The following is a 57,671-nucleotide window of genomic DNA, read 5'->3' on the forward strand; positions in this document are numbered from 1 at the left end:
GATTTATGAAAGAGGTCTATTTTTGATATATATGTAATTCAAATGGCTTAATTGTAATACTTTCGTTTGTTTTGTCACGCTTTTTTTAATTTGGGTTTCATTTTTATGAGATAATATTTGTCTATATAAAATCTCAAGTGACATACGATTTAAGGCTGATTAGAATCTTAAAAATTTTTTATTTAGTTAGAGTTTATAGTTAAAATGATCAAAAAAGCAATTCTTCCCGTCGCCGGTCTGGGAACACGCTTCCTTCCAGCAAGTAAGGCTATTCCAAAGGAAATGGTGACTGTCGTTGACCGCCCAGCGATTGAGTATGTGGTGAAAGAAGCGGTCGCTGCGGGAATTGAGCAGATTATTCTGGTCACCCATAGCTCCAAGGCCTCGATTGAAAACTATTTTGACCGTAATTTTGAGCTGGAAACCACCTTGGAGCAAAAAAAGAAATTTGATCTGCTTAAGGAAATCACTGAAATCCTGCCATCCCATGTCAGTGTAATCAGTGTACGTCAACCACAGCCGCTTGGTTTAGGTCATGCCGTGCTCTGTGCCAAAGCAGTAGTGGGTCAAGAAGACTTTGCTGTGCTACTTCCAGATGTATTGGTTAAACACTCAGACACAGAAAATGATTTAAGCCTGATGATTCAGCGCTTTAATGAATCACAAGCTTCGCAGATTATGGTCGAAGCTGTACCGGATCATCTGGTGGATCAGTATGGCATTGTAGATGTTGCAGAATCACCTGCTGAAGGACAAAGCATCGTGATGCAAGGCATTGTAGAAAAGCCGGCAGTGGGAACGGCGCCTTCAAATTTATCGGTAGTGGGCCGTTATATCCTGCCGGCAAAAATCATGCAGTTACTGGAACAGACCCCACGTGGTGCAGGCAATGAAATCCAGCTGACCGATGCGATTGCCATGTTACAGCAGACTGATACGGTAGAGGCCTATCGCATGAAAGGCCAAACCTTTGACTGTGGCAGCAAACTGGGCTATCTGAAAGCTGTATTGCACTATGGTGTGGATCATCCAGTACTGGGTGAGTCCTTTAACGCCCTGATTCAAGAACTGAAGCTCTAAATACAGACTTTAACAATAACAAGGATCCTTATGAACATTGCAGTATTTGGTCAGACCCTATATGCCGGTGTCATGGCAGCCTTACTGGCAGAATGTGGTCATCAGGTCTACTGGTGTGATTTGCTGAAAAAACCGTCTTCCGAGCAAGTCTATGCACAGGATGAAGCGGTACAGCAGTTACTGAACAAGCAGCATGCCAAGGGCTTTTTACAATACTGCAAGTTCGAGGCGATTCCTTTAGATATTGATGTCTATCTGTTTAGCTTAAGTCCGACTGAAGAAATTCAAGGCCTGGAAATCCTGCGTGAGCTCAAGCAGCGTCCAATTATTCATCCAAAACTGATGATCAATGCTTCCACCTTGGGTCTGCACGGTACCGAAAAATTCCAGCAAATTCTTTCAGAAGATTACTGGATCTATTTGCCAGATGTGATTCAGGAAGGTAATGCCTTACGCAGCCTGACCGAAGCCAGCCAGCTCATTGTCGGCTATAGCAATGAAACGGCGAAAACGCTTTTGAAGGAACTGCTCAGGCCGTTATTCCCGCGTGAACAGCAATACCTGTTTATGCCGGTTCTGGATGCCGAATTTACCAAACTGAGTGTGTCCGGTATGCTGGCCACGCGTATCAGCTATATTAATGATCTGGCTCTGGTGGCTGAAAAACTTGGTATTGATATTGAGCATGTACGCCAGGGACTGGCAGCAGATAGCCGGATTGGTTCATCTTATCTGTATCCGGGGGCCGGGTTTGGTGGCGAAAACTTCTCGCATGATATTCAGATCCTGGCCAGTACTGTGTCAGGCACCGGCGCGAAAAGCCAGCTAATGGCTCAGGTCTGGGAAATTAATGAGCAGCAAAAAGAACTGCTATTTCGCAAACTGTGGAATTATTACCATGGTGATCTGGCTGGCAAAACTGTAGCGATCTGGGGAGCATCCTTTAAGGAAAATACCTCGCGTATCCAGCAATCCCCGATTCATGCCATGTTGACCGCACTCTGGGCGCAAGGGGTGACCGTCAAGCTGCATGATCCTCAAGCGCTGGCGGAAATTGAAAAAGTCTACGGGCAACGCGATGATCTGGTGTATTGCACAGATCAGTACGAGGCCGTAAATGGAGCACATGCCCTATGCGTGCTCACAGCTTGGAAACAATACTGGAGTCCCAATTACCGCAGCCTGTTGAATCAAATGCAGCATCCACTGATCCTGGATGGACGGAATATTTATAATCCGGATTATATGAAAGCACAAGGCTTTGCCTATAAGGGAGTAGGACGTTAATGAGTGTAATTCAGCAACCTTATCCCCTCGAAGAGAAAGAGACTGTTTTAAGCCGATTGAATACTTTAAAACAGCAGTTTGAACATAAGCATCTGCAAGAGCTGTTTCAGCAAGACCCTCAGCGTTTTCAGCACTTCTCGGTGAACCTGGAGCCGGTAACCTTTGATTTCAGTAAACATCGAATAGATCAGGACGTGCTGCAGGCTTTGGTGCAATTGGCACAGGTACAAGATCTGAAACAATGGATCAAACGGCTGTTTTCCCAAGAACAGGTCAACTATACCGAGCAGCGTGCTGCAATGCATTGGGCCTTACGTTTGCCTGAGCAGAATGAACAGCATCCTGAACTGGCTGCCGAGGTGCATACCCAGTTACAGCGCATGTTCACTTTGGTAGAAAAAATCCATGCCGGACAGTACCGCGGTGCCACCGGTGAAGTGATTCAGGATGTGGTCAATATCGGGGTCGGTGGTTCGGATTTGGGACCACTGATGGTCAGTCAAGCCCTGTCTGATTTTAAACAGCCGACTCAGCGTCCCCTGAATGTACATTTTGTGTCGACCATGGATGGCAGTCAGCTATCCGATCTGCTGCATAAGCTGCGACCTGAAACGACACTGTTTATTATCTCCTCCAAATCTTTCGGTACCATTGATACCCTCTCTAATGCGCAAACGGTACGCCTGTGGCTGGAAAAAGCCTTGGGACAAGACCTGCGTACAATCCAGCATCATTTTATTGGGGTTTCGACCAAGCCGGAGAAAATGACCGCTTGGGGAATTGCACCGGAAAACCAGTTCCTGCTTTGGGATTGGGTTGGCGGCCGTTATTCGCTTTGGTCCTGTATTGGCTTGCCTATTGCATTGACGATCGGGGTACAGGGTTTTCAGCACTTTTTAGCGGGTGCCCATGCGGTAGATGAGCATTTCCAGACTGCACCATTTGAACAGAATATTCCGGTGCTGATGGGACTGTTAGGAGTCTGGAACAACAACTTCCTGGATATACAAACCCATGCCGTATTGCCTTATGATGGCCGGTTAAAATATTTTGCTTCTTATTTGCAACAGCTGGAAATGGAATCCAATGGTAAATCCATTCAGCGTAATAGCGAAAAAGTAGAATGGGATACCTGTCCGATTATCTGGGGAGAAGTCGGACCGAATGCCCAGCATGCCTTCTATCAGTTATTGCATCAGGGCACCCAATCGGTCAGCAGTGATTTTATTGCACCGGTCCAGCGTTATAATGCGAACCAGTTTACCTATGCCGATAATGCCGATGCGCTGATTGAACAGCATCATTTGGCCCTGTCCAACTGTCTGGCACAGTCGCGGCTACTGGCCTTTGGTAATCAGGCGCTCGATGCCAGTGAACTGGCCGACCTACCGACCTATAAGCAGTATGCAGGGAACCAGCCGAGTTCAACTATTTTAATGCAAGAGCTCAATCCTTATAGTCTGGGGATGCTGATCGCCATGTATGAACATAAGGTGTTTGTGCAGTCAGTACTGTGGAATATCAATCCTTTTGACCAGTGGGGCGTAGAAAAAGGCAAGGAAATTGCCAACCAGCTCTTGCCGATTTTAAATGGAGAAAAGGCGGATCTGGCTGGTTTAGATGCGTCAACACAAGGCTTAATTCGAATCCTGATGGGGAAACAGCGTGGCTAAAGTACTGGTAACAGGTGGTGCAGGTTATATCGGCTCACATACCTGTCTGGAATTATTAAATGCCGGACATGAAGTCGTGGTATTAGATAATCTTTCTAATAGTTCTAAAGAATCTCTGAATCGTGTGCAGGCTTTGGCTTCAAAATCTTTGGATTTTATTCAAGGTGATATTCTAGATCAGAATATTTTGAATCAGATTTTTAGTACTTATCAAATTGATGCCGTGATCCATTTTGCAGGTTTAAAAGCCGTAGGGGAAAGCCAGCAAGTTCCACTAAAATACTTTGAAAATAATATTTCTGGTTCAATCAGTTTAGTTCAAGCAATGGAGCGAGCAGGGGTATTCTGTCTAGTATTTAGCTCTTCAGCAACAGTGTATGGTGAGTCTAACCCCTCACCTTATCATGAGGAGATGCCACTCGGTATGCCAACAAATAACTATGGTTATACCAAAATGGTAGTTGAACAGTTACTAGAAAAAACAGCACAGGCTAACCTTACATGGTCGATTGCTTTACTCCGTTACTTTAACCCGGTAGGGGCGCATAAAAGTGGTCAAATAGGGGAAGATCCGCAAGGGATTCCAAATAACCTGATGCCGTATGTGACCCAAGTGGCGGTAGGACGTCGTGAAAAACTCTCAATTTTTGGTGATGATTACCCAACTGAAGATGGGACATGTGAACGTGACTTTATTCACGTTGTTGATCTGGCTAAAGCCCATGTACTCGCGATTCAGAACCGTTTGAAACAAACTGGTTGTCGTGCCTGGAATATTGGTACAGGAAAGCCGATTTCAGTCCTTGCGATCAAAAATACTTTTGAACGGGTGAATGGAATAAAAATTCCATTTGAGTTTGCACCACGTCGTGCAGGTGATCTGGCTAGCTTCTACGCAGATAGCTGTCGTGCGAAAGAAGAGTTGGGATGGAAGGCAGCCTATAGTCTTGAGGATATGTTGATAGATAGCTGGAACTGGCAGAAGCAGAATCCACAAGGCTATCGCCATTAATTTTTTCAGATAAGTATCAAGCATAAAAAAGAGCCATTTTGATCTGGCTCTTTTTTTCTGACTTCAGCTGCCTTGAATCAGCTGGGTCAGCTCATCCACATAGTCTTGCATCGGTTTTGGATTTTGGTCTGTACGTGTTTCAATGTTCAGGCGCAATAGTGGCTCTGTATTGGATGCACGTACATTCATACGCCATGCGCCGAAGTCCAAGCTGACTCCATCTGTTTTATCAATAGCAGGATTTTGGTCTGCAAAGTAGTCAAAGATTTTCTGGATAGTAGTTTGAGTATCGGCTACCTTGAAGTTGATTTCACCTGAACATGGGAACTTGGTAATCATTTCTTCTACGAGAGAAGATAAGGATTTTCCTGTTTCAGATAGTACAGCCATAGCCAGCAACCATGGAATCATACCGCTATCACAGTAAGCAAAATCACGGAAATAGTGATGGGCACTCATTTCACCGCCATATACAGCATTGTGCTCACGCATTTTTTCTTTAATGAAGGAGTGACCAGACTTGGACTGGATCGCTTCACCTTTAAACTGCTCAACAATATCAAAAGTGTTCCAGACCAAACGCGGGTCATGCACAATTTTTTCACCCGCCTGTTTCAGCAGGAAAGCTTGTGCCAGCAAACCGACAATATAATAGCCCTCAATGAACTGGCCTTTTTCATCGAACAGGAAACAGCGGTCAAAGTCGCCATCCCAGGCAATCCCCATATCCGCACCATGCTCAATCACGGCGTCACGAGTACTGTCGCGATTTTCGATTAAAATTGGGTTGGGAATTCCATTCGGGAAGTTGCCATCGGCTTCATGGTGAATTTTGATGAATTCGACGGGAACATTGAGTTCTTTAAATTTTACTTCGATCGCATCAATGACATGACCTGCTGCGCCATTACCGGCATTCACTACCAGTTTCATAGGATGGATTTTTGCAGGGTCAATATAGGTCATTAGATGATCGACAAATTCAGGTAGGATATTATATTTTTTGCTTGTGCCTTTTTCTGCAACCTTATTAAAAGTACCTGTTTCAGCCAGCGCTTGAATTTCTTTTAAACCTGTATCGGCACTGATCGGGCGAGCATTTTCACGCACCAGTTTCATGCCGTTATAATCCATCGGGTTATGGCTGGCAGTGACTTCAATACCACCTTGCACATCTAAATGGAAGGCACCAAAATAAACTTCTTCAGTCCCGGTCATGCCTAAATCGAGAACATTCACACCCGCATCATTTAAACCGCGGATAGCGGCCTGTTTTAAATCTTCACTGCTAAGGCGAACATCACAACCGACCACAATGGTTTTCGGCTGGTAAATTTGTCCATAGGCGCGACCAATTTTATAGGCAATCTCTTCATTAAGTTCGCTGCCTAATTTGCCACGAATATCATAAGCTTTAAAGCAAGTGAGTTTTGTCATAGGTATATCCATTCATATCAAGCAATGAAAAGGCTGGTCGAGCCAGCCTTTTTAGTTTTTATTCAACGGTAACTGATTTTGCAAGATTACGGGGTTGATCCACGTCGGTACCACGAAGTACAGCCACATGATAAGACAATAACTGTACCGGAATGCTATACACAATTGGTGCCAAGATTGGATCAACGCTTGGTACAAAGACCACATGCTGACGGTCTTTGGCTTTAATACCACTGTTTTCATCAGCAAAGACGAACAGCTCACCACCACGCGCCTGCACTTCTTCCATATTGGATTTGAGTTTATCCAGCATGTCATCCTGTGGCGCCAGAATCACCACGGGCATGTCGTTGTCGACCAAGGCTAATGGACCATGCTTCAGTTCACCTGCCGCATAACCTTCAGCATGAATATAGGAAATTTCCTTCAGCTTCAAGGCACCTTCTAGCGCAATCGGAAAATGTGTACCGCGGCCCAGGAACAGACAGTGCTGCTTTTCTACAAACAGTTCAGAAAGGCGTAAAATTTCATCGTTATGATGCAAGGTATCCAGAATCACTTTTGGCATATGCCATAAGTCGGTGCTAATAGCTGTGACCTGTTCTGCTGAAATTGTATTTTTGACTGTACCCAGTTTCAGTACCAACAGCATCAGTGCAGCTAGCTGTGTGGTAAAGGCTTTAGTCGATGCAACACCAATCTCAGGGCCTGCCAAAGTCAGCAGGTTGTGATTGGTTTCACGTACCATCGAGGAGGTCGCCACATTACAGATCGTCATGGTGGTGATGTCTAGTCCTTTGGCAGCCGCACGTTTCTGTGTATCACGTAATGCAGCCAAGGTATCGGCAGTTTCACCAGATTGGGAAATACACACATACAGCGTGTGATTTACAATCACTGGCGTACGGTAACGGAATTCGCTGGCAATCTCGATCTGGCAAGGCAGATCAATCAGCTGTTCAAACCAGTATTTGGCAATCATGCCGGCATGATAGCTGGTACCGCAGGCAATTATTTGAATTTGCTGAATCTTGGCAAAATCCTCAACGGCATTCGCAAGAAAATCTTCGCGCAGATCATTACCATTCAAGGCTTGGGAAATCGTCTGTTTGATCGCTTCAGGCTGCTCATAAATTTCTTTGAGCATGTAATGCTTGTATTCACCTTTAGAAGCATTGCTGACCGCAGCATCCAGTTCTTTGACCGGACGATCGACCAGTTGACCATCGACAAAGACTTCAATGGTGGTGCGGGTCAAACGGGCAATATCACCTTCTTCCAGGTAGATAAAACGGTTGGTAATCGGTAGTAGCGCCAGTTGGTCAGAACTGATAAAGTTTTCACCAATGCCGACACCAATCACCAGTGGAGAGCCTTCACGTACGGTAATCAGTTCATCAGGGTGGTCAGTATGTACGATACCCAGTGCATAAGCACCTTTTAGTTGCGGAACCACTTGGCGTACAGCTTCTAACAGGCTCGGGGTGGATTTCAGCGCATCATTGATCAGATGGGCAACGACTTCAGTATCGGTCTGTGAGGTAAACACATAGCCCAAAGCTTCAAGATCATCTTTAAGCTCTTGATAGTTTTCGATAATTCCGTTATGAACTACTGCCACATTGTCAGAAATATGCGGATGGGCATTTTCTTCAGTTGGTTTGCCATGGGTTGCCCAGCGTGTATGTGCAATACCGAGGGAACCACTAATCTGTGATTCATTCACCGCCTGTTCAAGGTTAGAAACCTTGCCGACACGGCGTTCACGCAGAACCTGATGATTGTTAATCAGGGCTAAACCTGCTGAATCATAGCCACGGTATTCCAGGCGTTTTAAGCCTTCAATCAAAATATTGGTAATGCTGCGTTCCGCAATGCCACCGACGATACCACACATATTTGTTCCCCTTATTTCTTGATTTTTTGCGGACGTGGATAGTTTTCTTTGGCAAATTGCTTAGAGCGCTCTACTGCCAAACTGTTGTCTTCCACATCACGGGTAATCGTCGAGCCTGCACCGACTGTAGCACCGTTACCAATTCTCACAGGTGCCACCAATGAACTGTTCGAGCCAATAAAGGCTTGATCACCAATAATTGTTTTAAATTTGTTGGCACCATCATAATTACAGGTAATGGTCCCTGCACCGATGTTTGAGCCTGCACCCACTTCAGCATCACCCAGGTAGGTAAAGTGGTTGGCTTTAGAGCCTAGACCAATCGTGGTATTTTTAACTTCAACAAAGTTACCAATGTGAACTTCATTGGCAAGTTTTGCCCCTGGACGTAAACGTGCAAATGGGCCAATTTGGGTATCTTCACCAACGATGGCGCTATCGAAAATGCTATATGGCTGAATCTTGGTGCCAGCTGCAATCTTTGTATTCTTGATAATACAGCCGGCGCCAATTTCAACGTTGTCGCCCAGCTCGCAATCACCTTCGATAATCACATTGATATCAATGCGGACATCCTGGCCGACAGTTAAATTGCCACGCAGGTCAAAGCGGCTTGGATCAATCAGATGTAGACCTTGCTGCATGAGCTGTTGGGCTTGATAAGACTGGAACTGACGCTCTAAAGCAGCGAGCTGCACACGGTTATTTACCCCTTCAACTTCAAAAGCCTGCTCAGGTTCTACCGATGCAACTTGTATACCATCTGCGAGGGCCATAGCCACAATATCGGTCAGGTAATATTCACCTTGCGCATTGTCATTGCTTAAACGTGGTAGCCATTGATGCAGTTTGGCATTGCTGACGGCATAAATACCGGTATTGATTTCCTTGATTTGACGTTGTTCGTCAGAGGCATCCTTGTGCTCAACAATGGCCTGAATCTGACCCTGTTCACGTACGATACGGCCATAACCGTTGGCATCTGGCAGGGTTAATGTCACCAGACCAATGCCGGTTTCTGCGGTGGCATCGAGTAATTTTTGCAAGGTCACAGGATTAATGCACGGCACATCACCAGAAAGAATCAGGGATACGCCGTCTTGAGGCAGGACAGGCAAGGTCATTTGCACTGCATGGCCGGTACCCAGCTGTTCGGCCTGTTCTACCCATTTAATCTCTTGCTCTGCAAAAGCAGCCTGAACCCGGTCACCACCGTGACCATAAATCGTAATAATATTATCTGCGTTTAATTTTTTTGCCGTTTCAATGACATGACCCAGTAAAGGACGTCCTGCAAGGGGTTGTAATACTTTCGGTAAGCTGGAACGCATACGAGTTCCTTTACCTGCAGCAAGAATAATAACAGTCGTTGACATGTTCTAATCCTAAATATGGCTTATGCCACAGTGAAGTAAAAATAAAGCAAAATACAAAGGGCCGCCCACAGGCCAGCAATAATGTCATCCAGCATGATGCCGAAACCGCCGTCAATTTGACGGTCAATGACACGAATCGGCCATGGTTTCCAGACATCGAATAAACGGAACAGAGCAAAACCGACCAATGCCCACGTCCAGCTCATTTCATTCAGATAGAGCAAAGGCAAAAAGGTAATGGATTGACCTGCAAATTCATCCCACACAATGCGACCATCATCGTGAACGCCCATAAGGTCTGCTGTTCTACCGCAGATCCAAATGCCAACCAATGACATAATAATGATGGCTAATATGGTGTTTGAAAATCCAATTGCAAGCCAAATTGGCACAAACAAAAGCGCAAATGCAGAGCCAAAAGTTCCGGGAGCTTTAGGGGCTAGACCAGAACCAAACCCAACACCACAAAATACGATGCAACGCTCAGGCCATGACATCGCTGAAAAATTAATTTTAGGTTTATGCAAAGTGCTGATATCCCTTTAAGTCCAGCGAAATGGACTGGTCATTTTGATGGAACGATAAGCCTTTTGATTGTGTGATCGTACCAATTTTAGTTATAGCGACATCCAGATTTTGCTGTCGCAGTTGCTCATAATGTTCAGGACTGATTGTAAAACATAATTCATAATCGTCGCCACCCGCCAATGCATACTGCCATTTTTGTTCATCATTTAAGGCGTGCAGGGCAGTACTTAGTGGTAAGTTTTCAAGTTGCAGCTTTGCGCCGACATTTGATGCTTTAAGGATGTGTCCCAAATCTTGTGCAAGACCATCTGAGACATCAATCATGCTATTGGCCAGGCCTTTAAGCGCAGCACCTAAAGCACAACGTGGCGTTGGATAATCCAGACGTTTTTGTAGATCATGACCTAAATGCTTTAAGCCAAATGCCGCATCGCCAACCGTACCTGAAACACAAATCAGATCACCGATTTGGGCACCTGAACGTGGTACAGCAAGGCCTGTATCGACCCAGCCCAGTGCTGTGACAGATAGAGTCAGATGTGGACTTTGCGTGGTATCACCACCAATTAAACGTACACCAAATTGATCGCAGCAGTCGTATAGCCCTTGGCTAAAGCCTTTGAGCCAAGCATGATCAATTTGGGGTAAGCTCAATGCCAATAAAATACTATGCGGTGTGGCGCCCATCGCGGCAATATCAGATAAATTGACTGCAACAGATTTCCAGCCAATGGCATGTGGGTTTGTATCTAAAGGAAAATGTCGACCCGCAACTAAGGTGTCGGCACAAATCACCAATTGCTGGTGAGGAGGGGGGGTGAGCAAGGCTGAGTCGTCACCGACCCCTAAATCGACAGAATCTTGATTCTTACGATTGAAATAGGTGTCGATAATCGAAAACTCAGCCATACAACAAATCTACTTAAAACTTAGTTTGCTTGTTGTTTTTCTGCTGCACGTAAAGTTGTCGCTAAACGATCTAATACACCATTGATGTATTTATGGCTGTCTGCACCGCCAAAATGTTTAGCTAACTCAATTGCTTCGTCTAAAACGACACGATATGGAATCTCAAGATGTTCTTTGAGCTCATACGCACCTAAACGAAGTGTTGCGAGTTCTACACCGTCAAGTGCAGAAAGTTCGCGATCCAGCACAGGGATAAGCAAAGCATCCAATGCTTCATGATTGGCAACCACTTGAGTCAACAATTCATGATAATAGCCAAGATCCACTTTGTGCATGGCATTGTCCACACGTGTACGTGCTTCAATCTCATGCACAGGGTTGTGGCTCATTTGCCATTCATAAATTCCTTGTACGGCAAAACGACGTGCTTTACGTTTTGCAGCATAAGTTGCTTGAAGTGTTTGCGACATAGCCTTAAATAGCCTTTAACAAGTTAACCATTTCAATCGCAGTCAAGGCAGCTTCACTACCTTTATTGCCTGCTTTTGTTCCAGAGCGTTCAATCGCTTGTTCAATACTATCCGTAGTGAGTACGCCATTAATGACAGGAAGACCAGCGTCCAGACCAACTACGCCTAAACCTTTGGCACATTCACCTGCCACGAAATCGAAGTGCGGTGTGCTACCACGAATCACAGCGCCCAAGGCAATGATGGCATCGAAATTACCAGTCGCTGCTAATTTTTTTGCAACGATTGGAAGTTCCCAGGCACCAGGTGCATGAACGACCGTGATATTATCCTCTGATACACCATGGCGTTTCAATGTATCAACGGCACCTTCTAACAGATGTTCAACAACAAAGCTATTAAAACGACCAACTAAAATCGCATAACGGTCTTCGTTCGCGAGATGTAACATACCTTCAATACGGCGAACAGCCATAATAACCTCGATTCTTATCTTAAGATGTGTGTTGTGCGGTGATGTATTCCACCACTTCTAAATTAAAACCTGACAATGCATTAAAGCGTAATGGTGAACTCAGCAGCTTCATTTTTTCTACGCCTAGATCACGCAAAATTTGTGCACCGACACCAATAGTTTGATACTGTTGTGACAGTGCAGCATTGGATTTCACATTTTTGGGTGCTTTTAAAGTATCGAGCGCAGGACCTAGATCTTGTAAATGACGTTGGCCAATCCATACCAGGACACCACGATCACTGCTTGCAATTTCTTTAAGTGCCTTGTCTAAATTCCAAGCCGGTTCGCCGTCCTGTTTATTCAATTTTAATAGGTCCCGTGTCGGGTTAAAGCCGTGGACACGTACAGTCGTTACGCCCTCTTTAGGCTCGCCTTTGACTAGTGCCACATGAATATCCGGGTTACCTAATTCACGGTAACGATACAGGTCAAAGGTACCGTATTCGGTATCAATTGTTTGTTGATCTAAACGTTCAACCGTCTGCTCATTAGTCATACGGTAATGAATCAGGTCAGCAATCGTACCAATTTTCAAGCCATGCTTTTCGGCAAAGACTTCAAGGTCTGGACGACGCGCCATTGTGCCATCTTCATTGATGATTTCACAAATGACTGATGCTGGCTCTAAACCTGCAAGACGCGATAAGTCACAGCCTGCTTCGGTATGACCTGCACGGTGCAGGACACCACCTGGCTGTGCCATCAATGGGAAGATATGACCAGGCTGTACGATGTCCGTAGGTTTAGCATGAGCCGCCACAGCGGTTTGAATGGTATGCGCACGCTCTGCAGGTGAAATACCGGTAGAAATACCTTCAGCTGCTTCAATCGATAACGTGAAGTTGGTCCCGTGTTGAGCACCATTAGCATCTACCATCAATGGAAGATTCAACTGTTGGCAACGTTCTTTACTTAAAGTCAGACACACTAAACCACGAGCATGGGTGATCATAAAGTTGATGTCTTCAGGACGCACGTGCGTGGCAGCAATGACTAAATCGCCTTCATTTTCACGATCTTCATCATCCATCAGGATGACCATTTTTCCTGCACGGATATCTGCTACAAGCTCTTCAACTGTATTGAGCGGCATCAACCTTCACCTTCTTTTTTGATCTTGTTCAGACCGAATCATGACATTATTGGTTGCATAGTCTAACGCTTTTTGAGCAATTTTGCCTATGCTTATTGGTTTCCCTAAACTGACCTTTGTTATACACAGTCTTTTTCAGCAAAGAAAGCCGACTTTATATGGAAGTTTTTAATTTTTGTATTTTTTTTATCCAATTGAAAATATTAAAAAAATCAATGCTTATCATAGAAGGATATATATACTTGTTTTGGATAGTTTTATGATTTTATTGGGATAGAGGGACAGTTATTTTTCTATTTGCGCTAAAATTACCAAGCCAATAAAAAAGCGAACTGAAGTTCGCTTTTGCTTAGACAGGAATTAGAAGAAACCTGCTGGTTTGGTCGAGTAGCTGACGAGCAAGTTTTTGGTTTGTTGATAATGATCAAGCATCATTTTGTGGTTCTCGCGTCCAATCCCTGATTTTTTATAACCACCAAATGCCGCATGCGCAGGGTAAATGTGATAACAGTTGGTCCAGACGCGACCTGCCTGAATCGCACGGCCGGCACGATAAGAGGTATGGGCTGAACGCGACCAGACACCAGCACCTAAGCCATAAATGGTGTCATTGGCAATTTTAATGGCATCATCAAAGTCTTTAAAGGTGGTGACCGCAAGCACCGGTCCAAAAATTTCTTCCTGAAAGGTTTTCATGTCATTGGTGCCTTTAAAAATGGTCGGTTCAATATAGAAGCCTTGACCTACTTCATGGCGTGCTTCACCACCTGTTAACACTTGTGCACCTTCTTCACGACCTGTGGCGATACAACCCAAAATCTTATCCTGCTGTTCTTGCGATGCCTGTGCGCCAATCATGGTGTCGGTATCCAGCGGATGACCGGTTTTAATGCGCTTGACACGCTCAACTGCACGTTCCAGGAATTTGTCGGCAATACTTTCCTGTACCAGTGCACGTGAAGGGCAGGTACAGATTTCTCCTTGGTTGAGGGCAAACATGGTAAAGCCTTCCAAGGCTTTATCTAGGTATTCATCCTCTTGATCCATCACATCTGCAAAGAACAGGTTTGGTGATTTACCGCCCAGTTCCAAGGTCACAGGAATAATATTTTCAGTCGCATATTGCATAATCAATTGGCCGACTGCGGTTGAACCGGTAAAGGCAATTTTTGCGATACGAGGGTTGGTTGCCAGTGGGCGACCGACCTCAACGCCATAGCCATTAACAATATTCAGTACACCGGGTGGTAAAAGATCCTGAATCAGTTCAACCAGCACTAAAATACTGACAGGGGTTTGTTCTGCTGGTTTCAGCACAATGCAGTTACCGGCAGCTAAAGCCGGAGCCAGTTTCCATGCTGCCATGAGAATTGGGAAGTTCCAGGGAATGATTTGACCGACAACGCCGAGGGGTTCATGGAAATGATAGGCGATGGTGTCTTCATCAATTTCTGAAATGCCGCCTTCTTGCGCGCGAATACAACCAGCAAAATAACGGAAGTGGTCGATACATAATGGAATATCCGCATTTAGGGTTTCACGAATCGGTTTACCGTTGTCCCAGGTCTCTGCCACCGCGAGCAATTCCAGGTTTTCCTCTAGACGATCGGCAATCTTGAGCAGGATATTTGAACGTGTGGTCGGTGATGAGCTATTCCACTGGGCTTTGGCGGCATGGGCGGCATCGAGTGCGAGTTCAATATCTTCTACACTGGAGCGTGGTGCTCTGGTAAAAACTTTGCCATCGACTGGGGAAATATTATCAAAGTATTCACCTTTGACCGGCGGCACCCATTTACCGCCAATAAAGTTTTCGTATTGTGCTTTAAATTGAATTTTTGAACCGTCAGTATTTGGATCTGCATAGCGCATATTTTTGTCCTTTCATTGATTGTTATAGCTGTGAGAGAAATAAAGCTGAGAGACGAAGACTCATCTTGGAATGAATAGTTATAGCTAATATAAAGAGCAAATCTGACGCTATGTCGAGGGTTTACAAGCGTGCTACAAAAGGTAACAAAGCGGGGGTAAGAAGATTTCCTTATTTTTAATAAAAATCAAATTATTAGCTTGGATGGATTAAATTTTTAAGGTGTTAAAACATGATATTTCGCACATATAAGCTTGATAAAAAATAACAATTAATACCTGCTTGATGAAAAATCTTTGAGCAAATTTTGGGGAAGGTCATTTATCATTTTCCTTCCCGCTATCTTGCCAATAATGAGGGTTATGACCTGGTCAAAGTCCTTTGGTCTGTAACCATTCAAACAGCTGTTGATAGACCTGTTCCCGTACCGCTTTTTCTGACAGGACCAGGTCATGCAAGCCATTATGAATTTCGCACAAGGTGACATCGCCCGATATTTTGCTGGCATGCTGAATCATATCCTGCACTTCCAGAATCACATCGCTGCTTTGTGCATGACGATTAAATTTTCGTGGATAAGTCGTCTGATGCGAATGCATGATCAGGACAGGAATGCTTAACTGAAGACCTTGATGCAGTTCTTTTTGCGCCTCATGAATGGCATGTACAAAGCTCAAACGCACCATGGGATAACGGACTTTTTTCCATTCGAGGTTAAAGTTCCATTCACCATGATGGCTGGCGTGCAAACTCGGGACATACCACTTATTAAGACGACTTGGGAACAGCAAGTTTGGAAAACGTTTGCCCATTGCTGCCATTCGAGGAATGGCAAATTTCTTTTCCAGACGACTCATATTGAAATCATAAAAGGGACTGTTTGCCCAGAGCGCTTTAATCAGGGGATGATCAGGATGATGTGCTGCATACAAGGTTGTGGTTAAGCCCCCCGTTGAATGTCCGCAAAGCAGCACGGCGTCATGACTTTCCTGACCGATAATATCCAGTGCCTGAGTAATTTCTGCATCATATTCTGACAGGCTATGAACGTTATAGTACTTCTGATGCGGCAAATAGGAGCGACCATATTTACGTAGGTCCAGCGCATAAAAGTCAAAACCCTGCTCATTGAAACGCTCTGCCATTTCAGTCTGGAAAAAATAGTCGATAAAACCGTGGATATATAGCACCGCCTTTTTAGTCGGTTTAGCGGCTTTCTTGCGAACGAGGGTCGCCACCACCTGACCTTCATAATCATTCGGAAGATCTAAGGTGACCTGTTCATAGCCAGCCCCTAAAATATCGGGTTGATAATTTACCTCTATCTTTGTTGTCATTATTTTCTCTTAAATTTTTGTTCGGATTCTATATTTAGATATTTCTACACTAGCGTCAAATAAAAAACAGTATTTTCTAATGAGGAGCTGATCACCTGAAATTAAAGATAAACAGCTCATCAGGATAGAATAAATGCGAGACAAGGTTTCTCTATAATGAAAAAGATGTTTATAAGCTGTTTGTTTATTATTTTGCTGGTAAATATAAGGCTAGAAAATACAGAAAAAGACTATGATCCAATCAATAGAATGCGCTTGTGCTTGGACCACATTGGAGTGTAGAAAGGCGCCATGTATGATACGCACCTCGCTAATGCATGTAATTTTGTATAACGAAGCTAAAATTATGGATGTAAATTGAAGAAAGCAATTTTTATTTTTTAAATCAATAAATCAATTGAAGTAGGGGATTGTGGAAATACCCAGAGAAATAGATATTCAACTAGGCATCTAACTTTAACCTGGCCAAAAGCTGAAAATAAAAAAAGCCCCAATCTTTCGATCAGGGCTTTTTAAAATCTGGAGCGGGAAACGAGACTCGAACTCGCGACCCCAACCTTGGCAAGGTTGTGCTCTACCAACTGAGCTATTCCCGCAGGGTCGAATAATTTTTTACTATTAAAAAACTAAACAAAAAAGAATCTGGAGCGGGAAACGAGACTCGAACTCGCGACCCCAACCTTGGCAAGGTTGTGCTCTACCAACTGAGCTATTCCCGCATGCCGTGTATAATACAGCATGCAAAAACAGGGTCAATAACTTTATGAAAAATCTTGCACCGTTTGCATAAAATAAAATCAATTCAGCCAATTCAGCAATATAAATAGACAAAATTCATGCAAAATTTTGTTAAAACAGAGCCTTGGCAACCTTTAACTCTCCTTGAGCACAGTAAAACTCATGACAGAACAGGGTATACTGAATAGAATTTGGATCATTTGTAATTGCGGAGAAAGGCCATGAGTATTGAACAAGTCTTAAGAGAGCGTCTGGCTACCCTGTTTCCATCTCATCTTGAGGTGGTAAATGAGTCTTCTGGTCACGGTGGCTATTACCCGGGTAAGGAATCACACTTTAAAGCGGTGATTGTGAGTGAAGCTTTTGCAGGCCTGCGTCAGGTACAGCGTCATCAGAAAGTCTATGCCGCAGTAGGCGATTTACTGAGCCCGGAAAAAATCCATGCATTAGCAATCCATGCTTTTGTTCCAGAAGAGTGGAGCGGTCAGGATACGACCAGTCCTGAATGTGCACATGCCCCAAAAAACTAAGAGGAACATATGGAAACCCAATTATTAGTCAAAATTATCCATATGTCAGCGGCCAGTCTGGCAATTATCGCGATTCTGGCACGTGCATTTACCTTGTTTGTTGGTACACAGGGCAATTTACCTAATCCGGTCGCACGCAAGCTATTTGTTGCCTTGCAGCATCTGGCACTTGCCGTAATTGCTTTGACGGGCGTCATTTCGCTAGTGATAAAAAACTTTGAAGTACAACCCTGGTTCTATGCCAAGGTCATTTTATTTCTGGTACTGGTGTCATCTTTGATGAAAGCCTATAAAAAAGATGACTCTGTCCTGTTGGTTCAACGTCGTGCTGGCCTGGTTATTGCAATTATTTCATTAGCTGCAATTATGGCACTGGTGATTATCAAGCCAACTTCTGGCTAGAAAATAACATCATTTTGTTTGGCTAAATTTTAAATAGATTGATAAAAATAATAGGGGGTTTTTAATGCGTACACGTGTGGTGTTTAACCAAAAAGGTGGCGTGGGGAAGTCGAGTATTGCAGTGAATCTGGCAGCAATCAGTGCACATCAGGGGCACAAAACCTTACTCATTGACCTCGATCCACAGGCCAATTCCAGCCAGTATCTGCTTGGTGATGATGCGACCTATTCAGGAGACAAGCCTGCATTAGAACCCAATATTGAAAACTATTTTGATGAAGTGCTGGGCAGCCAGCAGAACAAGGGTCTGATTGGCAATGCCATCGGCTCAATTCTAAAAACCCGCACTAAAGGCCTGGAAAGCTATGTGCACCAGTCACCGTTTAAACATCTGGATGTGATTCCAGCCAGCCCAAGTCTCGGCACACTGGCACATGCACTGGAATCCAAACATAAGATCTATAAACTACGTGATGCCTTACAACAGTTAACGGGTCAGTATGAGCGGGTGTTTATTGATACGCCGCCGGCTTTTAATTTCTTTACCTTATCAGCTTTAATTGCGGCAGATCGGGTGCTGATTCCTTTTGACTGTGATGTATTTTCCAAACGTGCCCTGCATACCCTGATTGAAAATGTCATCGAAACCCAGGACGATCATAATGACCGTCTGGAAATTGAAGGGATTGTGGTCAATCAGTTTCAGGCTCAGGCCAAACTGCCACGTGAGGTGGTGCAACAGCTGAAAGATGAAGGCTTGCCGGTATTGGAAAATATGTTGCCGCCATCGGTGATCATGAAAGAATCCCATCAGAAAAATCAGCCCTTAATTCATCTGGCTACTGATCATAAATTGACTCAGGCCTATCAATCGTTGTTCAATGAGATTGAGCAAAAATAAGATTGATGATTCCAGCATGAAACTCATGAAATTCAGTCTTGGCATCGTGGGCCTGGCTTTGTTAAGTGCCTGTGCTACGACCGTCAAGCCGACCTATGTGTCGCCAACCCAATACCAGTCCTATGACTGCGGTCAGCTGCAAGGCGAATATAACCGTATTCAGCAGTATATCGACAATGGTGTACAAGCGCCGAAACGAACGGGTGTTGGCGTAGGCGTCGGTGTAGGTGGTGGCTGGGGTAGCCATAGTGGTTGGGGCATTGGGCCGAGCATTTCAGTGAATATGGGTCAGTCTTCTAATACCAAGAAGACCGAACTGGCACGTGTTTTAGGTGAGCAGGAAGCGATTGTTCAGGCAGCACGCTATAAGAGCTGCCCACTGATCATTCGCCAGGCTGTACCAAAAACATAATGATGAAGATATAAAATAAAAATGCTGACTGAGGTCGGCATTTTTTAGCATCGCATTCCGGAAAGGGACACTATTTTGTATATAAAGCCGGCTGGAATGACTGCTCGGAACAAATTTATGAGAATTTTCATCTTGTTATATATTGAGCAGATTCGTTAATGTTGCGCCATTCTTTGCGGTAAGTTTGCGTATGATCGAAAACTGGCTATTTATTCTGGCTGTAATTACAGTATTGATGATTCCGGGCCCAGGCAATGCACTGGTTGCCAGTGCGGCACATCAACATGGTCAGGCCAAAACCAGTTTATATATACCTGCTATTCTGCTGGGTTACTTCTATGCCATTAATGTCTGGGCCTTGCTGATACATCTTGCTGTCCCGATCTGGCCGAATTTTCAGGGCATGCTGCATATACTGAGCACAATTACTGTAGGCTGGATGACCTTTCGGCTGTTTAAAGCCAAGCAGCTAGAACAGCATAATCATAAGCACCCGATGATCCGGCCTTGGCAGATGTTTACTGCGACTTTAAAGAATCCTAAAGCGGCTTTGTTTGCTTCTGGTATTTTTCCCATGGCGACCTGGGAAAATCCAACTAATTTCGTACTGGTCTTCGCGATATTTAGTCTGGTGACATTACCGGTGTTTGTCTTCTGGATGGCGTTCGGTCAGGCAATTCTGGCAGGGGAGTCGGAGAAAATAAAAACCGACCTCGTATATAAAGGGTCGGTCCTGTTTGTGCTGCTTTGCCTGATTCCGCTGATCATCAGTATATTTAACTGAGTTCAGCGATCAGGACTTAAGCCATTTTGTTCTTTTTCAGCTTCTGTTGAACAAAACCGAAGATGCCTGGCAATACACTAATAATAATGATGCCGAAGATCAGATAGGTAAAGTTATCTTTAACGATTGGCATATTTCCAAACAGATAACCCAAAATCACAAAAGAGCTGATCCACAAAAAACCACCAATCACGTTATAGCTCAGGAAATATTTATAATTCATGCTGCCAGCACCGGCCACAAAAGGAGCAAAGGTGCGGGCGAAAGGCACGAAACGGGCAAAGATAATCGTCTTGCCACCATGTCTGGCAAAAAATTGCTGGGTTGCTAGTAGGTGTTTTTTATTGATAAAGCGCGATTCAACTTCAAACACACGCGGCCCAATGAACTTGCCAATATGATAGTTCAGCGTATCGCCCAGTACTGCTGCCACAAATAGGAGCGGAATCAGTACCCACGGATCCATGGCCCCAGTAGATGCTGCAAGTGCCCCCGCAGCAAACAGCAAGCTGTCACCCGGCAGGAAAGGCATGACTACCAGTCCCGTTTCTACAAAGATAATCAGGAAAAGAATAGCATAAATCCACACCCCATAATTGGTGATGAATTCAAGCAGATGGTCATCTACATGTAGGATAAAATCAAGCAGTTCCATGGCGCCAGTACAAGCAAAAGTGTGCCCAAATCCTAACAGTGATTAGGCTTAAAGTCAGCATCAAAAGTGGTCTATTTCCAGCCTCATCATTCTAAAAATAAAACGATGAATCTTATTTTGGTTATTAATAATTAAAAATGAAACTTATAAGATGTGCTCATGTTTTAGCAATCATCTTCGAGTTTTTATCATGTTGAATCCAAATCGTATTATCGCCAATCTTGTTGCTCATCCTGTACTTGAATCCGCAACATTCGTGTCTGCACGTGTCTTAATGGCTTATATTTTTATTGTGGCAGGTTGGGGCAAAATCGCTGGCTATGAAGCAACAGTTGGTTATATGCAAGCTATGGGTGTTCCTGCTGAATTATTACCTGTGACAATTTTGCTGGAGTTGGGTGGTGGTTTAGCGATTTTATTTGGCTTGCAGACTCGTATTGTGGCAGCACTTTTGGCTGGCTTTAGCTTAGTGACTGCATTTTTATTTCATGGTACACCTGAGGATGCAGTGAACTTTATGAAAAACTTCGCGATGGCAGGCGGCTTATTGTTATTGGTATTACAGGGTGCAGGTCGCTTCAGTCTTGATCATCTGATTGAGCGCCAATAGCAAAGCCAAAGCAACGATCCAATCGAGCGGTCTAAGACCGCTTTTTTTGTGGATACATAACATTAAACTAGCTTTACAGAATTAAGCTTCGTGCAGTACATCCACTCTGATTAGATAGAATCAGGAATTTAAACCTGTTGTTTAAGGAGTATATTGAATGCAAAAGCAAATTTTAGCTGTATTAATGACGGGACTCGTTGTTAGTGGCGGTGCATGGGCAAAGTCAGATCAGGCCCTCCTTGCTGAAGCTCAAAAAAATAAAGTCAGCATTGCTCAAGCACAAAAAATGCCGGATGAAACTGGTGTGACCTTAACAGGTAAAATTGTGCGTCAAGTTGCACCGCAGAGTGATGATTTTGAACTTCGAGACAGTAGTGGCACGATTATTATTGATGTTGATGATGACCTATGGAAACCGTTGAAGTTAAAAGCGGGCGATAACGTTCGTGTGCTTGGCGAGGTAGATACTCATCGTCAGAAACCTACCGATATTGATGTGATTAGTATCGAAAAAGTGAAATAACCACATTTAAAGTTCTGCTTCAATCTCATGCAATCTTGAATTCCAGGATTGAAGCAGATCTGACAAAAAATTCAGTCTGATCAAGATACAGTGCTAAATATGTATATATTTCAAGCGCCTTGAAACAGTGTGCTTAATGCAGCGAAAAATGATAGAATACGGCGCTTATCTTTCGTTTGCCTTTCTATAGTTGTTTGTCATGACTACCAATACTCAAATCACTGAAGATCGTATCCTGATTTTGGATTTCGGTTCTCAATATAGCCAATTGATTGCACGTCGCGTACGTGAGTCTGGCGTATATTCTGAAATGTTTGCCTATGACATGTCTGAAGAAGACATTCGTGCATTTAATCCAAACGGTATCATCTTGTCAGGTGGTCCTGAGAGCGTTCACGAAGAAGGCAGCCCGCGTGCGCCAGAAGTTGTGTTCAACTTGGGCATTCCTGTATTGGGTATTTGCTACGGTTTGCAAACCATGTCTGCACAACTTGGCGGTAAGGTTGAGCCAGGTACAGTACATGAATTTGGCTATGCAGAAGTAGACATTCAAATCCGTGATGGTCTTATTGGCGATCTTGAAGATTCAGCAGACAAATTGAAAGTCTGGATGAGCCACGGTGACAAAGTGACTCAAATTCCAGAAGGCTTCCAGATTACTGCCAGCACACCAAGCTGTCCGGTCGCAATGGTATCTGATGAAAAACGCCGTTTCTATGGTATTCAGTTCCACCCGGAAGTCACTCATACTGCCAAAGGTAAAGAGTTACTGTCTAACTTCGTTCACAATATCTGTGGTTGCCGTAGCCTGTGGAACTCTGAAAACATTATCGACCTTCGTGTTGAACAGCTTCGTGAACAGATTGGCGACCAAAAAGTACTGCTCGGACTTTCAGGCGGTGTAGATTCATCAGTTGTTGCGGCGCTGTTACACCGTGCAATCGGCGACCAATTGACTTGCGTATTCGTGGACAATGGTTTACTTCGTCTGAATGAAGGCGACCAGGTTATGGACATGTTTGCGAAAAACATGGGTATCCGTGTGATCCGTGCTGATGCTGAAGAGCGTTTCTTGACTGCACTTGCGGGTGAAGTTGATCCAGAGAAAAAACGTAAAATCATCGGCCGTGAATTCATTGAAGTATTTGCTGAAGAAGCACGTAAGCTTGATGGTGTAAACTTCCTGGCTCAAGGTACGATTTACCCTGACGTGATCGAATCTGCTGCAAGCAAACAAGGTAAAGCACACGTGATTAAATCACACCACAACGTGGGTGGTTTACCAGAAGATCTAGCATTTGAACTGGTTGAACCAATTCGTGACCTGTTCAAAGATGAAGTACGTAAATTGGGTACTACTTTAGGTCTTCCATTTGAAATGCTTTATCGTCACCCATTCCCAGGTCCGGGTCTAGGTGTTCGTATTTTGGGTGAAGTGAAAAAAGAATATGCTGACATTCTCCGTTTAGCAGATGACATTTTCATGCAAGAACTTCGTGCTAGCGGTTGGTATGACAAAACTGCACAAGCATTTGCTGTATTCCAGCCAGTTAAATCGGTTGGTGTTGTAGGTGATGGTCGTCGTTATGCGTGGGTCATTGCACTTCGTGCAGTTGAAACTGTTGACTTCATGACAGCTCGTTTTGCTCACCTTCCATACGAGCTTGTAGATAAAATCTCGACTCGTATCATGAATGAAATTGCTGAAGTTTCTCGTGTGGTTTATGACGTATCGTCTAAACCACCTGCGACGATTGAATGGGAGTAATTTAGGGGTTTCAAGAAGCGAAGCTTCTTGCCTAAATTACGCCATGAGCAAGGTTAAAAGCATTGCTTTTAACCTTGCGCAAGATACGCGCGGCAGTATCTGAAAAATGATATATCCAATAAAAAAGGACGCCTAGGCGCTCTTTTTTTGTTTATACTGCATGAAAATTAGACTTTAAAAAAGAGTTTATTGAATGTCATTGCCTACTTATGATCAATTGATGCTTCCTTTAATGAAGTTATTGTTTGAGTTAAATGAGCCTATAAAAATTTCAGATGCGGCAAATATATTAGCTGAACGCTCAAATCTCTCAAAAGACATACTCAATCAAACACTTCCAAGTGGAAAGAATATTTTTAAAGATAGAGTTTCTTTTAGAGATACAAATTGAACGGAGCTTTCATATTTACAAAATCGACCAAGACCGTTTCGATGAAGATATCTTTTTAACTAGGTTCCTATGATTTTAATTGCCCGATCCTTATTCCACGAGCCTTGTGACAGCAGTACGACATTAGGACTGGTTAAAGGGTCATACTGCTCTACTCGGTTCCGTCCGTTGGCCTTGGCCTGATACAGCGCAATATCCGCCTGTTTAATTACGATATACAGGTCCGTTTCACAGGTTTCCAAGATCGCCGCACCCACTGAAATGGTGAATTTTAAGGATTGAACTTGATCAAGAAACACTTCGGTCTGTTCAATGCGCTGCCTTAAACAATCGGCAATTTTTAGAGCATCATCCAGATGCGTATCAGGAAGCAGGGCAATAAACTCTTCCCCGCCGTAGCGCGCCAGAATATCAGTATTTCGCATTTCACTTTGAGCTGTTTTCGCAATGATTTGCAGTACCTGGTCGCCAATATCATGACCATAGTTATCATTAATCTTTTTAAAATGATCGACGTCAAACACGATTAATGAACTAGGACTCAGTGTTCCTTCTTTAAGCCTATGTGTTGGATGTTGCTGAGCCAAATATTCAAAAAAGCGGCGATTATTTAATCCTGTTAGGGAATCGGTATGCGCCATATGCTCAAAAGCCTGACGGTTATATTCGTTCAAGGTATGTTGTAAAAATACAATCCGAGATTTAAGCGTTGAATTCCAGCTGATATAGATACTAAAACTTAGCACCGGCACATAAATCAGAGAAAACAGAACCAGCTGTTGCAGATCGCCTTTAACATTGAAATACACACCCATATAGATCATGAAGGTAATCAGGGCCGAGATGATCAAGGAAGGCCTGAAACGGATATGTACACTTAAATTTGCCAGAACAATAAAGACCAGAGAGGAATATTGATAGATCAGGTTATAATGACTTTCTGACTGATTTAAATTAAAAAACCAGACCGCACTGGCACCAATAATCGAAGTGGGTAGCAATAGATCAAAGAGTGGTAAATTCCGGCTATGCTGGTACATCCAGACCGTGATCAGGGTCATGACTGAGGTAAAACCCAGTTTGGTTACAAGCAACAGGGTGTGGATGTCACGCAGTACATAAATATCCGCAAGGGTATAGGAAGCATAAGCAAACTGTGCAAACAGATTCACCTGAAGCAGATATCTCAGATGCAGCTTTTTCTGATGAGAATAATAGGCAGATTTTAATTGCTGAGGAATACACACCAGAGGATCTTTAAGCGCCTGCTGAATCAGAAGGCGTGACTCCTTATGATATTCCTGTGGCATTCAGCCTTCCCCATAAAAAATAAAATTTTTTATATATTAAGTTTTGTATAAATTTTATTCTATTCCTTAAAAATTCACTTTAAAAGTAGTCATCTAGAATAAATATTTTCGGTTACAAAAAAGGGAGAGTGAGTACAAAGCAACAAAGGAGATAGGCTGGATTGACTGTCTATACGTTTAAGTCACCTCTATGACTGTTCATAAGTTAATATATTTTTCAGTATAAAAATTCTGTAAATCAGATTGAAACGGTGAACTCATATCTGGACGATACACTTCAATCCGGTTACGTCCACTCTTCTTGGCAGCATAAAGCGCCACATCCGCTTTTTTAATCAGATCATCCAGGTCCTGAGTATGGGACTCTAACTCAGCAATACCAATCGAAACTGTAAATTTCAGTACCAGCTCAGGCCGGGCATAGAGATACTGCTGCTGAATCGAATTACGAATGCGCTCGGCAATTACCAAAGCATCTTGCAACTGTGTATCGGACAGCAAAATAATAAACTCCTCACCACCAAAACGTGCCAGTACATCACTATGGCGCATTTCCTTACGCGCTGTATCTGCAATTAACTGTAGTACCCGATCCCCGACATCATGCCCATAACTATCATTGATTTGCTTGAAATGGTCCACATCAAACATTAGCAGACAGGTGCTTGAATATCTTGGCCAGTCATGAATACAGTTTTCTGCCAGATTAACAAAATGCCGGCGGTTATAGAGCTGAGTCAGTTCATCAGTATGGGCGAGATTACGCACCATATGGTAGTTCCATTCATCTAACAAAGTACGGATAAATGCACGACGGGTATGCAGGATATTATTCCAGTTAAAATACAGGCTAAACAGCAACACTGGGCTGAACACGACCATAAAGATAAAAGCTTCCGATAACGTCATTAGCTGCGTCATTGCTATCAGGACCAGCAGGCTGATCAGGATTGAACAATATAGTGCAGCCCTAAATTGAACCTTGATGCAGAGATTGGTAATCAGAATAAAAATGGATGCAGCATACAAGTAATTTTCTACATGTAGGCTGGTAGAAGAGAGCAGGAGCAGGATCCATACTCCAGCACAAAGCGTAGTCCCTATCGGCAGGATCAGATCGAGCAAGCGAATGTTCTGGCTGTATTGAAATAACAGTTCACAGACGATCCAGAAAGCTAAGACCAAAATCACCCGAGTAAACCCAGAAACCATCATCAGGTCGGGGATAATAAAGATATCGGCAAAGAAATATAGCAGGAACACCAACTGTGCCAGTAAGTGGATCTGACGCAGACTATGGTAGTTATGCCGGTACAGATAGTCGTAAAAATGAGGTAGAAATTGCACAGGAATACGGGCGTGCCGATCCACAAGTGCATCTTCTAGCACTTGACGGTTCTTCAGGTCATTCTCGGAAGGTTGCAGTTGTTCCGAAGAATGCCGATTAAGACTCTGCAAGGAAGCCTGCATATTTGCATGCATCCTGCCATCGGCAATCGTCATTTTTCAATCCATTAAAAATTCGCACATATTATGAGCAAATTTTGGGGTCAGGAATCTATGGTCAAACGGATAGATTGCGACGCATGGGGAAGGAAAAAGTAACAAAACATTTTTTCTGCGAAAGGAGAAAGCCAAAACTTAGGTATTATTGAATTAATTATTTGATTTAATTTATAAAAAATTAAATATAAGCCTGTTTCACGTGAAACAATCCGAGATAATTGTTTGTTGCAGTATGTGTAAACCTCACCTTATTAAAATGAAAAATGCTAAAAAAGGTTTGGGTGATCTTTACCTAATCGTTAACTTGAATTTTAAGGATAGATTCAAGATTTAGAGTACCCATGAAAACAAGAAATCAGATCAAGTACAGATCAGACCGTTGAAGTTAAAGATTGTTGCAAATATGACAAGCACAATCCTGAAAGTAGCACTCTTTTTACCGATCTGAATTGCTATGATCTTTTGACCCAGCCGAGTGAGCCAGAACATGTCGAATAATAATGATATCGAACTTTTCAATTCAGATGATTGCACGAAATACGTCAATCAGTTTATTGCAGAATTTCCATTACGCCGTGCTGAAATTGGTCAGGGAACAGTGATCAAGCGTGCGTTACCAAGCCGGTATAAACGGATGATCGGGGCATGGTGTTTTCTGGATCATGCCGGACCTGCTCATTTCCCCCAAGGGGATGGCCTGGATGTAGGACCACATCCACATATTGGTCTGCAGACTTTTACCTGGATGATTGAAGGCACCATGATGCATCGTGACAGTCTGGGCAGTGCGCAGTTACTACGTCCACGTCAGGTCAATCTGATGACGGCTGGTTATGGCATTTCCCATTCTGAAGTTGCACCTGAAACAGAAACTAAAATGCATGCCGCACAGCTCTGGATCGCTTTGCCAGATGATATGGTCAATATGGCACCCGCGTTTGATCATTATCCGGAATTGCCTGTGGTTGAGGATCAAGGCATTGAGTTCACGGTACTGGTCGGGGAATATCTTAAGGCTATATCACCAGTGAAGGTACATAGCGAACTGCTCGGGGTGGACCTGTATGCAGCAGACAGTACCCAAGCCGTATTACCGCTTCATCTAAAATTTGAATATGGTTTTCTGGCACTGGAAGGGACGGCCAGTATCAACGGACATGAACTGACTGAAGATAATATGGTGATTCTGGAACCGGGGCTGGAACAGGTACATGTCGAGATTCATGCCGGAAGCCGTGTACTGTTGCTGGGGGGCGAACCTTTTGAAAGCCCGATTTTACTGTGGTGGAACTTTGTTGGCCGCACGACTGAAGAATTGAAAATGGCACGTGAGCAATGGATTGCAGAACATGAGCGATTTGGCTCGATTCCTGCCTACGAGGGACCACGACTTGAAGCCCCTGCTTTCCCGGGCCATATGCGTCCTTCAAAATAAATGGATCACCATAAAATAAGGAAGAAGAAATGGCCATGCTTGCAAGTGCTCGTGTACATAGTCTGGAAACACCATGGCAGGGACAGATCAGTCATGGCAATCACCAATATCTGACGGATAAGCCGGAAGCTTTTGGTGGTCAGGATCGTGGTCCCGCACCTTATGATTTCCTGCTGGCAGGCTTGATTTCCTGCACCATGATTAGCTTGCGTATGTATGCCAGCCATAAAGATCTGGAGCTGGGGGAGTTTCAGGTTGAAGCCGATTTCTTTGCCAATCGGGAAGGGCAGGAATGGATTGAACGACGTTTAAGTTTTCAAAATCCGTTAGATGAAACATTGCGGCAAAAAATTCTGGAAATTTGTCAAAAAACACCAGTGACTAAAACTTTACTACGGAGTCTGGAGATTCGAACTACATTACTTTAATCTCGCCATATGTAAAGAAGACTGATTGAAATGTAATATAATTCGTAAAGCATTTCACCGGAACCAGATACTTTTTGTTATGCTGAAGCGGCAATAACACGACAATAACAAAAGAGTCTAACATGCGTATCCTACACCATCTTGAGCAGTCCCGATCGTTCCGTATTTTATGGGCATTGGAGGAATTGGGGCTAGATTATGAAATCAAGTTCCATAAACGGCTGCCTAACTTTTCTGCCCCTTCAGAGTTGAAGATGATCCATCCATTAGGGAAGGCACCGATCCTGATTGATGGTGATCAGGTGCTGGTAGAATCTGCGGTGATTTTACAATATTTGCAGGAAACTTATGATGTGGGTATGGAGTTTCAGCCGCTCAATTCTACTACCAAACAGCAGTACCGGTACTGGATGCATTATGCCGAAGGCTCACTGATGCCGTTACTGGTTATGCATCTGGTCATGAATTCCGTTGAGAAGCACACACCATTTTTGCTGCGTCCTATGGCGCGACAGATTACCAGTGGAATTAAAAGTAAATTTGTACAGCCGCGTCTTAAAGATCATATTCAATATCTGGAAGACTACCTGAGCGAGCATGAATATTTTGCCGGTCGATTTAGTTTTGCTGATATTCAGATGAGTTTCCCATTAGATGCCATTCAGACCCGTACGGGTAAACGTTATCCGGCGATTGAAGCCTATCTGGAACGCCTATCTCATCGTCCTGCCTATTTCCGGGCCATGTCCAAAGAAGAAGTATTGAGTTAACAAGCCATTAAAAATAAAGGTGCCAAAAGGCACCTTTTTATTGGGATAAAGTTTCAATCAGTCCGGGAAACTCAAGCGTTCTTTCGGGAAAATCACTTTAAAAGTAGAGCCCTGATTTTCGCGAGAATCAATTTTTAGCTGGGCCTGATGCTGCATCAGTACATGTTTTACAATCGCAAGTCCAAGACCTGTACCGCCGGTACGTCGGCTACGGTCAGAATCGACGCGATAGAACCGTTCAGTCAGACGCGGCACGTGTTTCGGGTCAATCCCGATCCCGGTATCTTCCACCACAAAGTAAGCCGATTCACCATCATCATGCCAGCCCATGGTGACCGTACCGCCTTTTGGCGTGTATTTAATCGCATTGGTGATCAGGTTACTGAAAGCACTGGCAATTTCCATATCGGAACCAATCAGATCACAATGACTGTCAATATCCAGGTTCAGCGTATGACCATAGTCCACGTTATAGGCTTGCGCATCATCAAATAGCTGGTTCATCAGATTGGGCATGTCGATAATCTGATTCTTGGCAATATTTTCGTCATTTTCCAGACGAGACAATAATAACAAGTCATTGACCAAGGCATTCATACGCCGGGTCTGGGATTGCATCTGGTCAAAGGCGCGTTTCCAGCGTGGACTGATATCTTCCTGATCTGTAAAGGTTTCGATATAACCACTGAGCACTGTTAAAGGTGTGCGTAATTCATGCGAGATGTTATCTACAAAGTCTTTGCGCATCTGTTCCAGATTATGCATCCGGGTCACATCATAAGCGACCAAGAGACGGCTTTCACCCCCAAAGCGGGTCATCTTGACCTGTACATAATGGTCTTCAAAGATCGAAGATTGCATCTTGAGACCGTCAGGCGCATCATCAATATGATGATAATAATCAACGAAATTTGGCTGAGAGAGTAAACTCAGAATATTACGGCTTTTATCTTCAGCACTGATGCCGAGCAGACGTTCAGCTGCGGGATTCCACCATTCAATCTGCTGATTTTCATCGATCAGTACCACGGCTTCCTGTAGCGCGCCTAGAGAAGACTGGGCACGATCAATCAGCTCGACCATTTCTGCCTGTACAATGCGTTCCTGACGCTGGGCCTGATAGACATTAAAGAGCAGGGCACCCCAGATGCCATTGATCTTGGGTGGTATGTCATAAGGACGATTGGAAATCCAGTCATTGACCAAATATAGAGAACGGATTTGTGTGACAAAAAATGCTACAAAAGCCAGTACGATACAGACCCAGAAATACCCGATCCCGAAACCAATCAGGCTGCCGATCAACAGGAAAAAGGCCAGAAGGCGTAAATCCTGCTTGGCAAAGTCCCATAAGCTATTGGAGCTTGGCAGTTTATGCCCACGGGCCATTTCAGGAACAGGGTAGGGTTTATACATAAAGCAGGATTTACCTAAGTCAAATTAGCCGAGTGCAACATCAATACGGGTCGAAAAGCGATAGCCGGTTCCGCGTACAGTCTGTACAAAACGGTCGGCGCCATATGGCTCCAGCACTTTGCGCAGGCGTCGGATATGCACGTCAATGGTTCGGTCTTCAATATACACATTGCCACCCCACACCTGATCCAGGAGCTGGGCACGGGTATAGGCACGTTCTGGATGGGTCATGAAGAAGGCCAGCAGGCGATATTCAGTCGGCCCCATATCCAGAATAGTATCATTAAAGCTGACACGCTGGCTTGCAGGATCAAGTAACAGGCCATTGGCTTCAATACTTTTTTCACCATTCAGGCTATTGGTACGGCGCAGTACGGCTTTAATACGGGATACCAGTTCACGGGTAGAAAATGGCTTGGTCATGTAGTCATCTGCACCGGCATCCAGACCTTGAACCTTATGATCTTCTTCGCCTCGTGCAGTGAGCATAATGACTGGAATTTCTAACAGGGTTTCATCGCGTTTCAGGCGACGGCATAAGTCTACACCGCTCACTCCACCGGGCATCATCCAGTCCAGCAGGATCAAGGCTGGACGCTGATCCACAATCATTTGATGAGCCTGTTTGGCATCTTCTGCTTCTAAACAATTGAAGCCAGCCATATCCAGTGCCGTATGGATCATTTCCCGAATTGGAAGCTCATCATCGACGATTAAAATGTAGTCATCTTTCACAGCGCATTTCCTATAAGTCAACGGTGGACCGTTTTATATTTATGACGAGCCTATTACAAAGATTAATTATGACAGTATCATTGCAGAAAGGGATATTTGCCCTGCTTTCGCAAAGATTTGTGACAATTTAAGTTGCTTGATAGAGGAAAAATATCTGTAATAACAATTGATTGAAAAATAGAAAATAAATTAAGAAATAATTGCGCTAAACATTATTTCTTATCTGAAAAAGATTCAAAAAGTGCCAAAAATACAATACTGCACGAGGACAAGACCTCCTCCATGGACTGTTTAAAACCGCTCATGACCCAACGAATGGCAATCTGGGTGACATAACCATTTAAGCCCGTGGATACCAGAGAAATTTCCTGTTCGGAACGGCTCAGGTTCGGCATCATCAGCATGACAAAGGCCTGAATCATGCGATCAAAACGGCCCATGGTTTCGTGAATGGTGGCCTGATTATGCAGTTCCTGTACCAGCATGGCATCGATATAAATGATCCGGGCCATACGTGGATTATCGCGCAATGTAGTGAGCAGGGCAGTCAGACCAGCTTCGATCATCTTTTTAGGATCAGAGGAAGCCTGCATCATGGCTTGCATGACATTTTGCTGCAATTCATCAATCAGTTTTAGAAAAATAGTTTGAAACAGATGCTCACTTTTCTTAAACGATTCATAGAAATAGCGTTCGGTCAGCTTGGCTTCAGTACAGATATCTTTGACGGTTACAGAAAAAAAGCCATGCGTGCCATAAGCTTGAATACCAGCTTCAATCAGCTTTTCCCGGCGTGCCTGCTGGCGTTCAGCCATAGACAGTCCCTTAAACTGACGTTCCTTTGTCATCGTTTTTTGTTGTTTTTCCACAGGAATTGCCGAATTGGTCATAGAATGATTAAGCTCATAAGCACCGAAATTTTGAATATCTTACCAATAAATTGCATTTAGACCTATGTTCTTGATCACCAACCTAGATTGTCCTGAACAGATAAGTCATCATGATTGACAATGAGTATTGTCAAAACTATATTGAAGAGAATTGCTGCATGAAGCACGACAGAACAAGAAATGCTGTCTGGGCAGGCAGTTTCATCAATAAGGGAAACTTATGAAAAATTTTAATAATAAAGTTGCAGCGATTACCGGTGCAGGTTCGGGCATTGGTCAGCAGTTGGCTGTACTTTTGGCGAAACAGGGCTGTCATCTGGCATTAAGTGATGTGAATGAACAAGGTTTACTTAAAACACTTGAACTGATTAAAGACATGGGCGTGCGTGCCACCCTAGACAAGGTCAACGTTGCCAATTTGGAAGAAGTCCGTGCTTGGGCTGAAAAAGTCGAGCAGGAGCATGGCAGTATCAACATGATCTTCAATAATGCTGGGGTCGCTTTGGGGTCAACAGTGGAAGGCGCATCTTATGACGAACTCGAGTGGATCGTGGGGATCAACTTCTGGGGCGTGGTGTATGGCACCAAAGAATTCTTGCCACGCATTAAAAAGACCGGCGATGGTCATGTGGTGAATATTTCGAGTTTATTTGGACTGACTGCGCAGCCAACCCAGTCTGCCTACAATGCCACCAAGTTTGCAGTGCGTGGTTTTACTGAGTCTTTACGTCAAGAACTGGATATTGAAAATTGTGGTGTAAGCGCACTCTGCGTGCATCCGGGGGGAATTCGTACTAATATTGCCAATGCCGCAAAAATGAATGACAGCCTCAGGGCTTTAGGGATGAGCCCTGAAAAGTCTGCGCGTAGCTTCAATAAATTATTGCGTTGTCCGCCTGAAGAAGCAGCGCGTCAGATTTTGGAGGCCATTCAAAAAGACAAACGCCGTTTATTGATTGGTAATGATGCCAAAGCGATTGATTTAATCCAACGTATTTTGCCAACGGGGTATCAGAAGGTCACAGCTTTTGCCACTAAGTTAGGTAAATCTAAGAAATCAGCTTAAATTATTAAAAGTTATGAAATTAAAGTCCGCTTCTGCGGACTTTTTATATCTAAATTTAAGAAATGAAAGACTAGCAATAATTTTTCTTTCTCTCCTCCACAGAAAATAAAATAGTAATTCAAACTAATCTTTTTTATAAAGACTGATCTAAGAGGCTATAGCCGTATTGGGTTGAGTCACTAGATACTGGTTTACTGGACGTTTCAGCCCCAGATTTTCACGCAGAGTATGGCCTTCATATTCAATCCGGAACAGGCCGCGGCGTTGCAGCTCCGGTACAATGAAATTGACGAAGTCATCCAGGCCGGTAGGTGTTGTTGGTGGTAACACATTGAAGCCGTCTGCAGCTTCATTTTCGAACCATTCCTGTAACTGATCGACAACCTGTTCAGGTGTACCAATCAATATCCAGTGACCACGGGCAGAAGCAATATATTCGTATAACTGACGAATACTAAAGTGATGCTTTGCTGTAATCTCAAGCATCATTTGCTGACGACTGGACTTGATCTTAATATCTTCTATGGGGAAGGGGGGCATCCAGATCATAGTGTGAAAGATCAATATCGCCGGCTAAACCAGAAAGTAAGCCCAAGCCGACATCCGGGTGGATCAGGCTATTGAGCAATGCATATTTTTCTTTGGCTTCGTGTTCGGTCTTGGCGACAAATACCGATACGCCTGGCATCACTTTTAAGTCACCGCATGACGACCATATTTAGCTAAGCGGCCTTTAACATCACGGTAGAAAGCCTGTGCATCCGTGAAACTTTGTTGGGCTGTGAAAATCACTTCGGCATATTTCGCTGCCAGTTCACGCCCATCTTCAGACTGACCTGCCTGCACAATCACCGGATAGCCTTGTGGTGGACGAGAGACATTCAGTGCGCCTTGGACATTAAAATATTTTCCTTGATGAAGCGGTTCATGCTGTTTAGCGGCCTCAAAAAAATGACCACTTTCTTTATCGTAGAGGAAGGCATCATCTTCCCAGGAATCCCAAAGTTTCTGCACGACTTCAATAAATTCATCCGCACGTTCATAACGGACTTTGGTATCTGGATGTGAACTAAAACCAAAGTTACGCGCAGTTTCAGCAGAGATAGTCGTCACAACATTCCATGCAGCGTGTCCCTTACTGATATGGTTTAAAGAGGCATATTTACGTGCTAATAGATAGGGTTCTTCATAGGTGGTTGATGCAGTAGCAATAAAGCCAATATTTTTGGTGACTGCTGAAATAGCTGCAAATAAGGTCACGGGTTCAAACCCAACAACTTTGTCACTATAACCTACATTTTTATTATGCTTAGAAGCGCCATGACTCCAATTAACAGCCAAACCATCGGCAAGAAAATAAGCATCAAACAGGCCACGTTCAGCAGTCTTTGCTAGTTCAATTGCATAATCAAGGCTTAAATGCTCTTGGGGCCGGGACGCTGGATGCCGCCAACCTGCTGCATGTTGCGATGTCGTTGGAATGAAGGCACCCAGTTTAATTTATCGTTGGGCCATGCTGAAATCCTGCTGTTATCCTGTATTTCACCAGGTTTATAACAAGGAATAAGCGAGTTTAAAAATATGATAAAATTAAATCCTTATAATGAATATGGAATAAGCATAAAGATGAGATGTATTTACTTCAAAAATAGATAAGTTTTAAATTTATACATACTTAAGCTACTGTTAAATCAGTGCTTCAATGGTTTTCTTTTTCCAGACAAACTGGTAATACAAGCCTTGCATGATACACAGGCAGACAAAAGCCAAAGCATAGCCATACCAGATGCCTTGCAGCCCCCACCAATGGCTGAATAGATAAGCTGCCGGAACTTCAATTGCGATGATGGCGATAATATTGATAATCATCGGTACGGTCACTGTACCGCTGGCTCGCATAATCGAAGCAAAAATCGCACTGGCACCAAAGAACAGAATTGACCAAAGCACGATAAATAGCAGCTGCTGACCCAACACCACCACTTGCGGATCAGTAATAAATAGAGCCATCAGATATTTCGAGAACAGATAGGCCAACACTACCAGACTACCGGTAAACAAGATATTCATACTCAGGGCGGTGCGCGTCACTTTATTGAGTAAGTCATTTTTACCAGCACCAATCGCTTGGGCACCAAAAACGGAAGCAGCAATCGCGATGGAAAGTGCAGGGAACTGGATATAATTCAGCACCTGATTTACTGCACCATAAGCTGCTGTGGCTTCCGCACCATAACGGTTGACCAGGCCGACAATCACCAAACCTGCAGCGGAAGTAGTAATCATCTGAACACCGGTAGGAATGCCCAAGCGCAGAATAATTTTGCTTAAGCCGGGATGATGACGGATATGCTTTAGTAAAGCCCAATCTAGCTTAAGTGGATGTTGTTTATAATTTAAATATAGGGCTAAAAATAACAGGACTGCTATGTTACCAAGAATAGTTGCAATAGCAGGCGAGATAATCCCCATTTTCGGGAAACCGAAATAACCGGCAATCAGAACAGGTGTCACCACCAGACCAACTCCAATCGTCAGGGCAGAGGCAAATAAGGCCGTCGTGCTGTCACCCACACCACGCAGAATTGAAGTATAAATAATATAAATAAAAATCAGCGGGCTACCAGCAAGCATCCATTGCACATAAGGCAGAGACAGATGCATCACATCGGGATCGGTTCCAAGCAGCAGCAGGATCTTCTCTGCAAAAATCACCCCAAAAAATGCAATCAGGCTACCGCCAATTAGGGTCATAAACAGGGTAGAACCAATAACACAGCGGACTTTTTCCAGATTTTTTGCTCCCCAAGCCTGTCCTACTAAAACGGTTGAACCTGCGGACAAGCCAATTACAAAAGCCATCAAGCAGAACAGAATTGGGAAAAAAACCGCAACTGCAGCAATGGCATGTACGCCCAGCATTTGCCCCACAAAAATCGTATTAATCGTACCGGACAAACTTTGCAGGATATTGGTCACAACCAGCGGCAACAGGAAAATAAAAAATGTTTTCCATAGATTTTGCTGTTGAACCAATGCTTGCTGTGCCATAAGACATCCTGTTCTTGATTATTAGAAAGGGAGAAAAAAATAATTATCGGAAATTTGCAGAAAAATAGCCTTAGCTTTTAGGTAACTAAGGCTGAAGCTATGTAAGTGTTTAAATATTTAAATCAAACTTTGGAAAGAATTTCGCCCGCTTGCAGCAAGGTTTGTTCTTTTTTGGCAAAACAGAAACGCAGCAAACGTAAATCTTTTGGTGGCTGTTTATAAAATACTGATACTGGAATCGCCACGATCCCATGTTGATGGGCTAGATACTGACACATAGCAACATCCTCTAAATCTGGTCGAATTTCGCTGTAATCCAGATTCTGGAAGTAAGTCCCCTGTGAAGGTGTCCACTGAAAACGTGAATTCTGAATGGATGAATTAAACAAATCCCGTTTGGCCTGATAGAAGGCCGACAGCTGGAGAATATGCTCAGGATGCTGTTGTAAATATTCGGCCAGTGCCACTTGTACAGGTTTTACACCACAAAAGCTGGCAAATTGGTATACCTGACGGAACAATTTCATTAAGGCCGGGGTAGCTACACAGAAGCCGGTTTTCCAGCCGGTGACATGGAAGGTTTTGCCAAAGGAACCAATCACAAAACTGCGTTCACGTAATTCCGGGAAGGAAAGTGCTGAATAATGTTGTACATCATCAAAGACCAGATGTTCATAAACTTCATCAGAGAGCACCACAATATTGCGTTCACGGATCAGTTCAATCAGCTGTTGCCAATCCGCTTTAGACCAGACACTTCCAGTAGGATTATGCGGGGTATTTACAATAATCATGCGGGTGCGATCATTAATCGCATCCTTGACCTGGTTCCAGTTCACTGAAAAATCCGGATGCTGGAGTGCGAGATGAATCGGTTTAGCACCTAAAACCTGTACCGTCGGCGCATAACTGTCATAACTCGGGTCAAAAATAATGACTTCTTCACCTGCACGCACTACAGCCTGAATTGCGCAGAAGATTGCAATCGTTGCGCCAGGTGTAATGGTAATTTCCTGAGCGGGATCTAGTGATAATTGATCACGCTGTAAATATAAATCAGCGACCAAAGAGCGTAATAACGGTAAACCATCTCCAGGTGCATACTGGTTAAAACCGGATGTGCTTGCTCGTCCTAAAGCTTCAATCAAATCGGGTGGTGCAGGGAAATCGGGAAAACCCTGTGAAAGATTCAGTGCCCCGAGTTGCTGAGCAAGGGCAGACATGGTACTGAAAATCGTCACGCCCAATTCAGGCAGTTTGGACTGGAGATCAAGCATGTCACAACGCTCTTTTGATTGATATAAGCATAAAGTGTAGCAGTAACGATTCTGCTCTGTGAGCACAAATAACAGAAATCATTAGTCATTTTGTCAATAAAACATTAAAAGATTAAAACCTCAATAAAAGAGCTGATGAGTAATAAATTAATGGTTAAATCATGTGAAATAAGAAGCATGATGGACGTATAGGGGGCAATTTTCATAAAATCAGCTGCATAATACTCCTTAAAAATAACTATAAGATGCTAAACAATATTCATACCATCCTTGAGACTCTTGGGCTTAATCTGCAAAAACGAGCCCTACATATCCAGTTTTCTAATCAGGTTTTAAATACACAGGTTTTTATTCAGCGCATTGAAGGTCATCATCAGATTAATGAGGGTTTACAGGCAGAACTGATCTGCCTTTCAACCAATGCAAATCTCGCTTTAAAACAATTTATTGGCTGTCAGGTTGCAGTTGATCAAGTGACTGACCGTGGAGAATTATTTCGAACGACAGGTTTGATTACAGCAGCAAGCCAGGGACAAAGCGACGGAGCTTTGACGCTGTATAAACTGACCCTGCAGGATGCAACTTCCTTATGGCATAAACGCCGCAATAGTCGTGTGTTTATGAATAAAAGTGTTCGGGATATTAGTGAAATTTTATTTAAAGAATGGCAGGCTCGCAGCTCCTTATTTGCAGCACGATTGAGCCTGGATGTTTCTGCCTTGTCACGGGACTACGATGTTCGACCTTTTGTGATGCAGTCAAATGAAACGGATTATGAGTTTCTGACCCGCTTATGGCGTAGTGAAGGCGTTAACTGGCTGATCGATGAAAAGGAAATCATGGTCCCCGTTTCAGCTCAGACCATTCAGCCACAAATTCTACGTTTGATTGATGACCAGCCGCATTTTCAGGCTTTAAAGCGCCGTAGTATCCGTTTTCATCGTAGCCATGCCACCGAACCGTTTGACACGATTACTGGTCTATTGGCAGAGCGCTCTTTAAATCCAACCCTAGTACAAACCCAGCGCTGGCAGGCGGATCAACTGGCTCAGAGTGAAAGTCAGCTACTGCTCAGTAGCCATCAGCATAGTGAAGTACAGGATAATCAAAGCCTGAATCTTGAAGATGTCTGGACCATTAGCCCGGCCTGGATCAGCGACCTGAATGGAGAAGATCAGACGACTTCAGCCAGTTCTGCTCAACTGGATCAACTCAGCCAGCAGCTAAACCAGTCCCATGCCTTGCAGTCTAAATATTTTAAGGCCAGTAGTAGTGTGCGTGATGTACAAGTTGGGTACTGGTTTGAATTACATGATCATCCTGAAATAGATCAACATCCAGCTAATGAGCGTGAATTTTTAATTTTGGGCAAACACTTCTATAACCAGAATAATTTACCCAAAGATATTTTGCTGCAGCTGGATCATTTAATACAGTCCAGCCGCTGGAAAGTATTAGATGATGAAAGACAGAGTAATGAATTGTATTTGGTTCGTCGTCATATTCCAGTCGTACCTGAATATCATCCATTACAGCATCGGCCTATGGCCCATCCACAACGAGCGAAAGTAGTTGGACCTGAAGGTGAAAGTATTTATGTGGATGAATGGGGGCGGGCCAAGGTTCGTTTCCTGTTTACCCGCAGTGATGACCATCAACATGATGGTGGCGCTGGCGCCAATGATAATGATAGTGACTCGGCTTGGGTAGATGTGTTGACACCATGGGCAGGTGAAGGTTATGGAGCAAGATTCCATCCACGTATCGGGGAAATCGTCGTCATTGATTTCTTTGAGGGAGATGTCGACCGGCCATTTGTGGTGGGTCGTATTCATGAAGCTGAACGGCATCAGACGATGTTTGATGTCAAAGGCAAACTGCCATTAACCAAAAAACTGAGCGGTATCCGCTCTCAGGAAGTAAATGGGGAAGGTTTTAACCAGCTTCGGTTTGATGATACGACCGGACAGATTAGTGTACAGCTACAAAGTAGTCATGGGGCTAGCCAACTAAATTTAGGAAACCTAAGCCACCCTAAAGAAGATGAAGTGAGTGATGGGCGTGGTGAAGGGTTTGAGCTTAGGACGGATCAGTGGGGAGCATTGAGGGCGGGGGCTGGCCTGCTGCTTTCAACACATAAACAGGAAAATGCTAATGCCAACCACTTAAATAGTAGCCCGGCTAAAAGCCAGCTTGAATCAAGTTTTAATGATAGTAAGGCCTTAAGTGACGTTGCTAAAAACCAGCAAACTGATCCTTTAGAGGCACTTGATCATCTGACAAATTTTCTGAACCAAATTGAACAGCAGGATCAAAGTACGGCTGAAACCTTTAAACAGGCGCTAATGGTACTTTGTGCACCCAATTCGATTGCACTTTTAACGAATGAAGATTTGCACTTATCGGCTGATAAACAGATTAACCACAGTGCCGCGGATAGCATCAATTTTTCAACCCAGAAATCTTTAATTGCCCATGCTCAGGACAGGATTAGCCTGTTTGCAGCGCAAAAAGGATTCAGAGCCATTGCGGCAAAAGGCAAAATTGAGCTTCAAGCACAAGATGATGCAATTGAAGCTATTGCTCGCAAACAAATCAAAATTATTTCGACTGAAGATCAGATTGAAATTATAAGTCCTAAAGAAATTGTACTGACTGCGGGCGGATCTCAGTTAAAGATTAATGGACAGGGAGTATTTAGTACTACAAGTGGGAAGTTTGAGTGTAAGGCTGGGAAGCATATATTTAAAGAAGGAGCCAAAACTATTTATGAGATTCCTGAATTGCCTAAATCTGGACCATACGCTGTAGATTTTTTATTTAATAGTTTAGGTGGTAGTGGAATTGAAGGTGCTGAAGTAACTATGTTCATACCTGAAAATAAGGAAATTTTATGGGAAGGTAAAACTGATTCTAATGGTAAAACGCAATTATCTATTTCTCAAGAATGGGTTGCTTATGAAGCATTAGTAGGGTTTAAGCAATGGTCAAATATTTTTGAAGATTTAGATACTAAAGATTTAGAAGATGAATTTGATGTGGGTGAGCATGGAATTCAGATTGAAGACATTCAATAATTATAAAGGTGTTCTCTGTGAATTATTATATTGTAAAAAAAGGAGATACATTGTGGGGTATCTCAAAAAAATTTAATATTACAGTACAAAAATTAGCTAAAATTAATAAGTTGAATGGTTCTTCTATTCATAAAATACAAGTAGGTCAAAAAATATATATTGATGAGATCAATGAGATTGAAGCTGAATTAATTTTAAAAATTATATTATTAGATTTATCTTTTAAACCTATTTCAAAAGGAATTGTAAAACTAGAATATGATGGTAAATCAAAAGAAATAAATTTTAAAGATGGTGTAATTAATGATATTGAAATCTTAGATCATTCAAAAGGTTTAAAAGTTTATTACAAAAATATAAAAAGTAATTTTGATTTAATAGCTAATCATAAAACTTTACCAATAGGGAAAAAAGTTTTAAGGTTGACTTCAAGGCAAATGAAAGTCTCCGGCAATCACTATCCTCAATCGGGTATAGTTCAACAGACAATAGAGGAAATCAAAAAATCCTTAAAAAATTTAGCAGATCCTATCGTAAAAGGGATAAATGAAAAGATAGATACTAGTCAACCATCTATAATTTTACCTGAGCCAGTAAATAGTCAAAAAAGGACTGATTCAGGTAATAGTACCCATATAATTGCAAGCCAATTTACAGAAGAGAACTTCATACTCAATACAGTAAATAATAAATATAGAAAATTTGTTATAGATGCTTCGAAACGTCATGGATTTACTCCACATAGTTTAGCAGCTTTAATTCACGCTGAAGCTGCAAAAAAAAGTAATGGGGAATGGGATTCCAAAAGTTTTAATACCACTACAAATGCCGCAGGATTAACACAATTTCTTAAAGGTACTTGGCTTGAACTTTGTAAAAACCAAGAATCTTTAATAGGGCAATATGCTTCAAAAAATAAATATCTTACTGAGGAGCAACTTTTAAATCTAAGATTCAACTCTGAGTTTTCGATTGATGCAGCAGCTGCTTATGCAGTTATAAATTTTAAATGGTCAAAATTACCTTATCAAAAATTAACAGAGCCGAGCTCAATAGCTAAATTTGCTTATCTATTACATCATGAAGGAGCTGGAGGTGCGAGATCATTCATAAATAATAGTTTTTCCCCAGAAAGAGCAAAAATGTTATTGCTTGCACAATTTGGAAATAAGGGTAAACAAAGTGCTTTAGATTATTTGAAAAGATATAACAACGATGCAAGAGTTGCTTATGGAATATGGCTAAGAGCATACATCGATGCACATATTAATATTTATGATTATGTATTGGATAAATCTAAAACTTCTGGAATAAATTTATCTTTAGATGAAACAATTAAAATTTTATTGGGGCAAACTTCTTCACCAACACCAACACCAACACCAACACCAACACCAAGTATCCAAATACAAGAAAATAAAATTGTTGGAGGCAGTGGAATGTGGGTAGATCCTTTAGCAATAAACCAGTTAAGAGTTGCTGGTCTAGCTAATGTAAAAAGTGCTACTTTCGGGAAAGTTAGAAATGGAGGTACTAGAAACCATCAAGGTATAGATTTAGCTGCTGATTCCGGTACAAATATTTTTGCGGTATGTAGTGGAGTTATTGCTATTGCAACAGATAGTGGAAAGGCATATGGGAAAATTATAGTATTAGAAGTAAACATTGATGACTTGCCTGAAAAGCAAAAAACTTATGCATCAAGAAATATTACAAACAGCCATTCAATTTATTTTTTTTATGCACATCTATCTACCATAGATGTTGAAAAAGGAGATGTTGTTGATGCTAAGACAATTTTAGGTAAAACGGGTTCTACTGGAAATGCTAGGGGAATGACTACTATATCAAAAGGGGGACATTTGCATTTCGAGGCAAGGAGTTCAGCATTGCTCGGTACAGGCTTGCAAGGAAGATTTGACCCTATTCCTTTTTTTATAACCAAATTGATTTAGGCACTTAAAATATGAAAATACTTAAATCTATAGTAATAATTAGCAGTAGCTTCTTTTCACTATCATGTCACGCAAAAAATATAGATTGGAATGATTATCAGCAAAGTGCTACCCAAATTAAAGAACCAGTTTTATTTCTGGATCAATTTGGTAGATTCTCTCAATTAGATAAAAATTTTAAATTAAGTTTGGTCGATTATGGGGATAAAAACAAAAAATATTCTGGTGGAGACTACATTCTTAAGAGTTATGGCATCGAGGTTTTAAATAATCAAAAAGAATATATTTTATATCAAAGTACTGTGCCTTTGAAATCAACTGTAGATTTAAAAATACTTTATCAAGATAAAAAAATAGTTGCCTTTCGGATAAGGGAATTTAGTGAATTAGATTATGTGAAAAGACCTTATAAAAAATTTATATCTAATTTTTTTATATATAATAAGTTGTCAAATTTAGTCATTGAAGCTCCAGTGGTAAATTCTTCATCTACTAATTTAGAAAGTGATTATGGGAGTATATTGGCTGGTGATAATTTTTCTTATATTAAAGAAGAGAAAAAATATTTATATAATGCAAATATTAGAGGAAGTGATAGGAAAATTAATGACTATAAATTGATTTTAGATTCAGATTTAAAGTGTTTAACATTTACTCTAGGGTGTGAAAATATTAATTATAGAAATTTTCTTGAAAAATAATTTTAGATTGCTACATTATGGAGAATGTAGCAATCACCGACCTTATAAATTTTACCCTTGCAAAACCTCTTCCAGCAACTCTTCACTCGGTGCAAAGTAATACGCACCATCCATTGGAGTCACGAAGTGGAGCAAGCGGTCATGGATTCCATCGCCAGACGTACCGAACATACGCTCTAACATGGCATCAATAATGTTTAAATCTTTGGTATAGGCAATGAAGAACAGGCCTTGGTCACCCCGACCATCACCATAAGGCAGGGAGTGACGTAAAATTTCCATTTCTTCACCTTCCTCGTCTTCAACTACTGTACGAGCAACGTGTGCATTGGCAGGTTTTACATCATCATCGAGCTCAATTGATTCAAGCTTGGTACGACCCATCACTTGCTCTTGGGCATCAACTTTTAGCTTTTTCCATTTTTCCAGATTATGCGCATAACGCTGTGCAAAAATAAATGAACCATCCTGGAAAATACCGGCATCTTCACCGACTAAAGCGACTTCAGCGCGATCATCCGGGAATTGCGGGTTTTCAGTACCATCGATGAAGCCGGTAATATCACGTCCATCAAAATAGCGGAAGCAGACACGTTCATCCAGCACTTCAACTTGATCGCGAATTCCTTCAAAGAAAGCCTGACTTAAAGCAAAGCAGATATCAGCACGTGCGCTAGCAATATGAATCAGTACATCCGCAGGAATAACTGGCATATCAAATGAACCTTGAATCGGCTCGAGTTGTTTAAAGCCTACAGGAGCTTGGTCATAAAGTTTCGCCCACAGTTCAGGACCAAAAGCCACGCCTGTTTTAATTTGCGCATTAGGATGTTGAGTAATCAGACGATCACGTGTCGTAAATAATTGTTCTAATTGCTCTTTAAAATCTTCAATGCTGAGATCTTTAAGACGTAAAACAATAAAACGAGCATGATCTGAAGGTAATGGCAAAATTACAGATTGGGCTGTCATTCATGGCTCCTGTAATAAAAATTCCTGTATTTAATCGAACTATTGTGCCTGAAGCCATACAGGGTGAATAGTATTCAGATTAAATTTTAGCGAGATTTTGATCTGAATATATTTGAAAAGTCATATAATACGCTTCAAGTTTTCTATCGAGCAGATTCATGTCCTATCAAGTTTGGTTTGCCTACATGCTGGCCTGTTGGGTGATTAGCATTTCCCCGGGTGCGGGCGCCATTGCTTCGATGTCGAGTGGCCTGAATTACGGTTTTCGACATGGCTACTGGAATGCTTTAGGCTTGCAGCTGGCTTTACTGGTTCAAATCGCCATTGTCGCTGCCGGGGCAGGGGTACTGTTTGCGACATCACCTTGGGCATTTCTGCTGGTGAAATGGTTCGGTGTGGGCTATCTGCTCTATCTAGCATATTTACAGTGGACTGCGCCGATGCAGTCGATTGAGATTCAGCATGAGTTAACCCGTAAGTCAGCGGGGAAATTGGTGCTGCATGGTTTTCTTGTGAATATGAGTAATCCAAAGGCAATTGTGTTCCTGCTTGCGGTATTGCCACAGTTTCTGGATCTGTCCAAACCTCAGTGGATTCAGTACGTGATTATGGCAGCAACCATGGTCACCATTGATCTGATTGTGATGGCGGGTTATACCGGATTGGCAGCAAAAGTTTTAAGATTATTGACATCAGCAAAGCAACAAAAAATATTAAATCGCAGCTTTGCCGTGCTGTTTGCCTGCGCTGCAACCTTGCTCAGTTTGGTGCATCAGGCTTAAACATAAAGGTGCATTACACAAAAATAAAAACAATGTGATGTCGCTAGCTTTTGAATATAAAACATAAAAATAATAAAAGAGGTATTCCTATGTCTGGTCAATTCGACTGCGTGTCTATTATTAAAAAACCAACCATCCACGAATATGGCTGTTGTATCAGTCATTGCATTCAGTTGCCGGATGGCACTCAAAAAACTTTAGGTGTGTTCCTGCCGACAGAACAGCCGATCGTGTTTGAAACTGCTGTGGCAGAACGTCTGGAAATTATTTCCGGTGAATGTCTGGTGCAGATCGGTGAGGATGCGCATTATCAGCGTTATGTACCAGGGCAATCTTTCTATGTACCTAAACATAGTCGGTTTAAACTGTTATGCCGGGAAGTTGTGGATTATGTTTGCCATTTTGAATAGGGGGGTGAGCTTACTCAGGTCGAACTTTTAGCTGTTTCAAAAAATCTTGTTCGGTCATCACAATGATGCCGTGTTGTTGCAACAGGGCAGCAGTGACGCCTTGGCCTTGAATTTTTGTTCCAGTAAATGATCCATCATAAATCAGGTCACTGCCACAAGATGGGCTATTGGCTTTGAGGATGGCATGTGTCACTTGAAATCTTCGGGCAAGATCTAAAGCAGCATAGGCACCTTGAATAAAAGTCTCTGAAATATCTGTACCATTTATATCGATAACATGAGCGTGGCGCAGCATTACATCGTGACCATTCCCAGATTGAATCTCGGCAGGCGGGCGGGGGATGGCTAAGCCACCACTGACTTCAGGGCAAAGACTGACATATTGATCAGATAGCAGATGTTGCAACAGTTCCTTGAGCAGACAATCCTGTCCATCGTAACGGACTTTATGACCGAGCAAACAGGCACTAATCAAATAGCGTTTGCTCTGCATGACTTAACTCATTTTCTTAAACTTCTGTATACAGAAGATCAGGGCAAACAGCACTGACATGGTCAGGACAATGGTTAGACCTGTCGAAGTATTGAGGCCTGCACTTGACCAGAGACCAACTGTTACCCCAATCTGAGCAATCACGAAGGCCCAGATCACCATTTGTCTTGGTGAGTTCGCCAGCAAGCGAGCCGTCAGTGCCGGAATGACCAGCAGGGCTCCCATTAGAAGTGAACCTACTGCTCGAAGTGCCAATACGGTGAATAGGGCCAGTAACAACATAAAGATCAGGCGTTGTAAGTTGGCATTCACACCTTCGCTGATCGCCATATCAGGATCAATGGCAATTTGGATCTGTGCCTGCCAGCTTTTATAAATCACAGCCAGTGCAACAATAATCACCACAGCAAAAGTGGGTAAATCATTCCAGGAAATCGTCAGCAAATCACCGAACAGATAACTCAGCAGTTCTGGTCTTAAACTCGGTAAATGCTGAATGAACAATAAGCCTGAGCAGAGCAGGGTGGCGGAGCAGAGGGCAAGCAAAGCATCGTTCGGTAAGCGAGGATCATACAGCACCCATAAAATAGCCACCAGCAACAGGGCAATAAAGGTCACACCGATCCACAGCGGTAGACTCATGGCACCAGCAATGGCAACACCCAATAAAGTGCCATGTGCCATGGTATCAGCAAAGAAAGACATACGACGCCATAGCATCAGACAGCCCAGCGGAGCAGTCAGAAATACCAATAGTGTTCCCATGATCCATGCAGGTAAAAGCAGTTGTAACCAGTCCATCATGGCTTAAGCTTCCGGCTCGGGGTGAATATGCGGTCGTGTATCGTGCTGACAGGGTGCTGCAGAGTCGCCATGGGCACAGTGATCATGATGATGCTGGTAGAACACCCGATTGGTGCCAAAGATCGCCTGATATTCTGGATGCTGCTGCACACTTTCCGGTAATCCGCTACAGCAAATATGTTTATTCAGACAAACCACACGATGCGTGCCTTGCATCACCCATTGCAGGTCATGTGAGACCATTAAAATGGCACAGCCATATTTGTCTGGCAGGCTACGCACATATTCATACAGCTCGGCTTCAGATTGGATATCCAGACCTTGCATGGGTTCGTCTAGAACCAGGATATCCGGCTGGCGTAGTAAAGCGCGTGCTAATAATACACGTTGACGCTCACCGCCAGAAAGCTGTTGAACTTTAGAATTTTCCAGCTTGGCAATACCGGTATCACGGATGATTTCAGCTTTAATAGCTGAAGGACATTTCTCGAGAGCCAATAAGTCTTTTACCCGTAGCGGCAAGCTATGCGAAGGATTGAATTTTTGTGGTACATAAGAAAATTTAAGCTTGCGCGCCGTATTAATCTCACCGGATTGCGGTTTCACAATTCCGAGCATAACTTTAATTAAAGTCGACTTGCCGGCACCATTTGGACCAATGAGTGTGACAATCTCTTTCTCCTGCAAAGAGAAGTCAATGGCTTTTAAGATGTCCCGCTCATCGATATTGACCCAAATTTTAGAAAGTTGAATCAGCGGTACGGGAGTTAGGTTTTGTTGCGACACTGCTGACAGATTCCTGAAATCTCAATGATGCTGTGATGGGCACTAAAATCATCTGAGCTTGCCAATGCGTCGAGCTGATCCAGTAATCCTTGTGCAGATGCTTCTTTTACGGCTTTACATTCAGTACAAATCAGGAAAGCTGCTTGGTGCCCTTCACGTGGATGACAGCATGGAATATAGGCATTAATAGAAGTCAGACGGTGAATAAAACCTTTTTCTAATAAAAAGTCGAGCGTGCGGTATACTGTGGGTGGTGCCGCAGGACGATCACTATTATTTTTAATCTTGGCCAGCAGGTCATAGGCGCCCATGGGGCCTGAAGCATTTAAAATCAGTTCGAGGACTTCCTTACGCAAAGGCGTAAGTCGCGCACCAGTTGCTGCACACAGGCTTTCCGCTTCAGCCAGGCGTTGTTCCACGTTCGGATGATCGTGTACGCCGTGCAATGCGTTGTGGTGTTCGTGCGAACAGGAACCCATAGTTCACCTCAAGTGCGAAACTGAAATTAAAAGAATTTTAAATCTTATCATGAAGCGTTGTCAGTTTCGATTAGGCATAGGTATTTTTGCAAATTTGTTATATTATAACACTTAGTGTTTTTACCGCGATTTTCACCCATGTCCCGTTTCTTTGCGTTCTGTGCCCTGGCTTTATTGAGTACCTTAAGTTGGTCACAAAGTCTGGTGGTTTCTACGCATCCGATTTACCTGATTGCCAAAAAAATTACTCAAGGGGTAGAACAGCCAACCTTATTATTGGCCAATCAGACTGGACATGATGTCAGCCTGACCCCGGCACACCGTAAAACCATTCAGGATGCGGGGCTGGTGATCTGGCTGGGACAGGCCCATGAAGCGCCTTTAGCAAAAGTACTCGAAGAAAGTAATAAAAGTATCGCAATTCTGGATTCCAGCATTATTAATCCTTTACCAATGCGTAATCCGCGTGGTGAAGCATTAAAAAATACGGTTGATACACATGTCTGGCTGGACCCAAATAATGCAGTTCGCATCGGTTTCTTTATTGCTGCGCTGCGTTCACAGCAAATGCCACAGTACCGTGAAACTTACTGGAAAAATGCACGTGCTTTTGCACAAAATATGCTGACGACAGCACAACGTTATCATTCAACTTCTAAACCACGCCCCTATTGGTCATATCATGATGCCTATCAGTATCTGGAACGTCCGCTAAACCTGAAATTTATGGGTGCACTCACCGATGATCCGCATGTGTCACCAACGGTTGCACAGATCAAGTACCTGCAGGACGCCCGCGTACAGACCAAAATGTGTCTGCTGGCTGAGGGACATGCCAATGCCAATCAGTACAGAAAACTGAACCCGGTAGTTTTCCAGCATGTAGACGAAAGCATGAGTGGGGCAGGGGACTTTATCCAAGGCTGGCAACAATTAGCTGATCAAACGAACAAATGTGTGTTAAATTCTCGATAATGATTAAAAAGTGATCGAGTTTTGCTTAGTTTAGAAACGATTGAACCATCGAATTTTTCGAAGCTAAGCTCGGGAAAAGATTGCATGTTAAGGGGTGTAACTCTATAATGCCTGCGATTAAAAATAATCATCAGCTAAACTTGTCAAGCATGCTTGCTGTGAGTGAATAAATAATGAGCCGAACTAGTCGCTTGATTGACCGACGATTAGCGAAAGCTTTAGTCATCTTGCAAGCAGTAATGATACCCGTTTCAGCGTTGTTAGGTTGGGTTCTGAAGGACACAACCGCAGCCTTGAGTGCAGCCTTGGGTGCATTCGTATGTTGGCTGGCGACCTGCTACTTTAGCTGGCAGTCGTTTCGTGCTGCGGGCGCGCGAGCTTCCAAACAAGTTCTATCGAACATGTATAGGGGCATGCTCGGTAAGTTTGCAATTGTGATTGTTGGATTCATTTTGATTTTAAGCAATGTCAAGCCGTTATCCCCGGTTGCATTGTTTTGTGGTTTTATACTCGTTCAAGCCATGTCGTGGGTCGCTCCGTTTTGGGTGTCACGTCTACAAAGACGAGTTTAAGCGCAGCAAAAATTGAAAAGTTTTTTCAGAAATAAGCGAGATATCAAGCAGCACGCGATATTCGTAAGTTTCATTAGTTTTTGACATTGACCAGGTGTGATTTATGGCTGCTGAAGAACATGCCCTTACTTCGACCGAGTACATCAAGCACCACTTGACCAACATGACCTATGGCAAAATGCCGGACGGTACATGGAAATTGGCCGAGAATGGTGCTGAAGCTCAACAGATGGGGTTCACTGCTATTCACTTGGATTCAATGGGTTGGTCAATCGGCCTTGGTATTCTTTTCTGTTTCATGTTCTGGATCGTAGCGAAAGCTGCAAACTCTGGTGTTCCTACCAAGTTCCAGTCTGCAATCGAAATGATTATCGAGTTTGTTGACTCAAGTGTACGCGATACTTTCCACGGAAAATCGCGTTTGATCGCTCCACTAGCGCTAACCATCTTCGTGTGGATTTTCCTCATGAACTTGATGGACTTGATCCCTGTTGACTGGATTCCTTATATCGCTCAACACGTGATTGGTAGCCTTCTTGGTATTGATCCGCACCACGTTTACTTCAAGATCGTTCCATCTACTGACCCTAACATTACCCTTGGTATGTCATTGTCTGTATTTGCGCTTATCTTGTTCTACAGTATTCGTGAGAAAGGCATTGGCGGTTTCGTTGGTGAGCTTGCACTTAACCCATTTAACCCAAGTAACCCAGTTGCAAAAGCGTTACTCATTCCAGTGAACTTGATTCTTGAATTGGTAACCTTCCTTGCACGTCCAGTTTCATTGGCTCTACGACTGTTCGGTAACATGTATGCGGGTGAGTTAATCTTCATTCTTATCGCGTTATTACCGTTCTGGATCCAGTGGGCGTTATCTGTGCCTTGGGCGATCTTCCACATTCTTGTTATTACGCTACAGGCATTCATTTTCATGATGCTGACTATCGTATACTTGAGCATGGCAAGCGAAAAGCATTAATGGTATTGCCTAACTGTCACGGGATGGTTGGGCACAATTTTTTAACTTAATTTGGTATAAAACCTAACCTCTGAGGAATTATCATGGAACTCACTTTAGGTCTAGTTGCAATTGCATCTGCTATCTTGATCGCTTTCGGTGCTTTAGGTACTGCGATTGGTTTTGGTCTTTTAGGCGGCCGTTTCCTTGAAGCTGTAGCTCGTCAACCAGAATTGGCTCCACAACTTCAAACTCGTATGTTCTTAATCGCAGGTCTTCTTGATGCTGTGCCTATGATCGGTGTTGGTATTGGCTTGTTCTTCATCTTCGCTAATCCATTTGTAGGTTAATCAGCTTAATTCCGAAATTCACTATTTGAGGAATTTGCAATGAATATCAACCTCACATTGTTTGGCCAAGCGATTGCGTTTGCGATTTTCGTCGCATTCTGCATGAAGTTTGTATGGCCACCACTAATCAATGCGATTAGTGAACGTCAGCGTAAAATCGCTGATGGCTTAAATGCTGCTGAAAAAGCGAAGGCTGACCTTGCAGATGCGCAAGCACAAGTGAAAGCTGAACTGGACGCGGCAAAAGCACAAGCGGCTCAATTGATCGAACAAGCGAACCGTCGTGCAGCGCAATTGGTAGAAGAAGCTCGTACTCAAGCGTCAGCTGAAGGTGAGCGTATTCGTCAACAGGCTAAAGAAGCTGTTGATACTGAAATCAATTCTGCTCGCGAAGAATTACGTCAACAAGTGGCTGCTCTTGCAGTTGCTGGCGCTGAGAAAATTCTTAGCCAGCAAGTTGACGCAGAAGCTCACAATGCCATGCTGACTCAGCTGGCTGCTAAACTTTAAGAGAGGCGGATTATGGCTGAACTCTTGACGTTGGCACGCCCTTACGCTAAAGCAGCATTTGCTTACGCTTCTGAGCAAGGTACAGCTGACTCTTGGTCAACTGCACTTGAATTGCTCAGTGCTGCGGTGCAAGACGAAGCATTTTCAGCTTATCTAAATCGCCCTGAGTTGACACCTGCTGAGCAGGTGACACTTTTTGCTAAAGTTTTAGGCGAAGACCAAACGCCTGCAGTGTCAAACTTTTTGACGATGCTTGCTGAAAATGCACGTTTGGCTTTGCTTCCTGAAATTGCTGCAGAATATGAACAGCTCAAATCACAGAATAACAATACTGTGGATGTTGTGATTGAATCGGCATTCCCATTGACTTCTGTACAGGAACAACTCCTTACTCACGCATTAGAGAAAAAATTCGAAGCGGCGGTAAATGTTTCTGTAGAAGTTAAACCAGAGCTTATTGCTGGTGTGGTTATTCGTGCAGGCGACCAAGTGATAGATGATTCTGCGCTTAATAAGCTTGAAAAAATGCGTACTCGTCTTCTTGCTTAAGAAATAAGAAGACTGAACTTTAAAAAGATTGAGGTATAGCGCAATGCAACAACTGAATCCATCCGAGATCAGTGCGCTCATTAAACAGCGTATCGGCGATCTGGACACCAGCGCGACCGCTAAAAACGAAGGTACCATTGTTATGGTATCCGACGGTATTGTGCGTATTCACGGCCTTGCTGATGCAATGTACGGTGAAATGATCGAATTCGACGGCGGCTTATACGGTATGGCACTGAACCTAGAACAGGATTCAGTGGGCGTCGTTGTTTTAGGTAACTACTTAAACCTTCAAGAAGGTCAAAAAGCGCGTTGCACAGGTCGTGTATTAGAAGTTCCGGTTGGTCCTGAACTTCTTGGCCGTGTCGTAGACGCTTTGGGTAACCCGATTGATGGTAAAGGCCCTATTGATGCAAAACTGACTGATGCTGTTGAAAAAGTAGCACCAGGCGTAATTTGGCGTCAATCAGTGGATCAACCTGTACAAACTGGTTATAAATCAGTAGATACAATGATCCCAGTAGGCCGTGGTCAACGTGAGTTGATCATTGGTGACCGTCAGACTGGTAAAACAGCTATGGCGATCGATGCGATCATCGCTCAGAAAAACTCTGGCATTAAATGTGTATACGTAGCAATTGGTCAAAAACAATCGACTATCGCTAACGTTGTGCGCAAGCTGGAAGAAACTGGCGCTATGGCGTATACAACTGTTGTAGCAGCAGCGGCAGCGGATCCAGCAGCAATGCTTTTCCTTGCTCCGTACTCAGGCTGTACAATGGGCGAATACTTCCGTGACCGCGGTGAAGACGCTCTGATCATCTATGATGACTTGTCTAAACAAGCTGTTGCTTACCGTCAAATTTCATTGCTTCTTCGTCGTCCACCAGGTCGTGAAGCTTACCCAGGTGACGTGTTCTATCTACATTCACGTCTACTTGAACGTGCTTCTCGCGTATCTGCTGACTACGTTGAGAAATTCACTAACGGTGAAGTTAAAGGCCAAACTGGTTCATTAACTGCATTGCCGATTATTGAAACTCAAGCGGGTGACGTATCTGCATTCGTACCAACCAACGTAATTTCGATTACTGACGGTCAGATCTTCCTTGAAACATCATTGTTCAATGCGGGTATTCGTCCTGCTGTGAACGCGGGTATCTCTGTATCTCGTGTTGGTGGTTCTGCGCAGACTAAAGTCATCAAGAAATTGTCTGGTGGTATCCGTACTGCACTTGCACAGTACCGTGAATTGGCAGCGTTTGCTCAGTTCGCTTCTGACCTTGACGAAGCAACTCGTAAACAGCTTGAACACGGTCAACGCGTAACTGAGCTTATGAAGCAAAAACAATATGCTCCATACTCAATCGCTGACCAAGCTGTATCAGTTTATGCATCTAACGAAGGCTATATGGCTGACGTAGAAGTGAAGAAAATCGTAGACTTTGATGCTGCGTTAATTTCTTACTTCCGTTCAGAACATGCTGCAGTTATGCAAAAAGTTGACGAGACTGGTGCTTGGGACAAAGATATCGAAGCTGAATTCAAAGCGGGTATTGAAAAGTTCAAAGCGACTCAAACTTACTAATATAGCAACTTGCTAATTAGTGTTGGTTTGGTTCACGGAATCAACCTTCGAGGGCTCGAAAGGGCCTTCGAATACTAGGTTAAGCGTATGGCAAATTTAAAAGAAATTCGCGCCAAAGTAGCTAGTATCAAAAGCACGCAGAAAATTACTCGCGCGATGCAGATGGTAGCAGCTTCTAAGATGCGTCGTGCGCAAGAGCGCATGGCTCAAGGCCGTCCGTATGCCGAAAATATGCACCGTGTAATTGCTCACTTGGTTCAAGCGAATCCTGAATACAAACACCGTTATATGGTTGAACGTCCTGTAAAGCGCGTTGGCTATATCATCGTGTCATCAGATCGCGGCCTTGCTGGTGGTTTGAATATTAACCTGTTCAAGAAAGTGGTAAAACACGTTCAACAGCAACAAGAGCAGTCAATTGAAGTTCAATTTGCTTTGATTGGTCAAAAAGCGGTTTCGTTTTTTAAAAACTACGGCGGTAAAGTACTTGGTGCGACCACTCAAGTGGGCGACACTCCAAGTCTTGAACAGTTATCTGGTTCTGTACAGGTGATGTTAGACGCTTACGATAAAGGCGAGTTAGATCGTATTTATCTAGTATCTAACGGCTTTGTCAACGCCATGACTCAAAACCAAAAGATCGAACAGCTTGTTCCTTTAGCAGCTGCTGAAGAAGACAAGACGCTTAACCGTCAATACGGTTGGGACTACATCTACGAGCCTGAAGCTGAAGAGCTTTTAAATGGCTTGTTGGTTCGTTACATCGAGTCTGTGGTGTATCAAGGTGTGATCGAAAACATCGCGTGTGAGCAGTCTGCTCGTATGGTTGCAATGAAAGCTGCAACAGACAACGCCGGTGATTTGATCAAGAACCTGCAACTTATTTATAACAAGCTGCGTCAAGCCGCGATTACTCAGGAAATTTCTGAGATCGTTGGTGGTGCCGCTGCCGTTTAACATATATTAGTTTGAATTGAGGAGACAGCAATGAGTAGCGGTCGTATCATTCAGATCATCGGCGCGGTTATCGACGTCGAGTTTGAACGTAACAGCGTTCCTAAGATCTATGACGCTCTCCAAGTTGACGGTACTGAAACTACATTAGAAGTTCAGCAACAACTTGGTGATGGCGTAGTTCGTACTATTGCAATGGGTTCTACTGAAGGCCTTAAGCGTGGTTTGAACGTAACTAACACTAACGCGCCGATTTCTGTACCAGTAGGTACAGCAACTCTAGGTCGTATCATGGACGTTCTTGGTCGCCCAATCGACGAAGCTGGTCCAGTTGCAACTGAAGAGCGTTTACCAATTCACCGTCAAGCGCCTTCTTATGCAGAACAAGCGGCTTCTACTGACCTTCTAGAAACTGGTATTAAAGTCATTGACTTACTATGCCCGTTCGCGAAAGGTGGTAAAGTTGGTCTGTTCGGTGGTGCCGGTGTTGGTAAAACTGTAAACATGATGGAGTTGATCAACAACATCGCGAAAGCGCACTCAGGTTTATCTGTGTTCGCTGGTGTTGGTGAGCGTACTCGTGAAGGTAACGACTTCTATCACGAGATGAAAGACTCTAACGTTCTAGACAAAGTAGCAATGGTCTACGGTCAGATGAACGAGCCACCAGGTAACCGTCTACGTGTAGCGTTGACTGGTCTGACTATGGCTGAGTACTTCCGTGATCAAAAAGACGAAAACGGTAAAGGCCGTGACGTACTATTGTTCGTTGACAACATCTACCGTTATACACTAGCAGGTACTGAAGTATCAGCACTTCTAGGTCGTATGCCATCTGCAGTAGGTTACCAGCCTACACTTGCAGAAGAGATGGGTGTTCTTCAAGAACGTATTACATCTACTAAGTCTGGTTCTATTACGTCAATTCAAGCGGTATACGTACCTGCCGATGACTTAACAGATCCATCGCCTGCAACTACGTTCGCTCACTTGGACGCAACTGTTGTATTGAGCCGTGACATCGCTTCTCAAGGTATTTACCCTGCGATCGATCCACTTGACTCTACTTCACGTCAGTTAGATCCACTTGTAGTTGGCCAAGAACACTACGAAATCGCTCGTTCAGTTCAAAACGTTCTTCAACGTTATAAAGAATTGAAAGACATTATCGCAATTCTTGGTATGGACGAATTGTCAGAAGAAGACAAACTTATCGTGTATCGCGCACGTAAGATCCAACGTTTCTTCTCTCAACCGTTCCACGTAGCTGAAGTGTTTACTGGTGCTCCTGGTAAACTTGTACCGCTTAAAGAAACGATTCGTGGCTTTAAAGGTCTTCTAGCTGGTGAATACGATCACATCCCAGAACAAGCGTTCTATATGGTTGGTGGTATTGACGAAGTGATTGCTAAAGCTGAGAAACTTTAATTAGTTCCCTAATTTAGGAGATTCTCATGGCGACTATGCAATGTGACGTTGTAAGTGTTCAAGAGTCTTTGTACTCAGGCACTGTAACTATGCTAATTGCTAAAGGTGCTGGCGGCGAGTTAGGTATTATGCCTGGTCACGCTCCGCTGGTAACTTTGCTCCAACCTGGCGCGATCCGCGTTATTTTGGAAAACGGTACAGAAGAATTAATCTATGTATCTGGTGGTGTTCTAGAAGTTCAACCGCATGTTGTTACGGTTCTTGCTGATACAGCAGTCCGTGCAGAAAACTTGGATGAAGCGGCAATTATTGAAGCGCGTAAACACGCTGAACAATTGCTAGCAAATCAAAAGGGCGATTTGGACGCTGCTGCTGCTTTGGCTGCTCTTGCAGAAACTGCTGCTCAGTTGGAAACGATCCGTAAAATCAAAAACCGCGCAATGTAATTGCCGGTTTAAGATTGAAGAAACCACCCGAAAGGGTGGTTTTTTTATTGTAAAAATTCAGTTTGAATCTACTTATCTTATAAGTCTAGTAAAAAAAAGTAGTTGCTTTTTAGATCTGTTAAATAGCTTTTTAACCAACCCGTATAATTATATTTTGTACCACTCGATATAACTTTTACCCTTTCTCAGTAATGTTTTGAACCAATCTGTAAACATTCCCTGAACATAAAAAAAACAATGCTAAGTTAAGTGACTACCCCACATGCAAGCTTGTTTGAATTGATTTAAAGAGGTCGAAAACAAGCAAAACTTATAATTGAAAAAGGGAAAGTCATGGCATATCAATCTATTAACCCATTTACCAATCAAAAATTGAAAGACTATTCGCCACATACAGATGAGCATATACAAAATGCGCTGGATCAGGCAGAACAGATTCTCAAGTCAGACTGGCCACAACAGATTGATCAACGTATTGAAGTACTAAAGAATATCGCGCAAAAATTACGTGAACAAAAAACCGAACTGGCGAAGCTCATGACGCTGGATATGGGTAAACTGATTAAACAGAGTGAAGGGGAAATTGAATCTTGCGCCAAAATTGCCGAATACTTTGCTGATCACGCCAAAGAGTTTCTAGCTCCGGTGTCTTATGAAACGGAACTCGGCGAAGCATGGGTAGAACATCATCCTTTGGGTATTGTGATGGCTGTTGAGCCATGGAACTTCCCGTTCTATCAATTGATGCGTGTCTTTGCCCCAAACTGCGCAATTGGCAATCCGGTCCTGGCCAAACAT

56 protein-coding genes, 2 tRNA genes and 1 pseudogene (1 of these 59 running past the window's edge) are annotated in these 57,671 nt (G+C 43.2%); 33 read left to right on the forward strand and 26 right to left on the reverse strand.

Going from position 1 to position 57,671, the window contains the following annotated elements; translation table 11 throughout:
* Positions 1-204 precede the first annotated feature (204 nt).
* The 4 genes from galU to galE are packed head-to-tail and all read left to right on the forward strand — an operon-like array spanning position 205 to position 5,052.
* Positions 205-1,080 (forward strand): UTP--glucose-1-phosphate uridylyltransferase GalU, encoded by an 876-nt coding sequence (gene galU / locus BK820_RS09795; RefSeq protein WP_071320800.1) that lies wholly within the window; start codon positions 205-207, stop codon positions 1,078-1,080.
* Positions 1,081-1,110: 30 nt separating this feature from the next.
* A complete protein-coding gene (locus tag BK820_RS09800; RefSeq protein ID WP_048882579.1) occupies positions 1,111-2,367 on the forward strand; it encodes a nucleotide sugar dehydrogenase in 1,257 nt (418 codons plus the stop codon).
* Complete coding sequence (gene pgi, locus BK820_RS09805; RefSeq protein WP_071320801.1) at positions 2,367-4,040, forward strand: glucose-6-phosphate isomerase; 1,674 nt, start codon at positions 2,367-2,369, stop codon at positions 4,038-4,040. Before BK820_RS09800 ends, pgi begins: the two co-directional genes overlap by 1 nt.
* Entirely contained in the window at positions 4,033-5,052 is a 1,020-nt protein-coding gene (gene galE / locus BK820_RS09810) for a UDP-glucose 4-epimerase GalE (RefSeq protein WP_071320802.1), read from the forward strand. The genes pgi and galE overlap by 8 nt, the downstream gene beginning before the upstream one ends.
* Positions 5,053-5,115: 63 nt before the next feature.
* Here the strand turns inward: galE and BK820_RS09815 are convergent, their stop codons facing one another.
* The 12 genes from BK820_RS09815 to BK820_RS09870 form a co-directional block, all read right to left on the reverse strand.
* Positions 5,116-6,489: a phosphohexomutase domain-containing protein gene (locus BK820_RS09815; protein ID WP_071320803.1), complete on the reverse strand. Its 1,374-nt coding sequence runs from the start codon at positions 6,487-6,489 to the stop codon at positions 5,116-5,118.
* 58 nt (positions 6,490-6,547) lie between these two features.
* Positions 6,548-8,386: a glutamine--fructose-6-phosphate transaminase (isomerizing) gene (gene glmS / locus BK820_RS09820; RefSeq protein WP_071320804.1), complete on the reverse strand. Its 1,839-nt coding sequence runs from the start codon at positions 8,384-8,386 to the stop codon at positions 6,548-6,550.
* Positions 8,387-8,397: 11 nt separating this feature from the next.
* Positions 8,398-9,762: a bifunctional UDP-N-acetylglucosamine diphosphorylase/glucosamine-1-phosphate N-acetyltransferase GlmU gene (glmU, locus tag BK820_RS09825; RefSeq protein ID WP_071320805.1), complete on the reverse strand. Its 1,365-nt coding sequence runs from the start codon at positions 9,760-9,762 to the stop codon at positions 8,398-8,400.
* 20 nt (positions 9,763-9,782) lie between these two features.
* A complete protein-coding gene (locus BK820_RS09830; RefSeq protein WP_071320831.1) occupies positions 9,783-10,259 on the reverse strand; it encodes a phosphatidylglycerophosphatase A family protein in 477 nt (158 codons plus the stop codon).
* A 22-nt stretch (positions 10,260-10,281) separates the two neighbouring features.
* A complete protein-coding gene (gene thiL / locus BK820_RS09835) occupies positions 10,282-11,199 on the reverse strand; it encodes a thiamine-phosphate kinase (RefSeq protein ID WP_071320806.1) in 918 nt (305 codons plus the stop codon).
* A 20-nt stretch (positions 11,200-11,219) separates the two neighbouring features.
* Entirely contained in the window at positions 11,220-11,669 is a 450-nt protein-coding gene (gene nusB, locus BK820_RS09840) for a transcription antitermination factor NusB (protein ID WP_004814175.1), read from the reverse strand.
* Between the two features lie 4 nt (positions 11,670-11,673).
* Complete coding sequence (gene ribH / locus BK820_RS09845) at positions 11,674-12,144, reverse strand: 6,7-dimethyl-8-ribityllumazine synthase (protein WP_004895821.1); 471 nt, start codon at positions 12,142-12,144, stop codon at positions 11,674-11,676.
* 19 nt (positions 12,145-12,163) lie between these two features.
* The gene (gene ribBA / locus BK820_RS09850) at positions 12,164-13,279 is read right to left on the reverse strand and encodes a bifunctional 3,4-dihydroxy-2-butanone-4-phosphate synthase/GTP cyclohydrolase II (RefSeq protein WP_004895820.1); all 1,116 of its coding nucleotides are present in this window, start codon (positions 13,277-13,279) and stop codon (positions 12,164-12,166) included.
* 360 nt (positions 13,280-13,639) lie between these two features.
* Complete coding sequence (gene exaC / locus BK820_RS09855) at positions 13,640-15,151, reverse strand: acetaldehyde dehydrogenase ExaC (protein ID WP_004814181.1); 1,512 nt, start codon at positions 15,149-15,151, stop codon at positions 13,640-13,642.
* Between the two features lie 369 nt (positions 15,152-15,520).
* Entirely contained in the window at positions 15,521-16,486 is a 966-nt protein-coding gene (locus tag BK820_RS09860) for an alpha/beta hydrolase (protein WP_004895817.1), read from the reverse strand.
* Between the two features lie 520 nt (positions 16,487-17,006).
* Positions 17,007-17,082: transfer RNA gene (locus BK820_RS09865), tRNA-Gly, on the reverse strand.
* Positions 17,083-17,129: 47 nt separating this feature from the next.
* Positions 17,130-17,205: transfer RNA gene (locus BK820_RS09870), tRNA-Gly, on the reverse strand.
* A gap of 240 nt (positions 17,206-17,445) precedes the next feature.
* On the opposite strand from BK820_RS09870, the gene BK820_RS09875 reads away from it, so the two are divergent.
* From BK820_RS09875 to BK820_RS09895, 5 genes are all read left to right on the forward strand, one after another.
* Positions 17,446-17,754, forward strand: coding sequence for a BolA family protein (locus tag BK820_RS09875; protein WP_071320807.1), 309 nt, complete (start codon positions 17,446-17,448; stop codon positions 17,752-17,754).
* Positions 17,755-17,763: 9 nt separating this feature from the next.
* Complete coding sequence (locus tag BK820_RS09880; RefSeq protein WP_008307068.1) at positions 17,764-18,156, forward strand: SirB2 family protein; 393 nt, start codon at positions 17,764-17,766, stop codon at positions 18,154-18,156.
* Positions 18,157-18,220: 64 nt separating this feature from the next.
* Positions 18,221-19,057 carry a ParA family protein gene (locus tag BK820_RS09885; RefSeq protein WP_071320808.1) on the forward strand — a complete coding sequence of 279 codons (837 nt, stop codon included), beginning with the start codon at positions 18,221-18,223 and terminating at the stop codon, positions 19,055-19,057.
* 16 nt (positions 19,058-19,073) lie between these two features.
* Positions 19,074-19,469, forward strand: a complete 396-nt coding sequence (locus BK820_RS09890; RefSeq protein WP_004814192.1) for a hypothetical protein — start codon at positions 19,074-19,076, stop codon at positions 19,467-19,469.
* Positions 19,470-19,659: 190 nt separating this feature from the next.
* On the forward strand, positions 19,660-20,253 hold the full coding sequence (locus BK820_RS09895) for a LysE family translocator (protein ID WP_071320832.1): 594 nt from the start codon (positions 19,660-19,662) through the stop codon (positions 20,251-20,253).
* Positions 20,254-20,269: 16 nt separating this feature from the next.
* Here the strand turns inward: BK820_RS09895 and BK820_RS09900 are convergent, their stop codons facing one another.
* Positions 20,270-20,908, reverse strand: coding sequence for a DedA family protein (locus BK820_RS09900; protein ID WP_004814195.1), 639 nt, complete (start codon positions 20,906-20,908; stop codon positions 20,270-20,272).
* 190 nt (positions 20,909-21,098) lie between these two features.
* Between BK820_RS09900 and BK820_RS09905 the strand changes: the two genes are divergently transcribed.
* The 4 genes from BK820_RS09905 to BK820_RS15170 all read left to right on the forward strand — a co-directional run bounded on the left by BK820_RS09905 (position 21,099) and on the right by BK820_RS15170 (position 24,200).
* Positions 21,099-21,518, forward strand: coding sequence for a DoxX family protein (locus BK820_RS09905; protein ID WP_071320809.1), 420 nt, complete (start codon positions 21,099-21,101; stop codon positions 21,516-21,518).
* Between the two features lie 157 nt (positions 21,519-21,675).
* Positions 21,676-22,041 carry a NirD/YgiW/YdeI family stress tolerance protein gene (locus BK820_RS09910; RefSeq protein WP_004895336.1) on the forward strand — a complete coding sequence of 122 codons (366 nt, stop codon included), beginning with the start codon at positions 21,676-21,678 and terminating at the stop codon, positions 22,039-22,041.
* A gap of 199 nt (positions 22,042-22,240) precedes the next feature.
* Positions 22,241-23,809, forward strand: coding sequence for a glutamine-hydrolyzing GMP synthase (gene guaA / locus BK820_RS09915; protein WP_004895334.1), 1,569 nt, complete (start codon positions 22,241-22,243; stop codon positions 23,807-23,809).
* A gap of 193 nt (positions 23,810-24,002) precedes the next feature.
* A complete protein-coding gene (locus BK820_RS15170; RefSeq protein ID WP_228715840.1) occupies positions 24,003-24,200 on the forward strand; it encodes a winged helix-turn-helix domain-containing protein in 198 nt (65 codons plus the stop codon).
* Between the two features lie 59 nt (positions 24,201-24,259).
* Here BK820_RS15170 and BK820_RS09920 read toward each other — a convergent pair whose 3' ends face one another.
* The gene (locus tag BK820_RS09920; protein ID WP_071320810.1) at positions 24,260-25,510 is read right to left on the reverse strand and encodes a GGDEF domain-containing protein; all 1,251 of its coding nucleotides are present in this window, start codon (positions 25,508-25,510) and stop codon (positions 24,260-24,262) included.
* A gap of 198 nt (positions 25,511-25,708) precedes the next feature.
* Complete coding sequence (locus BK820_RS09925; RefSeq protein ID WP_008307116.1) at positions 25,709-27,013, reverse strand: GGDEF domain-containing protein; 1,305 nt, start codon at positions 27,011-27,013, stop codon at positions 25,709-25,711.
* 490 nt (positions 27,014-27,503) lie between these two features.
* Between BK820_RS09925 and BK820_RS09930 the strand changes: the two genes are divergently transcribed.
* The 3 genes from BK820_RS09930 (at position 27,504) to BK820_RS09940 (ending at position 29,649) form a co-directional block, all read left to right on the forward strand.
* On the forward strand, positions 27,504-28,451 hold the full coding sequence (locus tag BK820_RS09930) for a pirin family protein (RefSeq protein ID WP_071320811.1): 948 nt from the start codon (positions 27,504-27,506) through the stop codon (positions 28,449-28,451).
* Between the two features lie 29 nt (positions 28,452-28,480).
* Entirely contained in the window at positions 28,481-28,879 is a 399-nt protein-coding gene (locus tag BK820_RS09935) for an OsmC family protein (RefSeq protein ID WP_004814205.1), read from the forward strand.
* Positions 28,880-29,001: 122 nt separating this feature from the next.
* Positions 29,002-29,649, forward strand: coding sequence for a glutathione S-transferase (locus tag BK820_RS09940; protein ID WP_004814206.1), 648 nt, complete (start codon positions 29,002-29,004; stop codon positions 29,647-29,649).
* Between the two features lie 57 nt (positions 29,650-29,706).
* Here BK820_RS09940 and phoR read toward each other — a convergent pair whose 3' ends face one another.
* The 3 genes from phoR to BK820_RS09955 form a co-directional block, all read right to left on the reverse strand.
* A complete protein-coding gene (gene phoR / locus BK820_RS09945; protein ID WP_071320812.1) occupies positions 29,707-31,065 on the reverse strand; it encodes a phosphate regulon sensor histidine kinase PhoR in 1,359 nt (452 codons plus the stop codon).
* A 24-nt stretch (positions 31,066-31,089) separates the two neighbouring features.
* The gene (phoB, locus tag BK820_RS09950; protein ID WP_005220310.1) at positions 31,090-31,800 is read right to left on the reverse strand and encodes a phosphate regulon transcriptional regulator PhoB; all 711 of its coding nucleotides are present in this window, start codon (positions 31,798-31,800) and stop codon (positions 31,090-31,092) included.
* Between the two features lie 212 nt (positions 31,801-32,012).
* The gene (locus BK820_RS09955) at positions 32,013-32,690 is read right to left on the reverse strand and encodes a TetR/AcrR family transcriptional regulator (RefSeq protein WP_004814212.1); all 678 of its coding nucleotides are present in this window, start codon (positions 32,688-32,690) and stop codon (positions 32,013-32,015) included.
* 220 nt (positions 32,691-32,910) lie between these two features.
* Here BK820_RS09955 and BK820_RS09960 point away from each other — a divergent pair, with 220 nt between their 5' ends.
* Complete coding sequence (locus BK820_RS09960) at positions 32,911-33,756, forward strand: SDR family NAD(P)-dependent oxidoreductase (protein WP_071320813.1); 846 nt, start codon at positions 32,911-32,913, stop codon at positions 33,754-33,756.
* 147 nt (positions 33,757-33,903) lie between these two features.
* Here the strand turns inward: BK820_RS09960 and BK820_RS15825 are convergent.
* The 3 genes and pseudogenes from BK820_RS15825 to BK820_RS09975 all read right to left on the reverse strand — a co-directional run bounded on the left by BK820_RS15825 (position 33,904) and on the right by BK820_RS09975 (position 38,084).
* Positions 33,904-35,256: pseudogene (locus BK820_RS15825) on the reverse strand (LLM class flavin-dependent oxidoreductase).
* A 186-nt stretch (positions 35,257-35,442) separates the two neighbouring features.
* Positions 35,443-36,807 carry an MATE family efflux transporter gene (locus BK820_RS09970; RefSeq protein ID WP_004895320.1) on the reverse strand — a complete coding sequence of 455 codons (1,365 nt, stop codon included), beginning with the start codon at positions 36,805-36,807 and terminating at the stop codon, positions 35,443-35,445.
* A gap of 122 nt (positions 36,808-36,929) precedes the next feature.
* On the reverse strand, positions 36,930-38,084 hold the full coding sequence (locus tag BK820_RS09975) for a methionine aminotransferase (RefSeq protein WP_071320814.1): 1,155 nt from the start codon (positions 38,082-38,084) through the stop codon (positions 36,930-36,932).
* 245 nt (positions 38,085-38,329) lie between these two features.
* Here BK820_RS09975 and BK820_RS09980 point away from each other — a divergent pair, with 245 nt between their 5' ends.
* The 3 genes from BK820_RS09980 to BK820_RS09990 are packed head-to-tail and all read left to right on the forward strand — an operon-like array spanning position 38,330 to position 43,817.
* Complete coding sequence (locus BK820_RS09980; RefSeq protein ID WP_071320815.1) at positions 38,330-41,161, forward strand: type VI secretion system Vgr family protein; 2,832 nt, start codon at positions 38,330-38,332, stop codon at positions 41,159-41,161.
* Positions 41,162-41,178: 17 nt separating this feature from the next.
* The gene (locus BK820_RS09985) at positions 41,179-43,116 is read left to right on the forward strand and encodes a peptidoglycan DD-metalloendopeptidase family protein (RefSeq protein ID WP_071320816.1); all 1,938 of its coding nucleotides are present in this window, start codon (positions 41,179-41,181) and stop codon (positions 43,114-43,116) included.
* Between the two features lie 11 nt (positions 43,117-43,127).
* A complete protein-coding gene (locus BK820_RS09990) occupies positions 43,128-43,817 on the forward strand; it encodes a hypothetical protein (RefSeq protein WP_071320817.1) in 690 nt (229 codons plus the stop codon).
* A 51-nt stretch (positions 43,818-43,868) separates the two neighbouring features.
* Here the strand turns inward: BK820_RS09990 and BK820_RS09995 are convergent, their stop codons facing one another.
* Complete coding sequence (locus BK820_RS09995; protein ID WP_071320818.1) at positions 43,869-44,789, reverse strand: Dyp-type peroxidase; 921 nt, start codon at positions 44,787-44,789, stop codon at positions 43,869-43,871.
* Between the two features lie 158 nt (positions 44,790-44,947).
* On the opposite strand from BK820_RS09995, the gene BK820_RS10000 reads away from it, so the two are divergent.
* Both BK820_RS10000 and BK820_RS10005 read left to right on the forward strand, forming a co-directional pair.
* The gene (locus tag BK820_RS10000) at positions 44,948-45,571 is read left to right on the forward strand and encodes a LysE family transporter (RefSeq protein ID WP_071320819.1); all 624 of its coding nucleotides are present in this window, start codon (positions 44,948-44,950) and stop codon (positions 45,569-45,571) included.
* An 89-nt stretch (positions 45,572-45,660) separates the two neighbouring features.
* Complete coding sequence (locus BK820_RS10005; RefSeq protein ID WP_004895307.1) at positions 45,661-45,981, forward strand: pyrimidine/purine nucleoside phosphorylase; 321 nt, start codon at positions 45,661-45,663, stop codon at positions 45,979-45,981.
* Positions 45,982-45,991: 10 nt separating this feature from the next.
* Here the strand turns inward: BK820_RS10005 and BK820_RS10010 are convergent, their stop codons facing one another.
* Genes BK820_RS10010 through BK820_RS10025 form a run of 4 tightly spaced genes read right to left on the reverse strand, consistent with a single transcriptional unit; the run spans position 45,992 to position 48,543 of the window.
* Positions 45,992-46,474: a 2-thiouracil desulfurase family protein gene (locus BK820_RS10010; RefSeq protein WP_071320820.1), complete on the reverse strand. Its 483-nt coding sequence runs from the start codon at positions 46,472-46,474 to the stop codon at positions 45,992-45,994.
* A gap of 3 nt (positions 46,475-46,477) precedes the next feature.
* Positions 46,478-47,278 (reverse strand): zinc ABC transporter permease subunit ZnuB, encoded by an 801-nt coding sequence (znuB, locus tag BK820_RS10015; RefSeq protein ID WP_071320821.1) that lies wholly within the window; start codon positions 47,276-47,278, stop codon positions 46,478-46,480.
* A 3-nt stretch (positions 47,279-47,281) separates the two neighbouring features.
* On the reverse strand, positions 47,282-48,064 hold the full coding sequence (gene znuC / locus BK820_RS10020) for a zinc ABC transporter ATP-binding protein ZnuC (RefSeq protein WP_071320822.1): 783 nt from the start codon (positions 48,062-48,064) through the stop codon (positions 47,282-47,284).
* Positions 48,046-48,543, reverse strand: coding sequence for a transcriptional repressor (locus BK820_RS10025; protein WP_071320823.1), 498 nt, complete (start codon positions 48,541-48,543; stop codon positions 48,046-48,048). The genes znuC and BK820_RS10025 overlap by 19 nt, the downstream gene beginning before the upstream one ends.
* A gap of 138 nt (positions 48,544-48,681) precedes the next feature.
* On the opposite strand from BK820_RS10025, the gene BK820_RS10030 reads away from it, so the two are divergent.
* From BK820_RS10030 to BK820_RS10080, 11 genes are all read left to right on the forward strand, one after another.
* Positions 48,682-49,518 (forward strand): metal ABC transporter solute-binding protein, Zn/Mn family, encoded by an 837-nt coding sequence (locus BK820_RS10030; RefSeq protein WP_071320824.1) that lies wholly within the window; start codon positions 48,682-48,684, stop codon positions 49,516-49,518.
* A gap of 173 nt (positions 49,519-49,691) precedes the next feature.
* Positions 49,692-50,090 carry an ATP synthase subunit I gene (locus tag BK820_RS10035; RefSeq protein WP_004814246.1) on the forward strand — a complete coding sequence of 133 codons (399 nt, stop codon included), beginning with the start codon at positions 49,692-49,694 and terminating at the stop codon, positions 50,088-50,090.
* Positions 50,091-50,193: 103 nt separating this feature from the next.
* On the forward strand, positions 50,194-51,069 hold the full coding sequence (atpB, locus tag BK820_RS10040; protein ID WP_004814247.1) for a F0F1 ATP synthase subunit A: 876 nt from the start codon (positions 50,194-50,196) through the stop codon (positions 51,067-51,069).
* 83 nt (positions 51,070-51,152) lie between these two features.
* Positions 51,153-51,398: a F0F1 ATP synthase subunit C gene (gene atpE / locus BK820_RS10045; protein ID WP_000424060.1), complete on the forward strand. Its 246-nt coding sequence runs from the start codon at positions 51,153-51,155 to the stop codon at positions 51,396-51,398.
* 39 nt (positions 51,399-51,437) lie between these two features.
* Positions 51,438-51,908, forward strand: a complete 471-nt coding sequence (locus BK820_RS10050) for a F0F1 ATP synthase subunit B (RefSeq protein ID WP_004814248.1) — start codon at positions 51,438-51,440, stop codon at positions 51,906-51,908.
* Positions 51,909-51,920: 12 nt separating this feature from the next.
* Positions 51,921-52,457 carry a F0F1 ATP synthase subunit delta gene (locus tag BK820_RS10055; protein WP_004814249.1) on the forward strand — a complete coding sequence of 179 codons (537 nt, stop codon included), beginning with the start codon at positions 51,921-51,923 and terminating at the stop codon, positions 52,455-52,457.
* 43 nt (positions 52,458-52,500) lie between these two features.
* On the forward strand, positions 52,501-54,045 hold the full coding sequence (atpA, locus tag BK820_RS10060; protein WP_004814250.1) for a F0F1 ATP synthase subunit alpha: 1,545 nt from the start codon (positions 52,501-52,503) through the stop codon (positions 54,043-54,045).
* 87 nt (positions 54,046-54,132) lie between these two features.
* On the forward strand, positions 54,133-55,002 hold the full coding sequence (atpG, locus tag BK820_RS10065; RefSeq protein WP_004814251.1) for a F0F1 ATP synthase subunit gamma: 870 nt from the start codon (positions 54,133-54,135) through the stop codon (positions 55,000-55,002).
* 30 nt (positions 55,003-55,032) lie between these two features.
* Positions 55,033-56,427 (forward strand): F0F1 ATP synthase subunit beta, encoded by a 1,395-nt coding sequence (gene atpD, locus BK820_RS10070; RefSeq protein WP_004895294.1) that lies wholly within the window; start codon positions 55,033-55,035, stop codon positions 56,425-56,427.
* Between the two features lie 26 nt (positions 56,428-56,453).
* A complete protein-coding gene (locus tag BK820_RS10075; protein ID WP_004814254.1) occupies positions 56,454-56,873 on the forward strand; it encodes a F0F1 ATP synthase subunit epsilon in 420 nt (139 codons plus the stop codon).
* A 333-nt stretch (positions 56,874-57,206) separates the two neighbouring features.
* On the forward strand, positions 57,207-57,671 hold the 5' portion of the coding sequence (locus BK820_RS10080) for an NAD-dependent succinate-semialdehyde dehydrogenase (protein ID WP_071320825.1). 912 nt of this gene lie beyond the right edge of the window; 465 of the gene's 1,377 nt are visible here — the first part of the coding sequence; the start codon lies at positions 57,207-57,209; its stop codon lies beyond the right edge, outside the window.

Origin of the sequence: Acinetobacter sp. LCT-H3 (genome assembly GCF_001866125.1) — a bacterium.
Classification (GTDB): Bacteria; Pseudomonadota; Gammaproteobacteria; order Pseudomonadales; family Moraxellaceae; genus Acinetobacter; species Acinetobacter schindleri.

Coding starts and splice junctions, on each gene's coding strand:
- galU (WP_071320800.1), top strand. CDS start 205: ATGATCAAAAAAGCAATTCTTCCCGTCGCCGGTCTGGGAACACGCTTC.
- BK820_RS09800 (WP_048882579.1), top strand. CDS start 1,111: ATGAACATTGCAGTATTTGGTCAGACCCTATATGCCGGTGTCATGGCA.
- pgi (WP_071320801.1), top strand. CDS start 2,367: ATGAGTGTAATTCAGCAACCTTATCCCCTCGAAGAGAAAGAGACTGTT.
- BK820_RS09815 (WP_071320803.1), bottom strand. CDS start 6,489: ATGACAAAACTCACTTGCTTTAAAGCTTATGATATTCGTGGCAAATTA.
- glmS (WP_071320804.1), bottom strand. CDS start 8,386: ATGTGTGGTATCGTCGGTGGCATTGCGGAACGCAGCATTACCAATATT.
- glmU (WP_071320805.1), bottom strand. CDS start 9,762: ATGTCAACGACTGTTATTATTCTTGCTGCAGGTAAAGGAACTCGTATG.
- BK820_RS09830 (WP_071320831.1), bottom strand. CDS start 10,259: ATGTCATGGCCTGAGCGTTGCATCGTATTTTGTGGTGTTGGGTTTGGT.
- thiL (WP_071320806.1), bottom strand. CDS start 11,199: ATGGCTGAGTTTTCGATTATCGACACCTATTTCAATCGTAAGAATCAA.
- nusB (WP_004814175.1), bottom strand. CDS start 11,669: ATGTCGCAAACACTTCAAGCAACTTATGCTGCAAAACGTAAAGCACGT.
- ribH (WP_004895821.1), bottom strand. CDS start 12,144: ATGGCTGTTCGCCGTATTGAAGGTATGTTACATCTCGCGAACGAAGAC.
- ribBA (WP_004895820.1), bottom strand. CDS start 13,279: ATGCCGCTCAATACAGTTGAAGAGCTTGTAGCAGATATCCGTGCAGGA.
- exaC (WP_004814181.1), bottom strand. CDS start 15,151: ATGCGCTATGCAGATCCAAATACTGACGGTTCAAAAATTCAATTTAAA.
- BK820_RS09860 (WP_004895817.1), bottom strand. CDS start 16,486: ATGACAACAAAGATAGAGGTAAATTATCAACCCGATATTTTAGGGGCT.
- BK820_RS09875 (WP_071320807.1), top strand. CDS start 17,446: ATGAGTATTGAACAAGTCTTAAGAGAGCGTCTGGCTACCCTGTTTCCA.
- BK820_RS09880 (WP_008307068.1), top strand. CDS start 17,764: ATGGAAACCCAATTATTAGTCAAAATTATCCATATGTCAGCGGCCAGT.
- BK820_RS09885 (WP_071320808.1), top strand. CDS start 18,221: ATGCGTACACGTGTGGTGTTTAACCAAAAAGGTGGCGTGGGGAAGTCG.
- BK820_RS09890 (WP_004814192.1), top strand. CDS start 19,074: ATGAAACTCATGAAATTCAGTCTTGGCATCGTGGGCCTGGCTTTGTTA.
- BK820_RS09895 (WP_071320832.1), top strand. CDS start 19,660: ATGATCGAAAACTGGCTATTTATTCTGGCTGTAATTACAGTATTGATG.
- BK820_RS09900 (WP_004814195.1), bottom strand. CDS start 20,908: ATGGAACTGCTTGATTTTATCCTACATGTAGATGACCATCTGCTTGAA.
- BK820_RS09905 (WP_071320809.1), top strand. CDS start 21,099: ATGTTGAATCCAAATCGTATTATCGCCAATCTTGTTGCTCATCCTGTA.
- BK820_RS09910 (WP_004895336.1), top strand. CDS start 21,676: ATGCAAAAGCAAATTTTAGCTGTATTAATGACGGGACTCGTTGTTAGT.
- guaA (WP_004895334.1), top strand. CDS start 22,241: ATGACTACCAATACTCAAATCACTGAAGATCGTATCCTGATTTTGGAT.
- BK820_RS15170 (WP_228715840.1), top strand. CDS start 24,003: ATGTCATTGCCTACTTATGATCAATTGATGCTTCCTTTAATGAAGTTA.
- BK820_RS09920 (WP_071320810.1), bottom strand. CDS start 25,510: ATGCCACAGGAATATCATAAGGAGTCACGCCTTCTGATTCAGCAGGCG.
- BK820_RS09925 (WP_008307116.1), bottom strand. CDS start 27,013: ATGACGATTGCCGATGGCAGGATGCATGCAAATATGCAGGCTTCCTTG.
- BK820_RS09930 (WP_071320811.1), top strand. CDS start 27,504: ATGTCGAATAATAATGATATCGAACTTTTCAATTCAGATGATTGCACG.
- BK820_RS09935 (WP_004814205.1), top strand. CDS start 28,481: ATGGCCATGCTTGCAAGTGCTCGTGTACATAGTCTGGAAACACCATGG.
- BK820_RS09940 (WP_004814206.1), top strand. CDS start 29,002: ATGCGTATCCTACACCATCTTGAGCAGTCCCGATCGTTCCGTATTTTA.
- phoR (WP_071320812.1), bottom strand. CDS start 31,065: ATGTATAAACCCTACCCTGTTCCTGAAATGGCCCGTGGGCATAAACTG.
- BK820_RS09955 (WP_004814212.1), bottom strand. CDS start 32,690: ATGACCAATTCGGCAATTCCTGTGGAAAAACAACAAAAAACGATGACA.
- BK820_RS09960 (WP_071320813.1), top strand. CDS start 32,911: ATGAAAAATTTTAATAATAAAGTTGCAGCGATTACCGGTGCAGGTTCG.
- BK820_RS09970 (WP_004895320.1), bottom strand. CDS start 36,807: ATGGCACAGCAAGCATTGGTTCAACAGCAAAATCTATGGAAAACATTT.
- BK820_RS09975 (WP_071320814.1), bottom strand. CDS start 38,084: ATGCTTGATCTCCAGTCCAAACTGCCTGAATTGGGCGTGACGATTTTC.
- BK820_RS09980 (WP_071320815.1), top strand. CDS start 38,330: ATGCTAAACAATATTCATACCATCCTTGAGACTCTTGGGCTTAATCTG.
- BK820_RS09990 (WP_071320817.1), top strand. CDS start 43,128: ATGAAAATACTTAAATCTATAGTAATAATTAGCAGTAGCTTCTTTTCA.
- BK820_RS09995 (WP_071320818.1), bottom strand. CDS start 44,789: ATGACAGCCCAATCTGTAATTTTGCCATTACCTTCAGATCATGCTCGT.
- BK820_RS10000 (WP_071320819.1), top strand. CDS start 44,948: ATGTCCTATCAAGTTTGGTTTGCCTACATGCTGGCCTGTTGGGTGATT.
- BK820_RS10005 (WP_004895307.1), top strand. CDS start 45,661: ATGTCTGGTCAATTCGACTGCGTGTCTATTATTAAAAAACCAACCATC.
- BK820_RS10010 (WP_071320820.1), bottom strand. CDS start 46,474: ATGCAGAGCAAACGCTATTTGATTAGTGCCTGTTTGCTCGGTCATAAA.
- znuB (WP_071320821.1), bottom strand. CDS start 47,278: ATGATGGACTGGTTACAACTGCTTTTACCTGCATGGATCATGGGAACA.
- BK820_RS10025 (WP_071320823.1), bottom strand. CDS start 48,543: ATGGGTTCCTGTTCGCACGAACACCACAACGCATTGCACGGCGTACAC.
- BK820_RS10030 (WP_071320824.1), top strand. CDS start 48,682: ATGTCCCGTTTCTTTGCGTTCTGTGCCCTGGCTTTATTGAGTACCTTA.
- BK820_RS10035 (WP_004814246.1), top strand. CDS start 49,692: ATGAGCCGAACTAGTCGCTTGATTGACCGACGATTAGCGAAAGCTTTA.
- atpB (WP_004814247.1), top strand. CDS start 50,194: ATGGCTGCTGAAGAACATGCCCTTACTTCGACCGAGTACATCAAGCAC.
- atpE (WP_000424060.1), top strand. CDS start 51,153: ATGGAACTCACTTTAGGTCTAGTTGCAATTGCATCTGCTATCTTGATC.
- BK820_RS10050 (WP_004814248.1), top strand. CDS start 51,438: ATGAATATCAACCTCACATTGTTTGGCCAAGCGATTGCGTTTGCGATT.
- BK820_RS10055 (WP_004814249.1), top strand. CDS start 51,921: ATGGCTGAACTCTTGACGTTGGCACGCCCTTACGCTAAAGCAGCATTT.
- atpA (WP_004814250.1), top strand. CDS start 52,501: ATGCAACAACTGAATCCATCCGAGATCAGTGCGCTCATTAAACAGCGT.
- atpG (WP_004814251.1), top strand. CDS start 54,133: ATGGCAAATTTAAAAGAAATTCGCGCCAAAGTAGCTAGTATCAAAAGC.
- atpD (WP_004895294.1), top strand. CDS start 55,033: ATGAGTAGCGGTCGTATCATTCAGATCATCGGCGCGGTTATCGACGTC.
- BK820_RS10075 (WP_004814254.1), top strand. CDS start 56,454: ATGGCGACTATGCAATGTGACGTTGTAAGTGTTCAAGAGTCTTTGTAC.